Below are 42098 nucleotides of genomic sequence, written 5' to 3' on the forward strand. Positions count from 1 at the left end.
GAAGATCCCTCGCCCGGTCAGTTCCAGCCGTAGTCGGCGGTCTGATCGCGGAAGATCGTGTGCTGGTGCACTCCGTCGACCACGATGCCGCCCTGGTTGGAGAACTCGATCCAGACCGACGGGCCGTCGACCCGTACGTAGGTGTCCTTGTTGTCGATGGCCGTCGCGCCGCTCCAGCCCAGATATGTCTCGTCGTACTCGGAGACGTACTTGGCGATGAGCGCCTCGGCGGCCTCTTCGTCCAGGTCGTCGACCCAGGTACGGATCATCGCGGTGACCTTGTCCTGCTGCTTGTCGGTGAGATCGCCGACCACGACGCCCTCGGGGTCGGGGAAGGGGCCGTCGTTGCCGGGGCCGAGCAGCAGGTCGTCGAAGCTGCCGTCGATCTCGGCCTTGTCCAGTTCGCTGTCGCTGAGCGATCCGATGGCCGCGATGGTGGTGTCCCGCTTGTCCTGGAGAGGGGCGTACGACTTGCCGTCCGTCTCGAACTCCGACGGCTCGATGGCGGTCAGTGTGGGGGAGAGGCTGACGTCGTCCTTGTAGTAGGTGATGTTGTACCCGGCGTGGTGGCCGTTGAACTGGACCGTGAACTGCTCGGTCTCGCTGGGCTCGCCGAAGAGGGCCAGGAAGTACTTGTCCGCGCCGTAGTCGTCGCCCCCGCCGGGGCCGCCCCCGCTGCCCGAGGACCCCACTTCGCTGAGGTACTCGTCCGCGATGCGGATATCCTCCAGCTCCTCGTAGCCCTGCTCGCTGAGGGCGGTCTCCATGACCTTCAGCGCCGCGGCCTTCTGGTCGTCGTCGAGGTCGGCGAACTCGATGCCGTTGCGCGCGGCGAGCGAGATCGGGAAGTTCGACCAGCCCTTGGCCTTGGCCTCGTCGTCGAAGTCGTAGAGGGCGGTGTCCTTCTCGTCGTCGGAGAGCGTCTTGAGGAACGCGTTGGCGGCGGCAACGACCTCGGCGGTGTTCGCCTTCCCGGCGCCCGTGCTCGCCGTCGCGGACGAGCTCTGGCTCGACGACGTCCCCGACGAAGAGGAGGAGGAGTCGTCGGAGCCGCAGCCGGCGACGCCGAGACCGACGCACGTGGCGAGGGCGATGGCGCGGCGCACGAGTGCCCGCTTCCGCCGTTCTCCGCGCGGCGGCCATCCGTGCGCGGGAGAGTCGGCGGGGCCAGAGGCAGTGGAGGAACGGGTGACGCTGGACATGGCGCTCCTGGAACGGTGCATGGAGGGGGACCCCCATCGTGATCGAGCCGCATCGGACCTGCATGGGAGCCGTTTGGGAATTGGGCAAAGTCCGAGTTCACCCCGCAGGAGCCGAAAGCGTCCGGAGTGCTTCGAGGGGGACTTGGCTTCCAGGGGCACTGGCCGCTGGACAACGGGCGGTTTTCGGCCATCATGTGGGGGTGCCGAACCGTGTCCTCATCGCCGACGACGATCGTGCGGTCCGCGAGTCCCTCGCACGGGCGCTGAAACTGCACGGGTATGAGGTCGTCACCGCCGCCGACGGGGTGGAGACGCTGACCCGAGCCCGTCGGGAGTCGTTCGACGTCCTCGTGGTCGATGTGCTGATGCCGTACGTCGACGGCGTGGCCGTGTGCCGTGTGCTGCGCGCCGACGGTGACCGGACCCCGGTGCTGATGCTCACCGCGCGCGGTGACACGGCGGATCGGGTCGCCGGACTGGACGCGGGCGCCGACGACTATCTGCCCAAACCCTTCAAGGTCCCCGAACTGCTCGCACGCCTGCGCGCGCTGCAGCGCCGGGCCACCCTCTCGCCGGCGGCCCAGGGGAAAGAACCCGTCGGCGGCGTGCTGCGGTTCGCCTCCCTGCGCATCGACCCGGACGCTCGCCGCGCCTGGTGGGCCGACGAGGAACTGCAGCTGTCGAAGACCGAGTTCGATCTGCTGGAGCTGATGGTGCGCAACGACGGGATCGTGCTGGCGCACTCGACGATCTCCAGTCGAATATGGGGCTACGACTGTGGGCCGCACACGAACAATCTGGCGTGCTACATCGGCTATCTGCGGCGCAAGCTCACCGACGCCGGCGCGCCCGATCTGATCCACACGGTGCGTGCCGTGGGCTACGGAGTACGGCGCCCATGAGCCTGCGTCTGCGTTTCACCCTCGCCTTCACCACTGTCGGAGCCCTGGTGGCGGTGCTTGTCGGTGTGCTGAGCTTCCGTGCGGCCTCCGACCGTGTCGTCGACGGGGCCAACCGGGCGGTCCGACTGGTCGCGCTGGCCGTGGCCGAGGAGCAGGGCACGGCACAGGCTCTCCCCGACACGGTCACCCGGGACTCGGACGGCTACCCCGGCACGGGCGACGAAGCGGAGCAGCCCGCGATCGTGCGGGCTGTGGCCCCCGACGGCACGACCACCCGTCTGGGCGGCCCGGACGTGGCGCTGCCGGTGTCCGGCACCGGACGTGCCCTCGCGGCCTCCGGAGCCGCCGGGCAGGAGGAGGCCACCATGATCGAGGTGGGCGGCGACACCTACTGCCAGCTCACCATTGCCCTGGGCGAGGGGCAGGGTGCCCTGCAGGCGGCCATCCCCCTGGAACCGACACGTGACGTGCTGGTCGGCATCGCCAAGGAGATCGCGGGAGCCATCCTCGCGGTCATGCTGGCCGCGGCGGGAGCGGGCTGGCTGCTCGCGCGGCGCATCACCCGGCCGCTGGTACGGCTGGCCGGGGCCGCCGAGGAGATCAGTGCCGACGACCACACCGACCGCGAGGTCCCGGTGGACGGCCGCGACGAAGTCGCCCGGCTCTCGGCGTCCTTCAACACGATGACCCGCAGGCTCGCCGCCTCACGCGCCCTGCGGGAGAGGCTGGTGCAGGACGCCGCCCACGAAGTCCGCAACCCGCTGACCAGCCTGACCACCAACGCGAGCGTGCTGCGCTACGTCACCGAACTCTCCCCGGACGACCGTGACCGGCTTCTCGACGACGTCGAGGACGAGACGCGCGAACTCGGTCATCTGGTCGACGAGTTGGTCGGGCTGGCCCTCTCACGGAGCCGCGACGAGGCCGAGGAGCCCGTGGAACTGGCCGAGGTGGCCGGCCGGGCCGCACAGCGCCTGCAGCGGCGCACCGGCCGGTTCGTCCTGCTCGACGCCGACGACTGCGTGGTCAGCGGCCGCCGCCAGGGACTGGAACGCGCCGTGAGCAACTTGCTGGAGAACGCCGCCAAGTTCGACGGTGGCGGTGACGAACCCATCGAAGTGCACATCCGCCGAGGCACGATCACCGTCTCGGACCGGGGGCCGGGCATCGACGCGGCGGACGCGGAGCGGGTGTTCGACCGTTTCCACCGGACCGACACCGCCCACGGCCTGCCAGGGTCCGGGCTCGGCCTGGCCATCGTCCGCGATGTGGCGGAGATGCATGGCGGCACCGCCTTCGCGAGAACACGATCCGGCGGCGGGGCCACCGTGGGGTTCACCGTGGACACCTCCCGGCTCCTGCCGGAACGGGCACCGGATTTCGCCAAGCCGCAGGACAAACGGCCGTCACCCGAACGTCCCGCGGAGCGGCGTCCGGACTGAGAGCGGCGGCACAGGCAGTACCTGTCGGTGCCACGCTGCCGCAGACCGGACCGGTGCCGGCGGAGGACACGACCGCCACGTGGGTTCGCGGTCCCGTCAGACCGTACGGCTCGAACCCGAGTTGCCCGATCGTGGCGCCCCGCGCTCGTCCGGCTCCCGCGTGCCGGGGCGAGGACCGAGGCCGGACGCAAGAGATCCCGGCAACCGGAGGTTCGGTTGCCGGGATCGGGTTCCTGGTCGGCACGGTGCGCTCACACCGTGGCGGCGTCAGGTCAGGTGAGGGTCCACTTCTGGTTGTCCTGGCCGTTGCAGGTCCACAGGAGCAGCTTGGTTCCGTTGGCGGTCCCCGCGTTCGATGCGTCCAGGCAGAGGCCGGAGAGGTTGTTGGTGAGGCTGCCGTCGGGGTTGGCGGTCCACTTCTGGTTGGTGCCGTTGTTGCAGTCCCAGATGATGACCTTGGTGCCGTTGGTGGTGCCGTTGTTGTTGGCGTCGAGGCACTTGTTGCCGTAGACGACGAGCTCGCCGCGTGAGGTCTGGGTGAAGGTCTGGTTGCGCCCACCGGCGCAGTCCCAGATCTGCGCCTGGGTGGCGTTGGCGATGGTGTTGTTGCCGATGTCGACGCAGCGGTCGGAGACGGAGCCGACGAGGGCGACGCCGTCGGTGCCGGGGATCCCCTGGACGCGGATGGCGTCGACGTCGGGCGCGGTGCTGCCGGAGACGGCTGCGAAGCTCACGGTGTTGTCGCCCTTGCCCAGGTGGGCGAGCACGGACACGGTCCGGTAGGTGGTCGCCGAGCCGGTCGGCGGGAAGGCGACGACGTAGCTGTGCTGGCCGTTGACCTTGATGGTGGCCTTGCCGGCGGTACTGGCGCCGTTGGCGTAGGTGATGTCGACCAGCTTGGTGCCGGCGGAGGTGGTGGTGACGCCGGTGAAGGTCGGGTTGGTGGCGGTGGTGGTGGTGTCCTCGTACGTCGAGCCGGACGCCTCGGTGCCGTGGACCGTCAGCAGCACGGCGTCGTTCGCCGGGACGCTGGTGGAGTAACTCGTGGCGTGATCCTTGGTCTTGATGCCGGTCCACACGTCGCGTACGGACGCCGGGGCATCTGTCAGGCCGAGGTCGGCCCAGCGGACGGTCATGTCCGCGGCAGAGCCGGTGCGGTTGAGCAGGAGTACCGCGCGCTTGCCGGTGCCGGAGAGGACCTTGCCGTACACCTGAAGGTTGCGGGTGTCCTCGGCGACCTTGACGCCCTGCAGGCCCCGGGGGTCCTGGTCGATGGCGATGACCTTGGAGTTGGTGAGGATGTCGCGGGTGGCGGTGCTCATCGTGGCCACGTTGTTGCCGGCCAGCAGCGGGGCGCCGGAGATCGCCCACAGGCCCATGTGCAGCCGGTTCTGAGCGTCACTCAGGCCGTTCATCCCGACCATCAGCATGTCCGGGTCGTTGTAGTACCCGGTGTGCTGGGCCGCGGGGTGCAGCCCCTTGTCGAAGTTGGTGAGCATCTTGGCTGTCGTGGCGGTCTGGCCCCAGAAGATGACATCGGTGCTGGTGCGCCACAGGTCGCCGTATCCGGTGGCCCAGTTCCAGGGCAGTCCGGTGCCCCACTCGCAGAAGGACAGCACGAGCTTGTGCCCGGTGACGGCGGTCGCGGCCTCGTTGGCGGCGGCGATGGCCTTGTACGTCGCCTCCTGGTTCAGGCCCTCCCTCTGGCCGCCGCACCAGTCGATCTTCACGTAGTCGAAGCCCCAGCGCTGGAAGGCTTCCAGGTCCTGCTGGTAGTGGCCCTCCATACCGGTGTTGGGGGCGGCGGGCCGGGTGGTGGGGTAGTAGTAGCCGCAGCCCTGCTTGCCCGCGTCGGTGTAGATGCCGGCCTTCAGGCCCTTGCTGTGGATGTAGTCGGCGATCGCCTTCATGCCGCCGGGCCACAGGGTCTCGTCGACGACGATGTTGCCGTCGGCGTCGCGGTCGCCCTGCCACCAGCCGTCGTCGAGGTTGACGTACTTGTAGCCGGCGTCCGCCATGCCGGAGGAGACCAGGGCGTCGGCCTGCTGCTTGATGACGGTGTGGTCGATGCTGCTGGCGAAGCTGTTCCAGGACGCCCAGCCCATCGACGGCGGGGTGACATCGATCTGGCTGGTGCTGACGGCGGTCGGTTCGACGGCCAGGGGCGCCGACGGCTCCTGCCGGTCGAGGCTCGCCAGACCGGTGACGGCGAGTCCGGCGGCGAGGACCTGGACGGTTACGCGTCTGGCCCATCTGTGTAGAGCGGTGCGGGACATACGGCTCTCCAAGGGGAGGAAAGGGGAAAGAACGCTGACCGCGCCAGGGCGCTGGGCCCGGGGCGCCGTGGTCAGCCGCAGGGCGTCAGTTGACGCTGGAGAAGGTGGCGTCCGCGCGGTCGGTGGCGGTGGAGATCGGGTCGATGCGCGGGGCGTAGTTCGAGTGCCTGGGGTAACGGGTCGGGAAGTTGAGTGATCGAAGGACGGCCAGGTGTAGTTGACCGACTCAGGCGGGCGGTAACGGCGACCGGCCGGCTTCGGAGGCCATGCCGAGGAACCGTCGGCGCGACGGCCGGGAGTCCGGCCGGGACCTCGTGCTCATCGACTCTCCAAAGCAGACGTGCGGAAGCGGAGAACGGGCGCTCAGGAGAGAGGAGCCTGAGGGACCCACATACGGAGCCACCGGCACTGCTCGTCCGACCAGCCGAACTGAGTGCGGTGAATCGGTCAGAAAAGTAAAGGTGGGACAGGAGCAGGTCAATGGTTTTGTCGTTTCTCGTTGATTTTTGTGTGTCTGAACGGGTTGCTGGACTCCGCCTGTCAGCCGCGCGCCTTCGCAATCCGCCGTTCGGCCGAGGTCCCGGCTGCCCGGGCCGGTCACTGAGGTTGAACCCGTGATGCCGTACTGTTGGGCAGGCGGGTCTGATGGCCAGGCCGGTCTCGGCGAGGCATCTGTCTATGAGGTCGCTGCGGTACTGGATGTGCCGTAGTCCGCGTCGGATGCACTGGACGAGGTGTTCGGGGGTGCTGAAGGCGACGTTGGAGAGCCATCCACGTCGCAGGAGTGACCAGATACCCTCGACCGGGTTGAGGTCGGGTGCGTAGGGCGGCAGGTAGTAGATGGTCAGCCAGTCCCGGACTGTCGCCCATTCCCGCAGGTCGGCAGCTTTGTGGACGTTGAGGTTGTCCCAGACGAGCACGATCGGACCGCCCAGCTGCTGGTGGGCGGCGATCAGCAGGTCCCGGTAGTCGCGCCAGGAAAAGCTCTTGCGGCCGTCGCGGCGGCCGTCGTCCCTGCACGGCCGGTAGATCAGCCGGGATCGGTGGCCGGACTTGTAGCAGGTCAGCGCCGCGATGAACACCCGTCTGCGGGAGCGGCCCCGCACCCGCACCACCGGTGTCCGGCCGCGCTGTGACCAGGTCTTCGCCTGCGGCGGCGTCATGGAGAAGCCGGCTTCGTCCTCGAAGACGAGCCAGGCTCCACGGGTCGCCGCGAGTTTTCCGCGCAAGGCCATACCTCCTTGACCCATCCGGCCACCGCCTCGTCGTCCCGCTCGACCGCCCGTCGGGCCGGGACCTGGCAGGACCAGCCATTGCGCACCAGCAGCTTGCGGTCCCTTGGCCAGCTCCGCCTCCAGTTGGGCGAACTGCTTCTCGCTCAGCCTCGGCGGCGACGCCGGCCCCTGCGACCGCAGAGCCCGCGGACCGCCCTCGTCCCACATCTGCCGCCATCGCTGCACCGAGCGGACACTGACCCGCAGGTCTTTGGCGATCACCGAGCCCGCCTCACCCTGAGCAAGCCGTTCGGCTGCCTGGAGTCGTAACTCCTCGCGGAACTGCTGACGTCCGGCGGTCAGCCCGCACCCTTGTGGATACCGCATGCCCCGGCGATCCCGCATGGGAGACAAGCCGTCAGCCCCTACGACATCACGAGTGCAACCTCAGTAACCGGGGCAGGAGAGATGAACATGACTATCCGGGTGGCCGTAGTGGACGACCAGACCATGGCATGTTCGGCGTTCGCCGCGGTGCTGACGATGCAGAGCGACATCGACGTCGTGGGGGAGGCCGCCAACGGCAGGCTCGGCATCGAGGCCAGCCGCAGTACACCGTGTGCCGAGCCGGAGCCCGGAGGTCCTGCCGCCGGTGGAGAAGGTGTCGGGACGACGGTCTACTCGCAACGCGAGTCCGTCTCGGCGGCTGAGGCTGCGATGAGAGCAACCTGGCAACAAGGTAAGCGTTTCGCCTCAATATGCGGATCACGCCACCCAAATGGGACGCACCTCAAGGCTCTCGCATTGAGCTGTCAACAATTTTGCTGATAGTTCTCCCATCACATCGCGCGCGTGTCCTGGACGGTGCCGCCCGCCAAGCCGGCGTACCGTCCCCACTTTTGTCTACAGGGAGCTGTTCGTGAGCAAAGAGAGAACAAGTCGGGCTCGTAGCCGCCGGACTTGGCGGGGTATAGCGGGCGTGGCCGCCGGTGTCGTCCTCGTCGGTGGCGGATTCGTGGCGGCCAACGCCGCGACGACCTCGGGCGACGCGAAGAAGGCCGGCGTCCACTACCCGGTCGACAAGAAGGCCGACGGCGTCGCGGCCGTGGTCAGCGCGGCCAACGCGTTCCTGAACACGCTGGACTCCGACCAGCAGGCGGAGACGGTCCTGGACTACTCCCAGGCGAACGCGACCGCGTGGTCGAACCTGCCGTGCGGGTCGTCCTGCCGGGTCGGCATCCAGACGGGCTCGCTGAGCGACGAGCAGCTGGCCGCCCTGAAGAACGTGCTGAAGGTGGCCCTGGGGACCGGCGAGGGCACCGGCTACGAGCACGTCCTTGAGACCCTCCTGGCAGATGACCAGCTGGCCTCGGCGGAGAGCTCGGGCTCCGGGCCCGCTGCGCCGTCGAGCGACGCCTCGGCCTCGGCCGACCCCTCGGCGGACCCGAGCGCCACGGCCAGCGGCGCCCCGACGGGCGCCCCGCCGTCCGGCGGCACCGGCGCCGGCGGCGGCGGGTACGGCAGCGACATCTACCTCATGGCCTTCCTGGGCACCCCGTCGGTCGACGGCACCTGGCAGCTGCAGTTCGGCGGCCACCACCTCGCCGTGAACGTCACCTACAAGGACGGCAAGGTGGCCGGCGCCAGCCCGTACTTCACCGGCGTCGAGCCCACCAGCTGGACCGCGGACGACGGCACCACGTACGAGCCGATGGCGAAGTTCCGCAACGGCATGCTCGCCCTGACCGGCAGCCTGAGCACGGAGCAGCTGGCCAAGGCCAAGCTGTCCGAGTCCTTCAGCGACGTGCTGCTCGGCCCGGGCGAGGACGGCCAGTTCCCGGAGACCAAGGAGGGCATCAAGGCCAGCGAGCTGTCGCCCAAGCAGCAGAAGCTGGTCCTGGCGGCGATCCACCCCTGGGTCGCCGGCGTGGACGACGCCACCGCGAAGAAGCTCTTGAAGACGTACGCGCGTGAGCTGAACAAGACCTACATCGGCTACTCCGGCGGCACGGGCCTGGACACCCAGGGCGACTACGTCCGCATCGACGGCCCCAGCGTGTGGATCGAGTTCGTCTGCCAGAACGGCTTCGTCTACCAGGACAAGGTCCACTACCACACCGTCTACCGGGACCACACCCGCGACTACGGCAGCGAGTTCTCCTTCTCATGACCCGACCGCGAAACTGGCTGACCGCAGCGCTTACACGCCTGGTGGCCGGGATCGCGATCGTGGTACCGGCGGCGCTCCTCCTCGGGGCGTCGCCGGCCGCCGCGCATCCGATGCCGCACTCGGTGGTGGAACTCGACGTGTACCAGGCGTCGGTGAGCGCACGGCTGGAACTGCCGGCCGACGACTTCTCCCAGGCCAGCGGGATCGACCTGAGCGACACCACCCAGGCCACGCTGTCCGGAAAAGCCAAGGCCATCCGGACCTACCTCGCCAAGCACATCCACCCGGCCACCACCCAGGGCAATGCCTGGCAGGTCAGCATCGGCAGCCTGAGCCTCAGCAGCACCGAGCAGACCTCCACCGGCCCCTACCGCGAGCTGGTCGCCGAGGCCGTGCTCACCCCGCCGGCCGGCACCGACGTACGGCACTTCACCTTCGACTACGACGTCATCGTCCACCAGGTCATCACGCACACCGCCCTGGTGACCGTCCGTCAGGACTGGGCCGCCGGGCAGATCGAGGACGAGGGCACCACCCAGGTCGGCACCATCCGGGTCGACACCCGGACCATGACCGTCCCCGCCCTGAAGGTCGACCTCGGCGAGGGCGGCGCCTGGCGCGGCTTCCTCGCCATGGTGAAGCTGGGCGGCGACCACATCCTCACCGGCACCGACCACCTGCTGTTCCTGCTCATCCTGCTCCTGCCCGCGCCGCTCGCGGCCACCGGAGGACGGTGGAGCGGCCTGGTCGGCGCCCGGCCCGCGCTTCTGCGGATCGGCCGCATCACGCTCGCCTTCACCGCCGGGCACTCCGTCGCACTGGCGGCCACCGCGCTCGGCCGCCTGGACATCCCCGACTGGCCGGTCGAGGCGTTCATCGCCGCCAGCATCCTCGTCGGCGCGATCCACGCGATCCGCCCCCTCTTCCCCGGCAAGGAGGCGCTCGTGGCCGGAGTCTTCGGGCTCGGCCACGGCATGGCCTTCTCCTTCGTCCTGGCCGAGATGCACCTGTCCACCGGACAGCTCGTGACCAGCCTCCTCGGCTTCAACCTCGGCATCGAACTGGTCCAGCTCCTGCTGGTCTGCCTCGCCCTGCCCTCGCTGCTGGTGCTGGCACGCCTGCGCGTCCAGCCCACACTACGACTGGCCGGCGCCCTGCTCACCGCCACCGCGGCCATCGGCTGGCTGGCCGACCGCCTCGGCCTGCCCAACCCCGTCGCCCGGGCGGCCGACAGCGCCGGATCCCACACCACAGCGATACTGGCCGCCCTCACGGTGACCGCACTCGCCGCCACCGCCTGGACCCTGACCACCCGTCGGCACGCACGGCCCGGGCCGGTCGAGCCCCCTGCAACGAAGCGTCCCGAGCGTGAAGGGCGACACGCTGCGACGACGTGTGAGCCGTACGATCGGGACCAGCCGGCGGATACCGCCGACTCAGTGGCCACGTAGAGCCGTTGAGGGCCGCGAGCGGGATGTACGACACGTGCTCCCGACTCCCGCTCTGCGGGGTCGGGGTCGGGCGACAGGTCTCACGTTCCGCGACGAGGAGGCGGGGCGCGACACAGTCTCACCCTCAACGCAACCGATCACCCAACCCCCGGTTTTAGAGAGGCTCATGGCCCCAAATGTCGGTAGCGTGCCCGGCATGAACAACGCTCCGGACTTGGCAGCCTGTCTGCATGCCTGGTTCAACAAGGTGCAGCAGGCGGGGAGACGCCGTTGATTCGCTGATCGACATGGTCCTGGCGGACACCTCGAAAGCTGGCAAGAAGCGGGCACGACGCTTGGAACGTGCAGCAAAGCACCTGGTGCGCGCCTCCCACCGCACGCACAGAGACACCGGGCTGTCGGGCGATCACGCCAACTCGAAGGTGGGTTTCGAAACTCGTCCACGGCGGATTGCCCGACCATCGGCCGGGGAGGGGCATCGTCCGCGGCTCGGTACCTGACCGGCGCGGACGATGTCCCTTCCCCCCTCATCGACTGATCAGGCGCGCTGGTGCCCCAGGGGTTGGACCGTGCCAGCCTGAGCGTTCTCGGCGGCGGCGTCCGGGCGACCATGCCGTGCCGCGCTCCCGGTCTTCGCCGCGCCGTCTGCGACCTGCTGCTTCGGGCGGCGCAGCAGGACGACGGCGCATGCTGCGGCGAGCACCGCCAGCGTGGCGGCCACCACGAGGCACAGCCGCAGGCCGTCGAGGAGGGACTCACCCAGGGCGCCGTAGACCTGACCAGCTGTGGAGCCGAGGTTCATCCCGGCGACCGCGCCCAGGCCGCCCTCCTCGGCGGTGGACAGGATGGTGTGGGCCTGGGGGCCGGTCACACCGGCGTCGGCGAGGTGGCCGGGCAGGGTGTGCACAGCGCGGGTGGACAGCAGGGCGCCGAGGACGGCCGGGCCGAGCGCGCCGCCGACCTGGCGGAAGGCGTTGTTGGCGGCCGAGGCCATGCCCGCCAGGTGGTGCGGCACGGCGGCGACGGCGGTGGCCGTCATTGGCGTGGTGACGAGTCCGAGGCCCACGCCCAGCACGATCAACCGCCAGGCGATCGAGCCGTAGGAGGTGTCGGCGTCGAGGTTCGTCATGGCCAGCAGTGGCCCGGCGATCAGGAGCAGGCCGACGGTGATCATCCAGCGGGCCGGGACGCGGTGCATGAGCCGTCCGGCCGGGGCTCCCGCCACGATCGCGGCGACGGGGACGAGCAGCAGCCGCGCGCCGGCCTCCAGGGTGCCGAGCTGCTGGACCATGCCGAAGTACAGGCTGAGGACGAAGAAGAAGCCGATCAGCCCGAGGAAGGTGATCAGGGCGACCAGGGCGGTTGCGGTGAAGGCCGCGCTGTGGAACACCGCCAACTCCAGCATGGGGCTGGCACTGCGCTTCTCCACCACGACGAAGGCGATCAGCGCGACGACGCCCAGTGCGAGGGCGGCGACCACCCTGGTGGCGGTGAAGGAGTCGGCGCCGCCTTCGATCACGCCGTAGACGAGCGCCGTGATGCCCACGGCCGCGGTGATCTGGCCGGGCCAGTCGAGCTTGCGCCCGTGCGGGGCACGCGAGTCGGTCAGCAGCGGGGCGGCGACGGCCATCGCTACCAGCGGGAGGGGGACGGACAGCAGGTAGATCCAGCGCCAGGCGAAGTGGTCGAGGATGACGCCGGCGATGACCGGGCCGAGGGCCAGGGCCGCGAGCATGGCCATCGCCCACATGCCGATGTACTTGCCGCGTTCCCGGTGGTCGGGCACCGCGTGGCTGATCAGTGCCAGCGTGGTGGGCAGCAGCGCGGCCGAGCCCAGACCGGCCAGGGCCTGACCGGCCCACAGGGTCTGGATGTTGTGTGCGCACAGGGCGACCGCCGCCCCGGCGGCGCAGCAGAACAAGCCCGCCTGAAAGACCTTCTTACGGCCGTGGACGTCGCCGAAGACGCCGGCGGTCAGAATGAACGCGGCCATGGGTAGGACGAACGCGTCCTGGACCCAGGACAGTTGGGCGGTCGAGGTGTGCAGTGCGCGCTGGATGGCGGGCAGGCTGACGGCGACCGTGGTGATCGGCAGGTAGGCAGCGAACACGCCGAGGCAGGCCATGACGATGGTGGCCGCCCGCCGGTCGGTCGGCCTGATCGCCGTTGTGGTGGCGTTCACGGATAGTCTCCGCTTTCTCCCGTGCGGCGTGGTGGTGCCGCGGTCGGTTGGGTGGGGCAGGGTTGGTGCACGGGGGCTGCCGTGCCGGGGGCGGGCAGCCCTGACCTGCGGGATGTTGCCGGTGGCGTCCCGCAGGCGTCGGTGGGTGGGGTTCTCCGCGGCTTACACGGCCGGTCCGAACTCGGCCCGGTAGTTGGCCAGATGGAGGCGCAGGTCGACACGGGAGCGCACAGGCTTGTACGGAGCCTGCGCTACGGTGGCCCGGATCCGCTTGACCGGGTCGCCCGGGTTGCCCCAGACGACCTCGACCTGTGCGCCGATCTCGGCGTCGGCGGTGTTCAGCACGGACAGGGACAGCATCTGGCGGAAGTGGTAGCTGTAGCCGCGCTGGGTGGCCGTACCGACGAGAACGCCGTCGCGCTCGACCCGGTCCACCCACAGGTGGCCGCGCAGGTCGCGGGGCATGTCCATGAAGGTGTGGTGCGGGTCGTCGCCATAGAGCGAGCGGTGCACGTCGAGCACGTCCTCGCTGTTCCAGACCAGGGTGCGCAGGACCCGGACGGGCCGGGCGAGTTTCTCGCGCAGCGCCGTGTCCCCGAGGAAGGCGTGGTCGAAGCTGATCTGCCGGGTCCAGCCGAGCTCCACCGGGTCGCGGTAGTAGTCGCGCAGCGACTCGCCCTCGAAGCTGCCCGCGATGAACGCCCGCGGGATGTGCCACGGTGAGCTGAGCAAGTGGGCGAGGAAGTCCGCCTCCTCGGGCTCGTACAGGGCGGGCAGATAGTCCAGGTTCCGGGTGGGGACGGCGTTCTCCAGGTGGTTCAGGGGCGCGGCCCGGTTGCCCAAGCGGCGGATGCCGTACTTCTGTCCGGCCTGCACAACCGTGTCGTACACGGCGGTGCCGATCTCGCGCGGGCCCTGCAGCTCGAATCCGACCTCGCCGGCCATGCCCTGTCGCAGCGCCCAGATGCGGTGCCCGGCGAGGGTGATGGGCACCGCATACATGTACGGGGTGTCCAACAGCCGCTCGTCGCCGGTCAGGTCGATCAGCAGCGGTATCGACGCGGGGCCGGAGACCTGGTACACGAACCAGCCCTCGTCCTCGGCGGTGACCTTGAAGTCGCCGTGCTCCAGGTTGTACCGGGCCCAGTCGCCGCCCGGCCCGTGGAACACGTAGTCCTCCTCGTCCAACCGGGTCAGGATGCCCTCGCTCATGACGTGCCCGTGCGTGTTGGTCTGCACGACGTGCTTGGAGGAGCCCACCGGGAACCGTCGGAAGGAGTTGACCGAGATCCCCGACAACAGCTCCAGCACACCCGGGCCGCGGAAGCGGGTCTGCGGCAGGAACGACCAGTCACCGATGTAACAGGTCCGCTTCCAGGACATGCTCTCGTCGAGCCAGTCGGTGTGCTCCGGCTGTCCGAAGAGCTTGGCGAGGATGTCGAACGGGGGTGTCGAGCGGAAGGCGTCGACGGTGAAGTCCACGGGGGCGGATACCTCTCTGGGGATGTGGGTTTCGGCTCGTGAGCGATGGTGTGGGCCGACTCGTCCGCGCAGCGGGGCCCGAGGCCCGGAGCGCCCACGGGGGATGCGGGGAAGACGCTCCGGGCCGGTCAGGAGCGGCAGCGACGCCCCACCGGGCAGTCGGCCCGCAAACTGCCCGGAGCACCGCCGCGGGGACCGGGGGCACAACGCCGACCACCCGCTGGGTGCCGGAGAGATCGGTGTGCGGGAGCGCCGCCCGGTGGGCTGGGACCACGCCCGCCGTGGTGAGGTGCATCAGCACATGACCAGCATCCGCCTCGAAGTCTTCGACCATGAAACCAGCAGCCCGAAGTGAATAAAATCCTCTACGCCACGAGGAACACGTGTAACACTTCCCCCGTGATCGACGCTGTGGACAGAAAAATCCTCCACGCGCTGCAGTGTGCGCCTCGTGCCCCCTTCCGGCGCATCGGCGAGGTGACCGGGGTGTCGGAACAGACGGCCGCCCGGCGTTATCACGCGCTGCGCCGCAGCGGGGTGATGCGGGTGGTCGGTCTGGTCGACCCGGCGGTGCACGGGCAGGCCCAGTGGGTGGCCCGCATCCGTTCCCGCCCCGACCGGGTCGGTCCCCTGGCGGACTCCCTGGCCAAGCGGCCGGACATCGCCTACGCCAACCTGGCCTCCGGCGGCTCGGAGATCATCTGCATGATCCGCTCCCCCGTGGAGGCCGAACGCGACGACGTCCTGCTGCGCCAACTGCCCCGCTCGGCCTCTGTCCTCGACGTCGGCATCGACCTGGTCCTGCACACCTTCGGCGAGACCGGGACCAGTGAATGGACCGGCTATGGCGCCGGCCTCACCCCCGACCAGGTACGACAGCTCACCGGCGACGGGCCCCCCGTCCCCGCCGGCCCCCTCCAGACCCCTACGGACGAGGACGCCCCACTGTTGGCCGCCCTCGCCGAGGACGGCCGTACCACCCACACCCGCCTCGCCGAGCTCACCGGCTGGTCCAACGCGCGCGTCGCCCGCCGACTGGAGGCCCTGGAGACCTCGGGCACGCTCGTCTACGACGTCGATCTGCTGCCCGAACGCCTCGGCCATGCCCTCAACGCCACCCTCTGGCTGCGCGTCGCCCCCGCCCGCATCGAACCGGCCGGCGAGGAACTCGCCCGGCACGCCGAGGTCGCCTTCGCCGGCGCCGTCAGCGGACGGCACAACCTGATGGCCACCGTCATCTGCCGCGACGCCGAGGACTTCTACCGCTACCTCACTACCCGCGTCGCCGCCATCGACGGCATCGACGCATACGAGGTCAGCATCCGCGTCCGCCGCCTGAAACAGGCCGCCTCACTCATCTTTCACGGCCGCCTCGTCCATCCGACTGAGCTGCCCCGAGTTTCGTAGAGTCCGGCGGTCTTGTTTCAGGCGGACTGAGGGGTGGCTTCCTGTTGTCGCCACCAGTCGCGTTCGTACTCGGCGGGCGGTATGTAGTCGAGTGCGGAGTGCAGGCGTTCTTCGTTGTACCACGTGACCCACTGGAAGATCGCCCGCTCGACCTGGTCGACGTCCCGCCACGGCCCCTGCATCTCGATCAGCTCGGCCTTGAACGTACCGTTCAGCGCCTCGGCCATCGCGTTGTCGTACGAGTCGGCCACGGAGCCGACCGACGCGGAGGCGCCGATGTCAGCAAGCCGGTCGGTGTGCCGAATTGACACGTATTGACCAGGTTCAACCAGTGGATGCAACACCGGCTTATTTGATCGATAGTAGATGGTCGTTGAGGGCTTCGGCGGGTGTCTTCCAACCGAGGCTCTTGCGGGGGCGACTGTTGAGCGTGGCTGCGACCGCCTCGATATCCTCCGCCGCCCATCGGGAAAGGTCGGTTCCCTTCGGGAAGTATTGGCGCAGCAGGCCGTTCGTAAGAGCTTGGCGCGCCTGCGCGTCGAGATCCGCCAGCGACTCCGGGGACGGCCCGCCCCACGTCTCTTCGCCGCCGCGCGGCGCGGCGGCCCTGCGCGACCTGCGTCTGATGAGGGCGAACGCGACCAGCACCACGGGAACGAGCACCACAAACAGGAGGAGCCAACTGCCTCCGCCGACGCCAACCTGCTCGCCTTGACCCGGGTCCGCCTCGCCGGGCGTTACGGCCACTGTGGGCACGGACTCGCCCGAGAGCACCGCGTCGTACCCTCGGGCCGCACCGATCGCCGCTCCCGCCCAGTCGTTCTGCCGCAGCGCCGGCGCGACGGCCGTTGCGTCGACCTCAGTCAGGTCCTTTTGCGTCAGCGGTGACCTTGCGTCCACAAAGTAGGAATACTGCCGGTCACCGGTGGCGACAGCGGATTCTCCCCGAATTGCTGATCACCCCGGACCGGCGCGCGGAATACCTGTACGCCGAGCCCGGACTACCGCTCAATGTCGACAGCGGGCAGCCCCGCCCCGACCACACCCGCCCCCTGCCGCTGGCTGCCACCGTGGTCTTCTTCACCGATGGTCTTGTCGAAAACCCCGACCACCCCATCGACCAGAGTCTGAACGAACTCGCCGAACTCGCCACCACCCACGCGGCCCTGCCCCTGCAGGACTTCGTGCGGGCTCTGGCCGACCACCACTCCAGCGACGGGCACGACGACATGGCCATCCTCGCCTTGCGCACCCCGAGCTGACATCGCAAAAGTGCACGGTGTGAAACGGCCACACAGCTGGCATGGTGGATCGGCCGTGGGCAGCTGGCATGGTGGACTACAGGCCCAGCCGACCGGAAAGACCTCCCGATGACTCTCGCGCGCCGTGAAGGCTCCGGCGAGGCGCCATCCTCGCCGGCACTCAGGCCCGTTCGCCAGCCACGAACTGTTCATCAACATGATCGCTCTGCAGGCGTTCAACGGCACCGCCGCGCTGACCGCGCTGCTGCTCACCGCAGCAATCACCGAGCGAAACCAGGCCCAGGACAGGATCGAGCAGGCCTGCGAGCAGCTCGCCAAGATGGTGGCGAGAATCGCGGCAGGCATCGGAGGCCCACCGGCCCGCCCCCAGGGCCGGGGTGACGAGGACGGCAGACAGACCCCATGACCGCCGCGGTCAATCGACAGCACCGTCGCAGGACAGGCCACGACAGTGAGTTGCCAGCACAGGAGTTGACGAAGCAGACCCGCGACCGCGGCCTGCCCGCCCGGCGTTCGTGGCCGTTCCGAAGGCCGCCGGCCCCGCCTCACCCGCCGACGCCGCCGCGCCGCCTCTCCGCCGCAGCCCGACCGCAGGGACGTGGTCCTGGAGCCGTCAAGCCCGGACCATCCGCCTGACGCGCTGTACGGGTCGGCAGCCGCGGCCGCCGAGTCTTGCCGGCCACGGCACCCGGCTCGGCGGAGTTCACCGTTCGCAACGACTGAGGGCAAATACCTCATAAGCGTGCGAAGTGCGATCTCATAAGGTACAGAAGCCTCATAAGATACAGAAGCGATACCGTCTTACCCGCACGCGAATCGGGCGATCAGGGTTCTTCCGTCCACGGCGACCCGCACGCCCCTTTTCCGGAGGCGATCATGCCCACGGATCCCGACCGCCCGGCGCTGGAGGTGTCCTTCACCGACGACCCGAGAGTCGTCAAGGAGGCCACCACCGAGGACTACTCAACGCACGTCGTGCCCCTGTCCTGGCGGTCCGGCCGCTGGTCGCTGGCGATGGCCTGGGGAGCCCTGTTCTCGGCCATGTTCTGGTTGTACATCGCGGTGGCCTCGGCAGACGCCGTCGGTACGCCGGCCACCATCGTGGGCATGGCCCTGTCGATGGTCACCTACGGAGTGGTCAACTTCGTGCTGTCCCGGTACGCCGCCCGCACGGGCCTCACCGTCGCCCTGCTCTCCCGTCGACTGTTCGGCGTGCTCGGCTCGGCGCTCGCACCGCTGATCTTCGCGGCCACCGCCGTCTACTACGGCGTCTTCGAGGGGTCCATCATCGCGGTGGCCCTCCAGCGGTACTTCGGCGGCGAGATCAAGCTCTGGTACCTCGCCGTGGTGCTCTACGCCCTGCCGCTGGTCATCGGCGGAGTCCGGGTCTGGCTCGACAAGTTCAACGGAGTACTGCTCCCGCTGTACGTTGCCGGGCTGCTCGCCGTCGTCATCACGGCCACCGTCAAGCAGGGCTACCCGAACGACTGGCTGGGCTCCGCTCCGGCCGCCGCCGACGGAACGCTCCCGGGCTGGCTGACCTCGTATCTGATCTACATGGGCGTGTGGATCATGATGATGTACACCGTGGACTACGCCCGCTTCGGCAGGGCGGCGGACCAGGGATTCCATTCCACCGTCACCTTCGGCTGGGTGTTCTACCTCTGCACGTTCGCCGTCAACGGTCTGATCGGCATCTACCTGCTGCGCGCCTGGGACATCGCGGGCTCCGAGACGGGGGTGGTGGACGCGTTCATCCGCACACTCGGATTCGCAGGGGTCCTAGTGATCATCGTGTCCCAGACCCGCATCAACACCGCCAACTACTACCTCGCCTCCACCAACCTGGAAGCCTTCGCCGCCCGCGTGCTGCGGGTCAGGCTGCCGCGTGTCGCCTGGGTGGCGGTCGCCGGTGTCATCGCGTACCTGCTGATGCTCACCGACGTACTCGGCTACCTGCTGCGCGCCCTGGCCTGGCAGGGCGTCTTCGTCACCGCCTGGGTGGCCATCGCCCTGGTCCACATCGCCCTACGCGGCGCCGACCGCGACGGGCTGCCCGAGTTCCGGCCCCTGCGGCTCGCGCCGGTCACCGCCGGAGCCGGGGCCTGGGTGGTGGCCTCCGCCATCGGCATCACGCTCACGGAGCAGACGGCGCACACCGCTCTTGCCCGGCTCGCGCCGCTGATCACCGTAGTCCTGGCGGCCGGGCTGTACTGGCTGGCGCTGAGGTTCGGCCCCGACCCCGTACGCGCCACCGGAAGCGACCCGCGCGACGAGGTCGAGGACATCTGGGAAGCCCGCGTCCGCTGCCGCACCTGCGAACGTTCCTACATCGCGGTCGAGATGGACCGGACCGCCACGGACGAAGTCGTCTGCTCCGCCTGTGCGGCGGACAGCCGCTGAGACTCCCCCGCACTCACCACGCCACCGGCGCTCGGCAGGCCGTCCGGGACACCGGTGAGCGCCTGCTCAGTCCAGATGGACTTCCCGACCGCCGTGTAACGCGTGCCCCACCGCTGGGAGAGCGCCGCGACGAGCTGCAGGCCGCGCCCGCCCTCGTCCGTCTCGGACGCGCGGCGCATGCGGGGTGTGGTCAGGCTTCCGTCGGAGACTTCGCAGGTCAGGCTGGCGCTGCGCAGCAGCCGCAGGTCCACCGGGCCCTTCGCGTGACGTACGACGTTGCCGATCAGCTCGCTCACGATGAGTTCCGTCGTCATCGTCAGGTCGTCCAGTCCCCAGGAGGACAGCTGCTCCCGGACTCGTTCGCGAGCCTGACCAGCCGCTCGAGGGTCCTCTGGGAGCTGCCAGGACGCGATCTGGTCGGCAGCGAGCGCATGGACGCGTGCGACGAGGAGGGCGGTGTCGTCATTGGCGGTGAACCGCCCCCCGGCGAGCAGCCCGGTGGTGACAATGTCGCAGAGCCGTCCGAGATCTCTGCAGTCGGCCGTACGCAAAAGCTGCTCCAGTTCAGCCATTCCCTTGTCGATCTCGCGGCTGGGCGACTCGACCAGGCCATCGGTGTACAACACGAGAAGGCTCTCGTCCGGCAGCGTCAGCTCGACCGTCTCAAACGGTGGATCGGCCGCGCCGAGCGGTGGATCCGGGGCCAGTTCCGGGAAGTACACGGTGCCGTCGGGCTGAACCACCGCGGGGGGCGGGTGACCGGCCCGGGCGATGCAGCAGATCCGGGTGGTGGAGTCGTAGAGCGCGTACAGGCAGGTGGCGTACGCGTCCTCGCCGAGTCCGCAGACGATGTCGTTGAGGTGGCCCATGATCTCGTCGGGGGGCAGTTCCAGGTCGGCCAGGGTTTTGACGGCGGTGCGCAGCCGGCCCATGGTGGCCGCCTCGGACAGGCCGTGGCCCATCACGTCGCCGATGACGAGCGCGACCCGGTCGGCGGACAGCGGGATGACGTCGTACCAGTCGCCGCCCACGTCCATTCCCTGCCCGGCGGGGAGGAAGCGCGCCGCGGCGGTGCACGTCGGCACTTCGGGCAGCCGCTGGGGAAGCAGCGCGCGTTGCAGTTCCTGGGAGCGCGTGTGCTCGGCGTCGTAGAGCCGGGCCCGTTCCAGGGCGTGTGCGACGAGCGCGCTGATCGCGGTCAGCAGAGTCTGCTCCTCATGCGTGAGGCGGCGTGGCCGGTCGAAGGCGACCGAGCAGACGGCGAACGTGCGCCCGGAGACCGTCAACGGCAGGAACGCCCAGGCCTGCTTGCCTGCCAGCTGCGGTCGGCCGGCGAGATGCGGATAGTGCTCCGCGTACTCCTCGACCGAGGCGACGAACAGCGGCGCGCCGGTGTTGACCGCTTCCCCTACCGGATCGCTCGCCGTCACCTGCTGGCCGTTGAGCGCGTCGAGGAAGGCCTGGGGGTAACCCACGGCGCCGACGACGTCTGTCCGGTCGCCCTCGATGGTCAACACGGCCAGGCCGCTGGCCCCGAACGGCGGGAGCACCCGCTTGGCGACCGCCTCCACCACATCGTGCGACGTCGTCGCCTTGGCGAGCGCGGTGGTCAGTTCCGCGATCCGGGCCGAACGCTCGGCGGCGGCCCGCGCGGCGGCGGCCTGCTCCGACTCGCGCCGCCTCTTCTCGGTGACGTCCGTGAGATACAGGGTGAGCCCGTCGGGCCCGGGGACAAGCCGGAGGTGGTGCCGGCGCCCAGCCGCTATCCGCACGTCGAAGCCCTCGGACGTGGCCGTGGCGGCGGCCTTCCGGCATCGGGCCTCAAGATCGGGGATCTGTCGCACGGGGGGCAGGTCCCACAGGACACGCCCGAAGAGCTCCTCCTCCCGGGCACTGAGCGTGCGCTCCGCCTCCAGGTTGGCGAAGGTGATCCGCCAGTCGTCGTCCACCAGGAGAAAGCCGTCGCTCATGTGGCGCAACGCCCGGCTGAGCGCGTCGCGGGCGGTACGGGACTCGCTGCTGTCCCATCCCATGCCCACCATCCGGACCGGTTCCCCGTCGTCGTACTCCACGACCGAGCCGCGGGACTGCGTCCAGCCGTAGCTGCCGTCCGGGCGCCGCACCCGGTACTCCGCCTCATAGACGGTGCCGTCGCGGATCGCCCGCTCCGCCGCGGCCAGCGTCCACGGAAGGTCGTCGGGGTGGATGACCTGCATCCAGCTCTCGATCCGGGGCACGTAATTGGCCGGGTCGTCGCCGCCGTACAGGGCCCTCGCCGCCTCGTCCAGCAGCAGCTCGCCGGTGCGGATGTTCCAGTCCCACGTGCCGACCGTGACGGCCTTCAAAGCCTGCCGGAGCCGACGGCCGCTCAGCCCCTCCCGCGGCGAGGCGGGCGGCGGCGCCTGACGCATCCACTCCTCGGCCCAGGCGACGACGTTCCGCAGAAACCCCCACTGCTCCCCGGTCGGCTCGCCCCCCATCAGCAGGGTGAGTGCGCCGATCGTGCGGTCCCCACTGGACATCGGTACGGAAGCGAGTCCCGCACCCGGCCACGGTCTCGTCGGCGGCCCGGGAGCATCAGGGGGCTCAGCCGGCACCCACACGCTGCGGCCCTCGCGCACCGCACTCGCCGGTACCGTCGGTCCGTCCTGGTCGACGATTTCCCAGGGACGGGTGAGTGCCGGGGGCAGACCGGTCGACGATACGAGACGCAGGGCTGACATCGGACCGCGCAGATGGATGGCGCCGCCCAGTGCGTCCGATTCGGCCACCCCGTGCTGGAGGGCCAACCGGAGGATCTCACTTTCGGTGATCCCCTTGTCGGTGCCCACGAGCAGGGACAGCCGCGCGTGCATAAAACAAAGGTACATCCGGAGGTTCCTCCCGAATCGCGGCCGGCCCAGGCAGCCGAAGGCGGACTTGAGCCCGCCGGTACTCCAGTAGCGGATCTCAGCCTGGACCGGTAGTTCCCAGGGCCACCATCCGCCCTGTCCGTTCGCGCCCGCTGTGCAGTCGCGGAGGACGTGGCAGGCCGCCAGGGACTACGGCCGGCCTGCCACGTCATGCCTGTCGAACCCGGCCGAAGCCAGCAGTGATTGCGGTCAGAGAACCATGTCGGTCAGCCACTGGCGGGTGGTGCGGGGAGTGATGCCGAGCAGTTTCTGAGCGGAGTTCTCGGGCGTGATCGAGCGGTCCGGAAGGGCGCTCATGGCCTGGTAGGCGTGCGCGATGTCGGCGGCGGGCCCCTCCCCGATGAGCGGGGCGACGGAGGTGCGGAAGTCCTCGGGGGTGATAGAGCCGAAGGTCACGGTCGTGCCGAGGTGGGCGCCGAACGCCGCGGCCAGGTCTGGGCCGGTGATCGCCGGGTACTGGCCGACGGTGACCTCGCCAGTGACGTCCGGGCGGTCGAACAGGGCGACGGCGGTGTCGGCGCTATCCAGGTGGGAGGCCCAGGAGACGGGGAAGTCGGCCCGGATCGGGTAGGGCAGCACGCCGCGTTCACGGACCGAGTCGATGACGTACGGCATGAGCAGGTTCTCCAGGTACAGCTCGGGCGCGATCACCGCGTGGGACACGCCGCTGTCGGCCAGGCCGGCGGTCAGGGTCACGGCGGCACCGCCTATGGCGGGATCGATCGGGAAGCCGCTGGTGGACAACACGACGCGGTCCGGCCGGGCCTCGCGAACAGCGGTGAGGATGTTGCCCACGAAGAGCCGACGGTTCTCTTCCGCGGTCACCGGAAGGTGCACGAAGACCCCTGCGGCACCTCGGTAGGCGTCGGTCAGGTCGGCGGCGGAGGAGTAGGCGGCGGACACGATGCGCGCGCCGTCCACGACGGCGTGCTCGTCGCGGGTCACAGCGGTCACGGGCCTTCTGCGACGGCGAGAGCGGCGACAACGGGGGCACCCTGGGCGCCGGTGGCGCCATGAATCAGGCCGCTCGGGGGGCACGCAGGACGTTGTGGCGTTTCCATCAGGACCGTTTCCCGATGCGGGGCGGACTAGCGGATGCTTGCCCGACACCGAGACGACTCACCCCATGGACCTCATGTCCGACTTGACCGGACTCGACGTCCCGAATTCATCCTGCCGATCATGAAAGTGTGATCAAGGCATGTCGAGGGCATCCCTCAACTCGCGTACCCGCCAGCAAAATTGCTGGTCAGATCGATTCTCCTCGCGTAGCGAGTAGTGGGGCGGGTGGGACTCGAACCCACGGCCGACGGATTATGAGTCCTTCGAGGATCTTGGCGACCCTTGCCGATCAACGCTCATCCTTGACGTTTTCGCAGGTCAGATGCGGTTATCCATGCGGGTACTCCTCAGCCCTTGTCAGTCTGTTCCTGTCCTTGCGGCCTCAACTCGGCCTCAATGAGGCCCGGCAGGATCGCGCTGAAGACATAGAGGACGATGGCACCAGCTCAAGGAGGGGATTGGAACACGCCCGCAGCGGATTCCCATTCCAACGCGCACAGGCTCCGCCCCGGGTGTTGGAGCGAAGCCTCTACGGCCGTTTTTGCAGGCCAGACGTTGTGCCGTCAGGCTACCCGGCCGGGCTCCTGATTCCAGGGTGAGCTGGAGGCCCTCAAGCGCCGCCAGCGGGTCAGTGTTCGACCGGCGAGAAAGTGTGTAGGAGGCGACGAAAAGCCGCTTCCCCTGCTCGTCCGGTTCACCTCCGCTCGCGCGGAGAACAGGGTGATAGCGGCCAGTTGGAATTCCCCGCTCGCGGCCAGTCGATGGGGAGCCAACTGGCCATGATTGTCACTGGTTGTAGTGGCGCAGTCGGCCCGTAGCGAGTGTCGGTGGCGGCCGATCGGCGCAGTCATGGCGACTGCGATCCGGGCGACAGAGCCGGTGAGCTATGGGTTGGCGATGTTGTCGACGGGGGCTAGGAACCGCCGGACGCATTCGGCGAAGGCGTCCGGCTGGTCATGGTGAACGACGTGTCCGGCGGGCAGTTCGATGAGACGGATCGATCGCTTCGCTGCCATGTCGCGGGCGTGGGGGGCCGACAGTTCGTCGCTACGCGTGCCCCGGATCAGCAGGGTCGGGCATCGCACGCTCAGCCAGTCGTGCCAATGGACACCGGACAGTGCTTGCTGGGACCGGACCGTGTCGGCCGCGTCGAAGGAGAAGCCCCAGCCTTCTGCTCGCTCCCTGAAGGTCCGCTCCAGGTACGGCGCGGCGGCGCCCAGGGCCTCGACGAGCCCGTCTCGGGTCGCGACGCGGTCGGGCAGTCTCCTTGCGAAGGTCAGGTCGATGTCGCAGACCGCTCCGATGTCCTCGACGATGAGCGCGGTGACGCGGTCGGGATGCCGCGCGGCGAACTGGTAGGCGTTCACGCCACCCAGGGAATGACCAAGCAGTGCCACCTCCACCAGCCCGAGGTGGTCGAGGAACGCTGTGATGTCACCGACGTAGCTGCCGCGCTCGTAGTCGCTGGCCCGATCGGACTCGCCATGCCCCCGCTGGTCGAGCGCGACCACACGCCATGGGGAGCCCAGCCGCTCGGCCAGTGGAGCAAAATCCGCGCCCTCGCTGAAATGCCCGTGCAGAGCGATGAGAACCGGGCCCGGCCCGCCGAAATCGAGATAGGAGAGTCTGCGCCCGTTCACCTCGAAGCTGCCCCGCACACGGTCGTCCATGGCTGGCGAGTCTACGTGACCACTCACTTCCGGTAGCTCCGAGTCGGCCCTTACTCGTCACCCACAGTCACTGAGCTGAGTGGCCGTACACGGGGAGATCACACTGGCCGCTGTGATGATAGCGGCCGGTCGGGATTCCCCACTGGCGGCCAGTTAGCGGGGAGTTATCTGGCCGCCAGTGATCACTCCGCGTGAGCGGGCCCGCGTTGGCTTGCCACGGTGGAGCCCTGGCCTCACCTGGCCGCGATGTGCGCAGCCCCGAACAGGCGCTTGGCCATGCCGAGGCGTTCATACGTGGCGATGGCCGGCGCGTTACCGGTGAGCACCATGAGTGCGGCGCGGCCGTGCTGGTTGACGAGGGCGTCCACGACGAAGCCGCACACGGCCCGCGCAAGACCGCGCCCGCGGGCGGCGGGGTGGGTGACCACCCCGCCCATGAATCCGCACCCGACCGCGGACCACGCGTCCGCCGCCACTGCCAGCGGCTTCGCCCCGACGCTATTGTTCACCTCGCCGACGACCCCGGCCCAGCGGCGCATGCCCGCGCGTCTTGGCTGCGCGTAGGAGTCAGGGAAGAAGCAGTCGAACAGCGAGGTCGCCTCCTTCTCCTCGCGGGCGTTCAGCCACCGCACGCCTGCGGCGGCGGCACCGGATGGGGACGTGGCCTCCATCCAGAAGAAGTTGTGGACCGGCGCCAGGTTGGGCAGTTGCCGCACCAGCGCATCGATCAAGGCAGCTTCCCCCAAGACTCGGTAGGACGGGCCGATCTCCTCCAGGATCGGCCGCACCAATACGGCCGCGTCGGCGCCGTCGCCCTTGACCGCAAGCCGGTCCTGTTGAGGGTTCGGGCTCGCCACCGCCAGCGCCGCGCCGTGGCACCAGGCCCGTACCCCCGGCCCCAGGCCGTCACCGCCTTGTCCCTGGGCGGCCCAGACCGGATGTCCGTCGCAGGCCGCGGCCTGCTCGATATCGCTGAGCCGTGCAAGTTCCTCCATACGCCGTGCTTACCAGGCGTTCTTGGAGGCCCGCTGTGACCCAGCCCTCATCGATCACCGATCGTGATCACGTATCTGGCCGTGCTTGGGGAATGTGAAGTGGCCGCCGACACGCGGAGAGCAGGACTGTCGCGTGACTTTGTGTTCGCTGCGCTGCGGTTCACCTCCGCTCGCGCGGAGGTGAACCATTTGAGCGCGTTCGCCGAAGCCGCCGCCTGCCACACACCGACAGTCCCCGCGCAGGTCGAGCACACCTTCGCCAACACGAAGACCTGGAAATCCTCCGATGCTGCGACTGAGATCAGGAAGCAGGCTGACTATTTCTCTGAACCAGCACGTCGTCAGGCCACGTTGGCTCTACCGGCCGCTCCGAGAGAAGGGCGGCCTGGGTTCTGTCAGCTGCCGAAGGTCGGGACCTGCTGGACTGTGAGGTCGTCGCGCAGGCACAGGAAGCGGACGGGGTGAGGGTACTGACCCTCGTCGACCGCTCTGTTGGCGGGGAACTCCGCGACCAGGTCGGGCCGTACGGGGTGATGACTCCAGTCCGTGCGCTTGGCCATGGTGGTAGCCTACAATTAACTTTCTATGGAAGATAATTCTTCGGAAGATGAGTGATGGCTGACGCTGACCTGAAGCTGCTGTACCGGGAGCTGGTCTCGCTGGAGATCGAGTTGTGGGATGGCATCGAGGGGCGGCTGCGAGCCGAGTACGACCTGGCGCTGACCTCGTTCGAGGTGCTGCACCTGCTGCTGCGGCGGCCCGGGCGGCGGGTCCAGGACATCGCGGAGGAGTTCTCGATCACGGTGGGCGGCACGAGCAAGGTGGTCGACCGGCTGGAGTCGGCGGGCCTGTGTGGGCGGCGGGCCAATCCGAACGACCGCCGTTCCTCGATCGTCGAGCTGACGCCCGAGGGGCGGAAGCTGGTGGACGGGGCACTGAAGGTCTTCGAGGAGGAGCTGGAACTGCGTATCGGGTCGGTGATTCCCGAGCAGTCCGTACGCGAGGTGACCGCGGTCCTCAGCACGCTGCGGGCAGCCGGACGCGCCCTGGACGCGGAGCGGAAGGCCGCCGCGCAGACGCCAGTGCCGGCTACGCGGGCGCCGAAGCAGCCCGGCCGACCGGCATCGTGAGCCGCGACGGCTCGGCAGTGCCCGTGGGTTGATCAGCCGGGGCCGACCGAACGCAGCCCCCGGCCCCGGCCCATCAGCCCACGATTCAGTCGGCGATACCGGCGAAGGCGATGACTTTGTCGATGTGGCCCCGGACGAGGAGGTTACCGGGGCCACCGTTGCGTGCGGCGTACTCCTCGGTACGGTCGTCGCCCATGTATCGGGTGCCCAGGAGGCCGCCCCAGCGCAGCATGCCGTCCGGGTCCTCGGAGATCGTCGTGTGGCCCTGGAGGAGGACGAACGCGTACGGGGGCCGGTCCTCATCGACGCAGAGGGCGAACCGTCCGTCGCGGGCGAGGTTGCGGCCCTTGACCCCGCTCTTCTCGGTGGTGAGCACGATGTCGTCGCCGTCGAGGAGGAACCAGACCGGTGTCACGTGAGGGCTGCCGTCGGCACGGACGGTGGACAGCTTGCCGGTGCGGGTGCCGTACGTGACGAACGCCCGCCACTGCTGCTCGGTCATCTTCCGCATGTGGGTGCCTTTCGTGTGCGTACGGATCGGCTCGTGGGTGCCCGAGGCCGAGTCGGCCCCGGGCACCACAGCTTCTAGCCCCAAAAGGCGTCTTCGGCGGCCGGGTCGGCGGAGAAGAGCCACATCTCGGTGATCTTGCCGTTCTCGACGCGCAGGAGGTCGACGCCGTCCATGCTCATCGACGCGTCGTCATGGCGGCCGGTGAAGTGGATGGTGGCGGCGACCAGGTCGCCGTTGCCCATGAGGGTGTGGATCTTGTCGATGGCGAAGGTGCCCCGGCTGGTCTCCATCATGCTGCCGAGCATCTGGAAGACGGCGTCCTGGCCCTTGTGCTCGCCGGAGAACTGGTTGGCGCCGGGCTGGTGCCAGACGATGTCGGCGTCGAGGAGTTCGCCGAGAGCGGCCATGTCTCCGGTCTGAACGGCCTGGAAGTAGGCGTGGGCGATGTCGATGTTCGAGCTGGTCATGTCGCTTGCTCCTTGGGTTCTTGCGCGGGGGTGGTGGCTATCGGGCGAAGTCGAGGCGGTCGGCGAGGCCGGCTTCGGTGAACGCTGCCTCGATCTCGTTTCGTCCTTCCTTGAAGTGGGCCCAGCTGTCGAAGTGGGCGGGGACGACCCGGCGGGCGCCGAGCATCTTCGCGGCCTCGGCTCCTTGGGCGCTGTCGAGGGTGAGCAGGGCGTTGTCGAAGGCGAAGGCCATGCGGGCGCCGCCGAGGAAGAGGATCGTGGTGTCGACGGGAGCGAACCTCCCGGCGATCTCCTTGACGTGCTCCAGGGCGGCGTTGTCGCCGCTGACGTAGACCGAGGGCAGGTCGTCGGTGGTGAGTATGAAGCCGACGACGTCGCCGGTGACCGGTTCGCAGCCGACGGGGCCGTGCCGGGCGGGTACGCCCGTGACGGTCACGGTGGCACCGTCGGGTCGCCAGAGCTCGGCGGTCTCCCAGAAGGCGAGGCCGTGAGCGTTGCCTCCGAGGCGGCCGGCGCCGCTTTCGGTGGTGAAGACGACGGGGACCTCGGACAGGAAGTCGCGGCCGGCGTTGTCGAGGTTGTCGTCGTGTGTGTCGTGGGAGAGCAGGATGGCGTCGATGCCGCCCAGGTCGGCGGCGGTGACGGGCGACGGGTCGGTCTTTATGAGCTTGTGGTCGCCGGGGAGGGGCATGGGGTACTCGCCGGGCGGGTCGAAGGTGGGGTCGGTGACGAACCTGAGCCCGCCGTACTCGATCAGGGTGGTCGGGCCGCCGTAGACGTGGACGGGGATCTTTTCGCTGGTGGCGCTGGCGCCGGACATCGGGGACCTTCCGGTCGGGGAACAGTGAGGACGCGGGCCGTGCGGTTGGCTCCGGCAGGGGAGGGGGCGGAAGGAGAAGGGCCGTCGGCCGTGATGTTGCGGGACAGGCCATCCGGCGAGTGCCGTGCGGCGGCCTGCGCGGCCGGTCAGGGGGCGGGTGCGGAGAAGACGCCGAAGTGGTTGCCGGCCGTGTCCCGCAGCCGGGCGAAGGTGAAGCCCGCGGAGTCGGAGACCGGCTCCATGAGCACCTCGGCGCCCAGTGCGCCGGCGCGCTCGACGGTCGCGGTGACGTCCTGGACGAGGACGTAGAAGATCGCGTAGTTGGGGAACTTCCCCTCCGACTCCCACACGCCACCCGCCGGCTGCTGGGCACCGGGCGGCATCACCGAGTGATAGGTGACGCCCGGGGTGTTGGTGTTGAGGACGTAGTTCCAGTCGAAGAGCTCTCCGTAGAACTCCTTGACCTTCTCCGGCTGGTCGGTGCCGAACTCGAACCAGGCGACCGAGTTGAAGGCGGGAACGGTCATGACACTCACTCCTTACAGCCCATATCGGGAAAAAGGTAACTCTCCGGGGTGGGCTCGATCCGGAGGGTGGCGGCCGCGCTCTGCCGGAATGGCTTCACGGGGCCCTGCCTGCCGGAGCGGGCAGCCGAGACCCGGATCGGCCGCCCGCCCAGCAAACCATTTAGATTCCATGGAATCAACTTCCAGAGATTATTGTTCCATGTGATGCAGATTTGGCGTCCGGTCACCTTGCCCCGCGCACAGCACAGGAACGAGGCCGACCCGGGCGCGGGCGGCCGACAGCAGAGAGGAATCCCGTCATGGAACCGGTCGAGATCGAGGCGAAGACCCTGATCCAGAAGTCGAAGACCCCGTCGAACGACTACGTGATCAACCCCTACACCGGCTGTGTTCTGGGCTGCGCGTACTGCTTCGCCTCCTTCGCGGGGCGGCAGTTCGGCCGGTCGGCCAAGGAGTGGGGCGACTACCTGTACGTGAAGAAGAACGCCGTCGACCTGGCCCGCAAAGAGCTGGCCCGGATGCCCGAGCACAAGCGCCACGGCACGATGCTGCTCAGCTCGGTCACCGACCCCTACCAGGGCCACGAGACGAAGTACCGGCTCACCCGCGGCATCCTGCGCGAACTGAAGACCGTCGAGTACCCGGGCCTGGTCCGCATCCTGACCAAGTCGCCGGTCGTCACCCGCGACATCGACCTGCTCACCAGCCTGCCCCGGGCCGAGGTCGGCATGACAGTGACCACCGCGGACGACAAGGTCAGCCGCTGGCTGGAGGTCCGCGCCCCGCTCGCCTCCCGCCGCCTGCGCATCCTCACGGAACTACACGAGGCCGGCATCCCCACCTTCGCCTTCGTCGGCCCGCTCCTGCCCCACTTCGCCACCCAGCCCGAACTCCTGGACCACCTCTTCGGGCAGCTCGTCGAAGCGGGCATCACCGAGGTGTTCATGGAACACATCAACCTCAAGCGGTACATCAGCGAGCGCATGGACCAGGTCCTCGCCGATGAACCCGACGAGGTGCGCGAGGCGTACGTACAGGCCCGCACCAAGGAACACCGCGAACAGCTCGACGCGATCGTGGCCGGCCTGCTGGCCAAGCACGGGCTGCGGCTGCGCTTCGACGTTGTCGTCCACCACGACGACAACGACGCCCTGCGGCAGAGGCTGGCCGGCCCGGCGTGAGCGCGTCGCACCGGCGGCAGTGTCAGGTGACGGCGTCGGGCTCGGGGTCGGGGACCGCCTGAGCCCAGGCGCCCATGGCGTTGAGGACGTCGCGCAACCCCTCGCCGAGGGGGGTGAGCTGGTATTCGACGCGTGGGGGGATCTCCGCGTAGGCGGTGCGAGTGACGATGCCGTGGGTCTCGAACTGGCGCAGCCGGCTGGTCAGGGTGTGCGGGCTGATGCCGGGCAGGGCCTCGCGCAGCTCGGTGAAGCGGTGAGGGCCGCGCAGGAGCTCGCGCACGATCAAGGTGGCCCACGGGCCGTTGAGCAGGGCAAGGAACCGGGCGACACCGCACTCCGGGAGGCATGGATCGGACATTTTTCGAGAGTAGCCCATTAGTGCAGTTGATGTAACTGGTACATCGCATGCACTAATGGCCCCATGACCTACGTGATTCATGGCGCCACCGGCGCCCAGGGTGCCCCCGTCGTCTCCGCCCTCGCCGCCGCGGGCAAGTCCGTGACCGCTGTGGCGCGCAACGAGCACGCCGTCGTGGACGGCGCACGCGTCGTGGCCGCCGCCTACTCCTCCCCCGCTGACCTGACCGACGCCTACCGCGGTGCCGCAGGGGTGTTCGTCCACCTGCCCGTCACCTCGGAAGAGGACCGCCAGATCTTCGCGGGCAACATCCTCACCGCCGTCCGTGCGGCCCAGCCGGCCCGCGTGGTGTTCTCCACCAGCGGTTTCCCCATCGATCCCGCCATCGGCGGAGCCGCCGCGACACTGGCTGCCGGCCTGACCGACAGTGGCGTGTCCCATGCGGTGATCGCACCCGAGCTGTACCTGGAGAACCTGCTCATGCCCTACGTCATCGACTCGGTCCGTGAGCGCGGTGTGCTGCCCTACGCGATCCGGGCCGACTTCCCCGTCTCCTGGGCCTCCCACCTGGACATCGCCGATGTCGTCGTCGCTCTGTTCGAGCACCCGGACGTCACCGGTGTGGTCTCCGTCGGCCAGTACCCGGCAATCACCGGGCCGGACCTGGCCGAGGCGTTCGGCACCCGGCTCGGCCGGGACGTCGTCTTCGAACCAATCACCCCCGAGGAGATGCGCACCTCGATCGCACCCCTGATCGGGGAGGGCGCAGCCGCTGATATCGCGGGGGCCTACCAGACGATGAGCACCATGCCGGGCCGCTCGATCCCGCCGGAGACCTCCGCCCAAAAGCTGCTGGGCGTCACTCCCCGGACCACGAGCCAGTGGCTGGCCGACATCGGCGTCTGACCGTCGTCACCGCCGGCTTCGACCGGGTTTGACAGGCAGCACGTGGCAAGCCGCCCAGTTCCGCGGGCGGCCTGCCACGCCATCCAGAGCGCCGACCACCCACACCAAGACGACGGTGCGGGCGGAGAGGACCGACTGCGCACGGGGCGTACCTCCACACATCACCTGGTGTGCTGAGGGCGCCTCATCCGGATCGCAGGCGCGAGGTGCCGTCCCGGCCGGTGATCCTCGCGGTAGGTAGGGATGCCGAGGTCCACAGCGGTGCTGTGGCGGCTCTGTTCGGCGTCCAGCTGCGCGAGTTAGCCGCGCACCGCCGTGCCGGTCTCTGCACTGCCTCCGCTGCTGGCTCAGTACTCGACTGGCCGCCCTGTGGATGGCTGCCCATGCCGCACAACCAGCAAATGGGACAACGAATCGCCCCGGAGACACCGTCGGGCCTGGACACGGCTGTCTCGTCCCGGCCCCTGTCCGGTCCCTGGATCCTGGTATCGAGCCTCAGGGCAGCCGCCCGGACGACGAGCGACAACCTCGATCACCTACTCCGCCGCAGGTCAGAGGGGTCGGAGCTCCCCCGAGGCCGCCGGACTCCAAACTCGCGAGCAGCGGATTCAGTCCGTTGAGGCAAAGTTGATGCTCCGACACCTCGCCAGGAACGTTTCCGCAGGTCAGAGACCTGCACAGGTGGGGCGGGTGGGACTCGAACCCACGGCCGACGGATTATGAGTCCTTTGAGGATCTTGACGGCCCTTGCCGATCAACGCTCATCCTTTACGTTTTCGCAGGTCAAACAGGGTGGGCTATGTCGGCGCTTCTCTGTCTCTGTCGGTCTGTTCCTATCCTTACGGCCCCAACGCGGCCTCAATGAGGCCTGCCAGGATCGGGCTGAAGGCAAGGGAGACGATCGCACCAGCTCGCGAACGGGGCTCGAACCCGCCCGCAGCGGATTGCCCTTCCAACGCGCAGAGGCTCCGCCCCTTCACCCCGGGGCGGGCCTCATGTCCATTTACGCAGGCCAGAAGGTAACCCAAACCGCTCCGCGTTTTCATGTCGAGCGCATCATTGTTCTCTCCGCACCAGCGGAGGTGGTGTCGACGGTCACGCAATTCCAACAACGCGACCGCCTCCCCGCCCGGGTCACCGAACCGGTCCCACCGGACCATCCCCGACGCGGTCTGCGGACTCGCCCGCGACTGCCCGGTGCCCAAGGCTTCCGTTCCTTTCCGGCTCGTCCGTGTGCGGCGCCTCCGGCGTCTCCCCGGTCCGCGAGGTGTGCAACAGCGCGGCCGAGAGCCAGATCAGGATGACGCCGACCAGGATGTGCAGCGAGCTCGTGAGCAGGGACTCCGGCAGCGAAGTCAGGAACGCGAACAGTGGCAGGACGACGGCGTACCCCCACGACGGGATCCTGGGGAACACCCGGGCGCGGAGCAGCGACGCCCCGAACAGGGCGCAACCTACGGCGAAGACGGTCGCGGAGCCGATGAGCACGGGGATCGTGGGGCCGGTCAGGGTCTCGTCCAGGACGTCGTCGTCGAAGTAGAACAGCACCAGGTTCGCGGCGAACGCGGCACCGCCGAACAGGCCGAGACCGATGAGGTTCACGGTGTGGGCGACGTCCCCGAAACGTCCGGTGGCCGGACTCTGCCGCCGGTGCAGCGCGGTGAGCAGCGGCAGGGCGAACGCCGGGGACAGGGCGAGCGGGACGCTGGTCGCGGAGGTCTCCCCGGTGAATACCTCGATCAGCGCGGGCAGGGCGAGGAGCAGGCCGGACAGCACCCCGCACAGGGCACCGGCACGGACTGTCGATGAGGTGATGGGCGAGGACATGAGACCGCTCCGGTTGCTAGGACAGTGGGTCAGGGCGGCAACCGTAGGGAGCGGGCGACTGGCGACGGGAGGTGCAGGGCGGCGACATCGGTGGCCGGAGGTCACCATCTCCCGGGCGGTATGCGGCCGTTCGGCATGTGCCGTTCGGCCCGACCGGCCGGAGTTTCCCCGACGGGGTCACTCGGAGGCCGCCTTCGGCTTAGCCTGACGACAGCGGGTGAGGGGGTGCGCATGGCGGCGTATGTGCCCGTGCGGTGGGTGGCGCCGCTGCTGTACGGCGCGGTGCTCGTCGGCGGTCTGTACTACGCGGCGGCCGGCCTGGGCGACGGCCCGGGATCGACGGTGTGGCGGACAGTCGGCTTCGTCGCCGCGATCGGGGTGCTTCTCGCCGTGGAGGCGGCGGGACACCGCTGGCCCGCGGCCCGGGTGCCGCTGCTGCTGGCGCGGTGCGCTCTGATCGGCGCGGTGGTGCTCATCGACGCCTCGGGACTGTCCCAAGTGCTGTTCGTGCTACTGCCGTTCACCGCCTACTTCGCCTTCGGCCGCACGACCGCGCTCGCGCTGGGCGCCCTGTGCCTGGCCGGGCTGCTCACCGCGTACCTGCTGACCGCACCCGGCTGGTACCGCGACCTGGAGCACGTCTCCGACCTGCTGATGCTCACCGTCGGCCTGGTGCTGGCGCTCTCCATGGCCGCCGTGGCCGTCGGCGAGCAGCGCGCACGGCTCGAACTCCAGGAGTACGCCGCCCGGGTCGCCGCGCTGTCCGCCGCCACCGAGCGCAACCGGCTGGCCCGGGACATCCACGACAGCCTCGGTCACCATCTCACCGCGATGTCGGTGCAGTTGGAGATGGCCTCGGACTTCCGGGCCCTGGACCCCGACGCAGCCCAGCGGGCGCTGAACGAGGCGAGGCGGTCGGTGCGGCTCGCGCTGGGCGACGTACGGCAGTCGGTGCGCGTGCTGCGCGGCGAGACGGAGCCGCCCGCGCTGTCGGCGGCGCTGGCCGGCCTGGCGCGAGACGGCGGGGCGCCGCCGCGGGTCACCGTCGAGGTGCACGGTGACGAGGACGGCTACGGCGCGGCCGAGCTGACCGCCCTGTATCGGGCCGCGCAGGAGGGCGTGACCAACGCGCGCCGTCATGCGCTGGCCTCGCGGGTGACGGTGGTGGTCCGGCTGGCCGGGAACGTCGCGCGGCTGGTGGTGACGGACGACGGCCGCGGCTTCGCACCGGACGCGGCCGCCACAGGGTTCGGGCTGGTCGGGATGAGGGAACGGGTGCAGCTGGTGGCGGGGAGCGTGGAGATCGACAGCGGCCCGGGCGCCGGTACACGACTGACGGTGACCGTTCCGCGCGGGAAGACGGGGGAAAGATGACCACAGACGACCAGGAGCCGACGCAGACGCCTGTACGGGTGCTGGTGGTGGACGACCAGCGGCTCATTCGGGACGGCATCGCCTCCCTGCTGTCCATCCGGCCGGGCATCGAGATCGTCGGTACGGCCGTGGACGGCCGGGACGCCGTGGCGAAGACCCTGGAGCTGGAACCGGACGTCATTCTCATGGACGTCCGGATGCCGGAGATGGACGGAGTCGAGGCGGTGGCCGTCCTGCGCGGCCGGGCGCCGGAGTGCCGAGTGGTGATGCTGACGACGTTCGACGACGAGGAGTACGTCGTACAGGCACTGCGCGCCGGAGCCCACGGCTACCTGCTCAAGGACCTGCCCGCCGAGGAACTCGCCCACGCGGTATGCCTGGCACACGCCGGCGTCACTCAGCTCGACTCCTCCGTCACCCGCCACCTCACCGCCGCCCTGCCGTCCCCCTCCCCCGCCGACGCGCCTCCCGCCGTGTCGTTGAGCCCCCGCGAGACCGACATCCTGCGACTCCTGGCACACGGCCACACCAACCGGGAGATCGCCGCACGCCTATACCTCAGCGAGGGAACGGTCAAGAACCACGTCTCCCGCATCCTCACCCGCCTCGCCCTACGCGACCGCACCCAGGCGGCGCTCCGCGCCCGGGACCTCGGCCTGTTGTGAAGCCCTTGCCGGGTCGCGCCCGGTCCACGGCTACCGCCGCCAGCGGAGTGCCTTACCGGCGAGATGGGCACCGCCCGCCTCGCCCGCGGGTGGAACCGCGCGACTTCTTCGCAGGTCAGCCACCGCCCGGAGTGGATCAGATCGCCAGAGACCGTCTCGGCGACGGCCGAACACGGACACTCTGACGGGGACCCAAGCGAGTCAACGTTCAGCCCCCGAACAGACCGGGGCGGCGCTACAGCTAGCCTGCCGATGCCCGGGAAGTATCCACGGCAAAGTGGGCACCACTCTTGGCGCAGTGAACTCTCAAGCCCTGAAATGGCGCCGACATCGCACGCTGCGTCACGAATGTCCTACGCCCAGAACTCGTCGTACATCTTTGGATCGGCCGTCAGCACCCAACCCTCGGTGATCTTGTCGTCCCTGATGTGGAAGACGAGGGCGTAGTCCATATCGAGCTCCTTGCCCTCACGTGACGCCGTGACGTGCAGGAGCGCGACTGTGTGGTCATCGTTGGCGAGCACATCGTGGAGCTGTGGGCGGTACGTGCCGCCTGTTAGCTGGAACTCTCGCTCGAATACCGTGAAGGTGTCCTCACGTCCTCGGTACTCTCCCGCCAGCGGGTTACTGCCCCCCGATATGCCACACCACCTCGGGGTGAAAGACCTTCACCAGCGCATCCATGTCGCCGGCCGCGAAGGCAGCCATGGCGCGCTGGAACACAGCGATGTTCGGGTGATCGGTCATCAGCGCCTCTCTCGGCCCTCTGGGGAGCGTACGTCGCGCGACACACCGTGGCTCTGCGGCGTTAGGCCATCAGGCTGAGCGGCACACAATCGAGCTGCGCGGCCGCGGCGACGCTCCGCCCCCGGCCAGCGTCCACCGGCACGGCACGCTGCCGGGAAAGGCGGTCCTCTGAATCTCACGCGTATCGGCGCTGCCCCGGCGCAGGTACCCGGATGGCGGCCTTCGGCTGACTCTCCGGTGGGGACACATGGGGGCACCGAGGAAGGAGCGGTCCCATGGCGAAGAACGCGCATGTGCGTCATAGCGGTGATGGCAAGGCATTCTGGATGCTGAACGGCTTGTACGAGGTCAAGGCGTCGAGCGACGAGACCAACGGCGCGATGACCGTCATGGAGATGACCATTCCGGAAGGGATGGGCCCACCGCCCCACACCCATCCTGGCACCGAGAGTGTCTATGTCATCGAGGGGACGCTCCGCTATCACATCGCCGGCGAGACGATTGAAGGCGGTCCCGGGTCCTTCTTCCACATCCCTGAGGGCACCCTGGAGCGGTTCGAGCCCACCAGCACAGTACGGATGCTGATCACCTACACGCCGGGCGGCATCGACAAATTCTTCGCCGAGGCGGGTGAACCCGCCCAGCGACGCGAGCTGCCGCCCCAGTCGGACACACCGCCGGACGTTGAACGCCTCATCGAGATCGGCAAGCGGCACGGAATTCAGATGCAGCCGATGCCTGGGTAGCTGTTGGTGTACCGAACCATGACTGCGGCGTATGCGATGGCCAGGCATAGGGTCGGTGATTCCGTGGGAGTGGTGGCCTGTCGCAGACATCTTCGCCACCGCCGGATAGTCGCACTTTGAGCTGTCCGATTCATTCCCGCAGGTCACAGGCCCAACCGGACTGCCGGACAGTTGGGACCCCCTCCACCTCAGGGCATGATCTCCAGCGAGGGTCGGCCTGTGCCGGAGCAGGGGCGGCTGAAGTACGGGCCGCATAACATCGAATGGGAGGCAGCGCACCACCGTGAGTGGGCAGGTGGGCCGGCGAGGCGGGCGACACGCATGCGGCGGTCGACATCTACCTGCGGGCGGTGGCACGGTTGGAGTCCGCCGTCGGCCGCTTTCACCGGGACACCCTCATCGCCCGGCACAACCTCGCGTACTGGCGGGGACTGGCGGGCCAACACGAGCGCGCGGTCGAGGAGTTCACCGCAGCGGCCGAGGACGCCGAGCGCGCGCTCGGCGCCGACCATCCGACCACTCTCACCTACCGCGTCAACCTGAGCTTCTGGCGCGGCCTCGCCGGCGAGCCGGCCATGGCGCTCGCAGAGTTGGCCGAACTGCAGCCCAGGGTCGACAGCGTGCTCGGCGCCGACCACCCACGTGCGCTGCGGACCCGCCAGCAACGCGCCGAGCTCCTGGAACGCTCGGGCGACAGGGGCGGGGCTGTCACCCTGCTCACCTCGCTGCTGGCCGACATGATCCGTGTCCAGGGCAGCGGCCACCCGCGTACACGCGAGGCCGCGGAGGCGCTCGCCCGCTGCGGCGAGCGGGAGATCCGGTGAGGTTCGTCGGTCTCCGTCAAGTCCTCGTATCCGCCTCGCCGAGACAGCCGGCGGGGAGGAGCCGCAGGGCGTTCGGCAGGAGAGTCAGGACCCCTCACGAACACCGCACGATCACCCGGAAGACCATCACCGTCTGGCCGATACTGCCCTTGCACCGTGGCTGATCGCTCTGGAGACGGTTCAGTCGACGGCGTCGCGCAGCAGATCGCGCAGTTTCAGTGCCGCCGGTAGCGGGGCAACAGGCAGCGTCACATGGACGGTCCGGCGCAGGGCCGAGTCGGTGAGGCGGCGCAGGACGAGCTCGTCGGGGACCGCCCGTGCGGCCAGCGAGGGCACCAGCGCCACCCCCAACCCGGCGGCCGCGTAACCGAACTTCGCCGTCCACTCCGCGATCCGGATGATCTTCCTGGGCGTGAAGCCCGCCCGCGCGCAGGCGTCGGCGAGCATCGTGGGACGGTCGCCGTACGCGCTGTGAAGCCATGCCTCGTCGTGCAGTTCACGCAGGTCGACCGCCCCGGCTCCGGCCAGGCGGTGCCCGCGTGGGAGAGCCACGAACAACTCGTCCTCGCACAGCACGGTCGTCGTGACACCGTCGGCCGACGGCAGACCGGACGGGTAGTCGCTGACGACGGCCAGGTCCAGTTCCCCGTCCGCAAGACGCTGCATCAGCGTGTCGGTCCAGCCCTCCACCGCGACGACCTCGACATCCGGCCTGGCGTCCCGGAGCGCCCGCAGGGCGGTGGGCACCAGCGAGATGTTGGCGGTGGCGAACGCGCCTACGTGCAGCAGTCCGCCGAGCCCCGCGTGCAGCACGGCCAGCTCCCGCTGCGCCCGCGACAACCGGTCGAGCACCTCCATGGCGTGCCGGTGCAGCGTGCGGCCGGCGGGATTGAGCCGTACGCCCCGGGGGAGGCGCTCGAACAGCGGCCCGCCGGCCTGCTGCTCCAGCACGGCGATCCGCCGGGACACGGCGGACTGTGTGTAGCTGAGCCGGACCGCCGCTTTCGTGAACGACCCGGTCTCGGCCACGGCCACCAGCAGCCGCAGCGCGTCGATCTCGAACACGTTCCTCCCTCCGAGATCCGCCTCCCCGTATCGCCATCCTCTCACGACACATTCCTTCAGCGCATAGATCCCGTGCAATCCAGTCGCTGGTGGAATGCCCTGTCCGGCCATAACGTCGTTCACGCGGCGGGGCTCTGCAGGGGGATGCACCCCGCCGCACCCGTGGCCCACGAGATCCGAGGGGGAAATGTGTCGCTGCGACAGGAAGTCCGGACGGGGTGGGACCGGTGACCCGGGGGGCCGCGCTCTCCTTGCCGACGATGCTGGCCGATCTGGAGACACTCGTGGTCTGCGAATCCTTCTCGGCCGACCACGCGGCGGTGGCGCGCAGCGCCGAGGTGGTCGGCGCCCTCGGGACGACGCTGCTGGGGATCGAGCCGGAGACCATCGTGATCGACGGTGTGACCCATCTTCGGTGGACCTTCGGCACCCCGCGGGTCCTCCTGGTGGGACACCACGACACGGTGTGGCCCATCGGCTCGCTCCAGGACCGCCCCTGGTCGGTGACCGACGGGATCGCCCGCGGCCCCGGGGTCCTGGACATGAAGGCGGGCCTGGTGCAGATGCTCCACGCGCTGGCCTCCCTGCCCTCCCCTGAAGGGGTGTGCGTACTGGTCAGCGGAGACGAGGAGGTCGGCTCCGCGACCTCCCGGGAGCTGATCGAGGAAGCCGCGCGGGGGTGCAGGGCCGCTTTCGTACCGGAGGCGTCCGCGGACGAGGAGGGTGCACTCAAGACCGCCCGCAAGGGCACTTCGCGGTACGAGGTCGTGGTGCACGGCCGGGCCGCGCACGCGGGTCTGGAACCGCAGAAAGGGATCAACGCGGCGGTCGAGGCCGCTCATCAGGTGCTGTCCATCGCCGACCTCGGAGCATCGTTGCTCGGAGCCTCCTCGGGTGCCGACGGCGGCGCCCACTCCGTTCTGGGCCCCACGACCGTCACGCCCACCCTGCTGTCCGCCGGCACTGCCCGCAACACGGTGCCCGCGCTGGCTCGGGTGTCGGTGGACGTGCGGGTGCCGACGACGGCGGCGCAGGACCGGGTCGACGAGCTCATGCGGGGGCTCAACGCCCGGACGCCCGGAGCCCGGCTCGAGGTGCTGGGCGGCAGGCAACGGCCGCCCATGACACCGGATTCGTCCGCCGAACTGTTCGCCCTCGCCTCCGGGCTCGCCACGGAGTCGGGCCAGGAACCGCTGCGGGGGATCGCCGTCGGCGGCGCCTCGGACGGCAACTACACCGCGGCAGTGGGCTGTCCGACGCTGGACGGCCTGGGTGCCGTGGGCGCAGGCGCGCACGCGGACAGCGAGTACGTGGAGGTTGCGCGGATGGTCCCCCGCGCCCGTCTGCTCGCTCGACTCATCGAGCACACGACCAAGTGAACACGCGACCGACTGAAGCAGCCTTGACGAGGCCGCCCCGATACGAAACCGAGGCCCCTGTATGAGCGTGGGGGATTCCCCGTCCCCTGAAGTCGCCAGACTGCCTTCCCGTGAAGACTTCGGCCTACTCGAGCACACCTTCCTGCTGAGAAAGGAGGTCGACGTGCAGGAGAAGCGCAGCGAACTGTTCATCGCCGCTTTCCTGGCCGCCGTCGCCTGCCTGGCGACCGGGGGCGCCCCTCCGGAAGGCAGCGTCGGGAGATCTGCCCCATGAGCTTTCTGACGGAGCCGTGGTGTCCCCCGGGGACCTTGCTGCCTCCCTACTGGGCAACCGTCGCCGGCGGTCCAACGGGGAGCGAACGCTGTCCAGTCAATAGAGCCCAGCTGAACATTGGAGAGCCCTCCGTTGGTTTCCAAGATTCGTGTCCTTCTGGGCATGCTCGTTCTCCTGGCGCTGGCCATCGGCGCCATCGCCCTGCTCGCGGCCGTGAAAGCCGATGCCGTCTGGTTCACGATCGTTCCTATCGGCATCCTCTTGTTCAGCGTCGTCGCCCAGTCGCTCGGATGGTTCGACAAGAAGGCCGGTAACTGACCTAGCGGCTCGCAGGTCGGGGTGGATGGTCTCCGAGTGGATGAAGCACGCGGGTGAGGTCGGCGGCTCGCAGGGCACAGAGTTCTACTGCAGCGTCCAGAGGCCGCGACGGCTGCCGCGTCCCCCTCCCCAGGACCGGCGACACCCCGCCCTTCGGCTTCAGCGTTTCCGTGTCCGCCAAGCCCTGGCTCCCCCAGCCCGACTGGAACGCCTACACCGCCGAGGCCGACCAGGCCGACCGCACCTCCATGCTCCAGCTCTACCGCTCCGCCCTGCGCCTGCGCCGCACCCACCCCAACCTGCGCGGCGAGAAGTTCCGCTGGCTGGACAGCCCGCCCGGCACCCTCCTCTTCGAACGCGGCACCGGCCTGCTGTACGCGTGCCGGGCAATACACCCCGGACGGGTCACTTCCAGATGGATCCCAGTCTCCACGCCTGCACGTGAGTGAGTTCGGCGGTTCCATCGGGCCGTTTTCACTCCGGGCAGTTTCCGCCTGATGCGCACCAGCCCCTCACGCCCCGGCGCCGATGCGATCGGGCTCCTCCAAGGTGAGGTCGAATCCGGTCAGCAGTCCCGCACGGAAACCTCTCGGGCGGCCGGACAGGGAGCCCGCGGACAGTGCTCCGCAGACCTCGCCGAAACCTTGTGTCCCCAGCACGTCCCCAGGATCACGAAACGAAGCCGAGCAGCTGCTGTCGGCTCGTCGGCCCGAACCCTGATCATCAGCATTACCGCAGGTCAGCGCAGTGTCCGCTCGGCGGGGCGGCAAGAGCCTCACCGCGCTCCGAAGTCACGAGCAGCGGATTGAGTCCGTTGAGCGGTAGTTGACGCCCCGACACCCAAAAATGAACGTTTCCGCAGGTCAGAGCGCTGCAATAGTGGGGCGGGTGGGACTCGAACCCACGGCCGACGGATTATGAGTCCTTTGAGGATCTTGGCGGCCCTT

At 69.1% G+C, this 42098-nt stretch carries 39 protein-coding genes and 4 pseudogenes; 20 read left to right on the forward strand and 23 right to left on the reverse strand.

Features of this window, described 5'->3' with window-relative positions:
• Window positions 1-17 precede the first annotated feature (17 nt).
• Window positions 18-1202 carry a DUF3500 domain-containing protein gene (locus F3T56_RS24635; protein ID WP_149827569.1) on the reverse strand — a complete coding sequence of 395 codons (1185 nt, stop codon included), beginning with the start codon at window positions 1200-1202 and terminating at the stop codon, window positions 18-20.
• A gap of 200 nt (window positions 1203-1402) precedes the next feature.
• On the opposite strand from F3T56_RS24635, the gene F3T56_RS24640 reads away from it, so the two are divergent.
• The gene (locus tag F3T56_RS24640) at window positions 1403-2104 is read left to right on the forward strand and encodes a response regulator transcription factor (protein ID WP_172639115.1); all 702 of its coding nucleotides are present in this window, start codon (window positions 1403-1405) and stop codon (window positions 2102-2104) included.
• Window positions 2101-3546 (forward strand): sensor histidine kinase, encoded by a 1446-nt coding sequence (locus tag F3T56_RS24645; RefSeq protein ID WP_149827570.1) that lies wholly within the window; start codon window positions 2101-2103, stop codon window positions 3544-3546. Before F3T56_RS24640 ends, F3T56_RS24645 begins: the two co-directional genes overlap by 4 nt.
• A gap of 272 nt (window positions 3547-3818) precedes the next feature.
• Here the strand turns inward: F3T56_RS24645 and F3T56_RS24650 are convergent, their stop codons facing one another.
• The 3 genes and pseudogenes from F3T56_RS24650 to F3T56_RS50125 form a co-directional block, all read right to left on the reverse strand.
• Entirely contained in the window at window positions 3819-5822 is a 2004-nt protein-coding gene (locus F3T56_RS24650; protein WP_149827571.1) for a ricin-type beta-trefoil lectin domain protein, read from the reverse strand.
• A gap of 85 nt (window positions 5823-5907) precedes the next feature.
• A pseudogene (locus F3T56_RS24655) lies at window positions 5908-6021 on the reverse strand (AbfB domain-containing protein); the annotation flags it as partial.
• Window positions 6022-6460: 439 nt separating this feature from the next.
• Window positions 6461-7423 (reverse strand): annotated as a pseudogene (locus F3T56_RS50125) (IS630 family transposase); the annotation flags it as partial.
• A gap of 87 nt (window positions 7424-7510) precedes the next feature.
• Here F3T56_RS50125 and F3T56_RS48135 point away from each other — a divergent pair.
• The 3 genes and pseudogenes from F3T56_RS48135 to F3T56_RS24680 form a co-directional block, all read left to right on the forward strand.
• Window positions 7511-7651 (forward strand): annotated as a pseudogene (locus F3T56_RS48135) (helix-turn-helix domain-containing protein); the annotation flags it as partial.
• Between the two features lie 364 nt (window positions 7652-8015).
• Complete coding sequence (locus F3T56_RS24675) at window positions 8016-9206, forward strand: DUF3500 domain-containing protein (protein ID WP_246203807.1); 1191 nt, start codon at window positions 8016-8018, stop codon at window positions 9204-9206.
• The gene (locus F3T56_RS24680; protein WP_149827572.1) at window positions 9203-10657 is read left to right on the forward strand and encodes a HupE/UreJ family protein; all 1455 of its coding nucleotides are present in this window, start codon (window positions 9203-9205) and stop codon (window positions 10655-10657) included. The genes F3T56_RS24675 and F3T56_RS24680 overlap by 4 nt, the downstream gene beginning before the upstream one ends.
• A gap of 538 nt (window positions 10658-11195) precedes the next feature.
• On the opposite strand, the gene F3T56_RS24685 is transcribed toward F3T56_RS24680, so the two are convergent.
• Window positions 11196-12839: a DHA2 family efflux MFS transporter permease subunit gene (locus F3T56_RS24685; protein WP_425473611.1), complete on the reverse strand. Its 1644-nt coding sequence runs from the start codon at window positions 12837-12839 to the stop codon at window positions 11196-11198.
• 162 nt (window positions 12840-13001) lie between these two features.
• Entirely contained in the window at window positions 13002-14321 is a 1320-nt protein-coding gene (locus F3T56_RS24690) for an aminomethyl transferase family protein (RefSeq protein ID WP_172639116.1), read from the reverse strand.
• Window positions 14322-14424: 103 nt separating this feature from the next.
• On the opposite strand from F3T56_RS24690, the gene F3T56_RS24695 reads away from it, so the two are divergent.
• Window positions 14425-14676 carry a hypothetical protein gene (locus F3T56_RS24695; protein ID WP_149827573.1) on the forward strand — a complete coding sequence of 84 codons (252 nt, stop codon included), beginning with the start codon at window positions 14425-14427 and terminating at the stop codon, window positions 14674-14676.
• Between the two features lie 44 nt (window positions 14677-14720).
• Window positions 14721-15728 carry an Lrp/AsnC family transcriptional regulator gene (locus F3T56_RS24700; protein ID WP_149827574.1) on the forward strand — a complete coding sequence of 336 codons (1008 nt, stop codon included), beginning with the start codon at window positions 14721-14723 and terminating at the stop codon, window positions 15726-15728.
• 17 nt (window positions 15729-15745) lie between these two features.
• Here the strand turns inward: F3T56_RS24700 and F3T56_RS24705 are convergent, their stop codons facing one another.
• The gene (locus tag F3T56_RS24705) at window positions 15746-16039 is read right to left on the reverse strand and encodes an integrase core domain-containing protein (RefSeq protein WP_149827575.1); all 294 of its coding nucleotides are present in this window, start codon (window positions 16037-16039) and stop codon (window positions 15746-15748) included.
• Between the two features lie 37 nt (window positions 16040-16076).
• Window positions 16077-16244, reverse strand: a pseudogene (locus F3T56_RS24710) (transposase); the annotation flags it as partial.
• A 368-nt stretch (window positions 16245-16612) separates the two neighbouring features.
• Here F3T56_RS24710 and F3T56_RS24715 point away from each other — a divergent pair.
• The 3 genes from F3T56_RS24715 (at window position 16613) to F3T56_RS24725 (ending at window position 19393) form a co-directional block, all read left to right on the forward strand.
• Window positions 16613-16990, forward strand: a complete 378-nt coding sequence (locus F3T56_RS24715) for a PP2C family protein-serine/threonine phosphatase (protein WP_425473612.1) — start codon at window positions 16613-16615, stop codon at window positions 16988-16990.
• A gap of 196 nt (window positions 16991-17186) precedes the next feature.
• Complete coding sequence (locus F3T56_RS24720; protein ID WP_149827577.1) at window positions 17187-17396, forward strand: hypothetical protein; 210 nt, start codon at window positions 17187-17189, stop codon at window positions 17394-17396.
• A 470-nt stretch (window positions 17397-17866) separates the two neighbouring features.
• Window positions 17867-19393: a purine-cytosine permease family protein gene (locus tag F3T56_RS24725; RefSeq protein WP_216372998.1), complete on the forward strand. Its 1527-nt coding sequence runs from the start codon at window positions 17867-17869 to the stop codon at window positions 19391-19393.
• Here the strand turns inward: F3T56_RS24725 and F3T56_RS24730 are convergent.
• From F3T56_RS24730 to F3T56_RS46345, 5 genes are all read right to left on the reverse strand, one after another.
• Window positions 19318-22248, reverse strand: a complete 2931-nt coding sequence (locus tag F3T56_RS24730) for a SpoIIE family protein phosphatase (protein WP_149827578.1) — start codon at window positions 22246-22248, stop codon at window positions 19318-19320. The genes F3T56_RS24725 and F3T56_RS24730 overlap by 76 nt on opposite strands.
• A gap of 246 nt (window positions 22249-22494) precedes the next feature.
• Entirely contained in the window at window positions 22495-23259 is a 765-nt protein-coding gene (locus F3T56_RS24735) for a Rossmann-fold NAD(P)-binding domain-containing protein (RefSeq protein ID WP_149827579.1), read from the reverse strand.
• A 992-nt stretch (window positions 23260-24251) separates the two neighbouring features.
• Window positions 24252-25037, reverse strand: a complete 786-nt coding sequence (locus F3T56_RS24740) for an alpha/beta fold hydrolase (protein ID WP_149827580.1) — start codon at window positions 25035-25037, stop codon at window positions 24252-24254.
• 233 nt (window positions 25038-25270) lie between these two features.
• Window positions 25271-26032: a GNAT family N-acetyltransferase gene (locus F3T56_RS24745; RefSeq protein WP_149827581.1), complete on the reverse strand. Its 762-nt coding sequence runs from the start codon at window positions 26030-26032 to the stop codon at window positions 25271-25273.
• Between the two features lie 395 nt (window positions 26033-26427).
• Entirely contained in the window at window positions 26428-26592 is a 165-nt protein-coding gene (locus F3T56_RS46345) for a hypothetical protein (protein WP_172639117.1), read from the reverse strand.
• A gap of 54 nt (window positions 26593-26646) precedes the next feature.
• Between F3T56_RS46345 and F3T56_RS24750 the strand changes: the two genes are divergently transcribed.
• The gene (locus F3T56_RS24750; RefSeq protein ID WP_149827582.1) at window positions 26647-27162 is read left to right on the forward strand and encodes a MarR family winged helix-turn-helix transcriptional regulator; all 516 of its coding nucleotides are present in this window, start codon (window positions 26647-26649) and stop codon (window positions 27160-27162) included.
• 85 nt (window positions 27163-27247) lie between these two features.
• Here the strand turns inward: F3T56_RS24750 and F3T56_RS24755 are convergent, their stop codons facing one another.
• The 4 genes from F3T56_RS24755 to F3T56_RS24770 form a co-directional block, all read right to left on the reverse strand.
• Window positions 27248-27673: a PPOX class F420-dependent oxidoreductase gene (locus F3T56_RS24755; protein WP_149827637.1), complete on the reverse strand. Its 426-nt coding sequence runs from the start codon at window positions 27671-27673 to the stop codon at window positions 27248-27250.
• Between the two features lie 74 nt (window positions 27674-27747).
• Complete coding sequence (locus tag F3T56_RS24760) at window positions 27748-28140, reverse strand: nuclear transport factor 2 family protein (RefSeq protein ID WP_149827583.1); 393 nt, start codon at window positions 28138-28140, stop codon at window positions 27748-27750.
• 37 nt (window positions 28141-28177) lie between these two features.
• Window positions 28178-28960 (reverse strand): MBL fold metallo-hydrolase, encoded by a 783-nt coding sequence (locus tag F3T56_RS24765; RefSeq protein WP_149827584.1) that lies wholly within the window; start codon window positions 28958-28960, stop codon window positions 28178-28180.
• A 146-nt stretch (window positions 28961-29106) separates the two neighbouring features.
• A complete protein-coding gene (locus tag F3T56_RS24770; RefSeq protein ID WP_149827585.1) occupies window positions 29107-29487 on the reverse strand; it encodes a VOC family protein in 381 nt (126 codons plus the stop codon).
• Between the two features lie 299 nt (window positions 29488-29786).
• Here F3T56_RS24770 and F3T56_RS24775 point away from each other — a divergent pair, with 299 nt between their 5' ends.
• Entirely contained in the window at window positions 29787-30668 is an 882-nt protein-coding gene (locus F3T56_RS24775) for an SPL family radical SAM protein (RefSeq protein WP_149827586.1), read from the forward strand.
• A 22-nt stretch (window positions 30669-30690) separates the two neighbouring features.
• Here the strand turns inward: F3T56_RS24775 and F3T56_RS24780 are convergent, their stop codons facing one another.
• Window positions 30691-31026 (reverse strand): winged helix-turn-helix transcriptional regulator, encoded by a 336-nt coding sequence (locus tag F3T56_RS24780; RefSeq protein WP_149827587.1) that lies wholly within the window; start codon window positions 31024-31026, stop codon window positions 30691-30693.
• Window positions 31027-31089: 63 nt separating this feature from the next.
• Between F3T56_RS24780 and F3T56_RS24785 the strand changes: the two genes are divergently transcribed.
• Window positions 31090-31932 carry an SDR family oxidoreductase gene (locus F3T56_RS24785; RefSeq protein ID WP_149827588.1) on the forward strand — a complete coding sequence of 281 codons (843 nt, stop codon included), beginning with the start codon at window positions 31090-31092 and terminating at the stop codon, window positions 31930-31932.
• A gap of 1134 nt (window positions 31933-33066) precedes the next feature.
• On the opposite strand, the gene F3T56_RS24790 is transcribed toward F3T56_RS24785, so the two are convergent.
• Window positions 33067-33759: a hypothetical protein gene (locus tag F3T56_RS24790; RefSeq protein ID WP_216372999.1), complete on the reverse strand. Its 693-nt coding sequence runs from the start codon at window positions 33757-33759 to the stop codon at window positions 33067-33069.
• A 231-nt stretch (window positions 33760-33990) separates the two neighbouring features.
• Here F3T56_RS24790 and F3T56_RS24795 point away from each other — a divergent pair, with 231 nt between their 5' ends.
• Window positions 33991-35133: a sensor histidine kinase gene (locus tag F3T56_RS24795; protein WP_149827589.1), complete on the forward strand. Its 1143-nt coding sequence runs from the start codon at window positions 33991-33993 to the stop codon at window positions 35131-35133.
• A complete protein-coding gene (locus F3T56_RS24800; RefSeq protein ID WP_149827590.1) occupies window positions 35130-35798 on the forward strand; it encodes a response regulator in 669 nt (222 codons plus the stop codon). The genes F3T56_RS24795 and F3T56_RS24800 overlap by 4 nt, the downstream gene beginning before the upstream one ends.
• Before the next feature lie 353 nt (window positions 35799-36151).
• On the opposite strand, the gene F3T56_RS49365 is transcribed toward F3T56_RS24800, so the two are convergent.
• Together F3T56_RS49365 and F3T56_RS49370 are read right to left on the reverse strand one after the other, a co-directional pair.
• Complete coding sequence (locus F3T56_RS49365; RefSeq protein WP_149827591.1) at window positions 36152-36439, reverse strand: nuclear transport factor 2 family protein; 288 nt, start codon at window positions 36437-36439, stop codon at window positions 36152-36154.
• Window positions 36423-36545: a nuclear transport factor 2-like protein gene (locus F3T56_RS49370; protein ID WP_281291893.1), complete on the reverse strand. Its 123-nt coding sequence runs from the start codon at window positions 36543-36545 to the stop codon at window positions 36423-36425. The genes F3T56_RS49365 and F3T56_RS49370 overlap by 17 nt, the downstream gene beginning before the upstream one ends.
• Window positions 36546-36820: 275 nt before the next feature.
• Between F3T56_RS49370 and F3T56_RS24810 the strand changes: the two genes are divergently transcribed.
• On the forward strand, window positions 36821-37291 hold the full coding sequence (locus tag F3T56_RS24810) for a cupin domain-containing protein (protein ID WP_149827592.1): 471 nt from the start codon (window positions 36821-36823) through the stop codon (window positions 37289-37291).
• A 287-nt stretch (window positions 37292-37578) separates the two neighbouring features.
• Window positions 37579-38115: a tetratricopeptide repeat protein gene (locus F3T56_RS24815; RefSeq protein WP_149827593.1), complete on the forward strand. Its 537-nt coding sequence runs from the start codon at window positions 37579-37581 to the stop codon at window positions 38113-38115.
• A 180-nt stretch (window positions 38116-38295) separates the two neighbouring features.
• Here the strand turns inward: F3T56_RS24815 and F3T56_RS24820 are convergent, their stop codons facing one another.
• A complete protein-coding gene (locus F3T56_RS24820; RefSeq protein WP_149827594.1) occupies window positions 38296-39180 on the reverse strand; it encodes a LysR family transcriptional regulator in 885 nt (294 codons plus the stop codon).
• A 260-nt stretch (window positions 39181-39440) separates the two neighbouring features.
• Here F3T56_RS24820 and F3T56_RS24825 point away from each other — a divergent pair, with 260 nt between their 5' ends.
• The 3 genes from F3T56_RS24825 (at window position 39441) to F3T56_RS24835 (ending at window position 41600) form a co-directional block, all read left to right on the forward strand.
• A complete protein-coding gene (locus F3T56_RS24825; RefSeq protein WP_149827638.1) occupies window positions 39441-40559 on the forward strand; it encodes a M20 family metallopeptidase in 1119 nt (372 codons plus the stop codon).
• A 436-nt stretch (window positions 40560-40995) separates the two neighbouring features.
• Window positions 40996-41151, forward strand: coding sequence for a hypothetical protein (locus F3T56_RS24830; protein WP_246203811.1), 156 nt, complete (start codon window positions 40996-40998; stop codon window positions 41149-41151).
• A gap of 170 nt (window positions 41152-41321) precedes the next feature.
• Window positions 41322-41600 carry a hypothetical protein gene (locus tag F3T56_RS24835; RefSeq protein ID WP_342786981.1) on the forward strand — a complete coding sequence of 93 codons (279 nt, stop codon included), beginning with the start codon at window positions 41322-41324 and terminating at the stop codon, window positions 41598-41600.
• A 63-nt stretch (window positions 41601-41663) separates the two neighbouring features.
• On the opposite strand, the gene F3T56_RS46350 is transcribed toward F3T56_RS24835, so the two are convergent.
• Window positions 41664-41810, reverse strand: a complete 147-nt coding sequence (locus tag F3T56_RS46350) for a hypothetical protein (protein WP_172639118.1) — start codon at window positions 41808-41810, stop codon at window positions 41664-41666.
• Window positions 41811-42098 lie beyond the last annotated feature (288 nt).

Origin of the sequence: Streptomyces tailanensis (genome assembly GCF_008386495.1) — a bacterium.
Taxonomy (GTDB): domain Bacteria; phylum Actinomycetota; class Actinomycetes; order Streptomycetales; family Streptomycetaceae; genus Streptomyces; species Streptomyces tailanensis.

Bases quoted from the DNA above. Each gene is read 5' to 3' on its own strand.
- F3T56_RS24830 (WP_246203811.1), top strand. From the start codon at position 40,996: ATGCTCGTTCTCCTGGCGCTGGCCATCGGCGCCATCGCCCTGCTCGCG.
- F3T56_RS24765 (WP_149827584.1), bottom strand. From the start codon at position 28,960: ATGTCCGGCGCCAGCGCCACCAGCGAAAAGATCCCCGTCCACGTCTAC.
- F3T56_RS24785 (WP_149827588.1), top strand. From the start codon at position 31,090: ATGACCTACGTGATTCATGGCGCCACCGGCGCCCAGGGTGCCCCCGTC.
- F3T56_RS24790 (WP_216372999.1), bottom strand. From the start codon at position 33,759: ATGTCCTCGCCCATCACCTCATCGACAGTCCGTGCCGGTGCCCTGTGC.
- F3T56_RS24680 (WP_149827572.1), top strand. From the start codon at position 9,203: ATGACCCGACCGCGAAACTGGCTGACCGCAGCGCTTACACGCCTGGTG.
- F3T56_RS24770 (WP_149827585.1), bottom strand. From the start codon at position 29,487: ATGACCGTTCCCGCCTTCAACTCGGTCGCCTGGTTCGAGTTCGGCACC.
- F3T56_RS24725 (WP_216372998.1), top strand. From the start codon at position 17,867: ATGCCCACGGATCCCGACCGCCCGGCGCTGGAGGTGTCCTTCACCGAC.
- F3T56_RS46345 (WP_172639117.1), bottom strand. From the start codon at position 26,592: ATGGCCAAGCGCACGGACTGGAGTCATCACCCCGTACGGCCCGACCTG.
- F3T56_RS24635 (WP_149827569.1), bottom strand. From the start codon at position 1,202: ATGTCCAGCGTCACCCGTTCCTCCACTGCCTCTGGCCCCGCCGACTCT.
- F3T56_RS24780 (WP_149827587.1), bottom strand. From the start codon at position 31,026: ATGTCCGATCCATGCCTCCCGGAGTGCGGTGTCGCCCGGTTCCTTGCC.
- F3T56_RS24720 (WP_149827577.1), top strand. From the start codon at position 17,187: ATGATCGCTCTGCAGGCGTTCAACGGCACCGCCGCGCTGACCGCGCTG.
- F3T56_RS24650 (WP_149827571.1), bottom strand. From the start codon at position 5,822: ATGTCCCGCACCGCTCTACACAGATGGGCCAGACGCGTAACCGTCCAG.
- F3T56_RS24825 (WP_149827638.1), top strand. From the start codon at position 39,441: ATGCTGGCCGATCTGGAGACACTCGTGGTCTGCGAATCCTTCTCGGCC.
- F3T56_RS24795 (WP_149827589.1), top strand. From the start codon at position 33,991: ATGGCGGCGTATGTGCCCGTGCGGTGGGTGGCGCCGCTGCTGTACGGC.
- F3T56_RS24810 (WP_149827592.1), top strand. From the start codon at position 36,821: ATGGCGAAGAACGCGCATGTGCGTCATAGCGGTGATGGCAAGGCATTC.
- F3T56_RS24755 (WP_149827637.1), bottom strand. From the start codon at position 27,673: ATGCGGAAGATGACCGAGCAGCAGTGGCGGGCGTTCGTCACGTACGGC.
- F3T56_RS24750 (WP_149827582.1), top strand. From the start codon at position 26,647: ATGGCTGACGCTGACCTGAAGCTGCTGTACCGGGAGCTGGTCTCGCTG.
- F3T56_RS24695 (WP_149827573.1), top strand. From the start codon at position 14,425: ATGCGGGGAAGACGCTCCGGGCCGGTCAGGAGCGGCAGCGACGCCCCA.
- F3T56_RS49370 (WP_281291893.1), bottom strand. From the start codon at position 36,545: ATGACCGATCACCCGAACATCGCTGTGTTCCAGCGCGCCATGGCTGCC.
- F3T56_RS24800 (WP_149827590.1), top strand. From the start codon at position 35,130: ATGACCACAGACGACCAGGAGCCGACGCAGACGCCTGTACGGGTGCTG.
- F3T56_RS24775 (WP_149827586.1), top strand. From the start codon at position 29,787: ATGGAACCGGTCGAGATCGAGGCGAAGACCCTGATCCAGAAGTCGAAG.
- F3T56_RS24730 (WP_149827578.1), bottom strand. From the start codon at position 22,248: ATGCACGCGCGGCTGTCCCTGCTCGTGGGCACCGACAAGGGGATCACC.
- F3T56_RS24645 (WP_149827570.1), top strand. From the start codon at position 2,101: ATGAGCCTGCGTCTGCGTTTCACCCTCGCCTTCACCACTGTCGGAGCC.
- F3T56_RS24760 (WP_149827583.1), bottom strand. From the start codon at position 28,140: ATGACCAGCTCGAACATCGACATCGCCCACGCCTACTTCCAGGCCGTT.
- F3T56_RS24740 (WP_149827580.1), bottom strand. From the start codon at position 25,037: ATGGACGACCGTGTGCGGGGCAGCTTCGAGGTGAACGGGCGCAGACTC.
- F3T56_RS24745 (WP_149827581.1), bottom strand. From the start codon at position 26,032: ATGGAGGAACTTGCACGGCTCAGCGATATCGAGCAGGCCGCGGCCTGC.